Source organism: Pseudomonas jinjuensis (genome assembly GCF_900103845.1).
Lineage (GTDB): Bacteria > Pseudomonadota > Gammaproteobacteria > Pseudomonadales > Pseudomonadaceae > Pseudomonas > Pseudomonas jinjuensis.
Genome location: NZ_FNIJ01000004.1, coordinates 56307 through 112051, shown reverse-complemented (window position 1 = coordinate 112051; position 55745 = coordinate 56307). Strand labels below are relative to the sequence as shown.

50 protein-coding genes and 1 pseudogene (1 of these 51 only partly in view) are annotated in these 55745 nt (G+C 69.0%); 32 read left to right on the top strand and 19 right to left on the bottom strand.

The window, feature by feature from the left end; translation table 11 throughout:
- Nucleotides 1–11: 11 nt before the first annotated feature.
- Complete coding sequence (locus tag BLR75_RS06885; protein ID WP_084314367.1) at nucleotides 12–1403, bottom strand: wax ester/triacylglycerol synthase family O-acyltransferase; 1392 nt, start codon at nucleotides 1401–1403, stop codon at nucleotides 12–14.
- A 310-nt stretch (nucleotides 1404–1713) separates the two neighbouring features.
- Here BLR75_RS06885 and BLR75_RS06880 point away from each other — a divergent pair, with 310 nt between their 5' ends.
- The 5 genes from BLR75_RS06880 to BLR75_RS06860 all read left to right on the top strand — a co-directional run bounded on the left by BLR75_RS06880 (nucleotide 1714) and on the right by BLR75_RS06860 (nucleotide 5065).
- A complete protein-coding gene (locus BLR75_RS06880; protein ID WP_084314366.1) occupies nucleotides 1714–2172 on the top strand; it encodes a hypothetical protein in 459 nt (152 codons plus the stop codon).
- Nucleotides 2173–2174: 2 nt separating this feature from the next.
- Nucleotides 2175–2753 carry an adhesin gene (locus BLR75_RS06875; protein ID WP_084314365.1) on the top strand — a complete coding sequence of 193 codons (579 nt, stop codon included), beginning with the start codon at nucleotides 2175–2177 and terminating at the stop codon, nucleotides 2751–2753.
- 48 nt (nucleotides 2754–2801) lie between these two features.
- Complete coding sequence (locus tag BLR75_RS06870) at nucleotides 2802–3575, top strand: hypothetical protein (protein ID WP_084314364.1); 774 nt, start codon at nucleotides 2802–2804, stop codon at nucleotides 3573–3575.
- A 64-nt stretch (nucleotides 3576–3639) separates the two neighbouring features.
- Nucleotides 3640–4320, top strand: coding sequence for a C39 family peptidase (locus tag BLR75_RS06865; RefSeq protein ID WP_084314363.1), 681 nt, complete (start codon nucleotides 3640–3642; stop codon nucleotides 4318–4320).
- Nucleotides 4321–4348: 28 nt separating this feature from the next.
- Entirely contained in the window at nucleotides 4349–5065 is a 717-nt protein-coding gene (locus BLR75_RS06860) for a hypothetical protein (protein ID WP_084314362.1), read from the top strand.
- A 16-nt stretch (nucleotides 5066–5081) separates the two neighbouring features.
- Here the strand turns inward: BLR75_RS06860 and BLR75_RS06855 are convergent, their stop codons facing one another.
- Complete coding sequence (locus tag BLR75_RS06855) at nucleotides 5082–6374, bottom strand: sigma-54 dependent transcriptional regulator (RefSeq protein WP_090416031.1); 1293 nt, start codon at nucleotides 6372–6374, stop codon at nucleotides 5082–5084.
- A 341-nt stretch (nucleotides 6375–6715) separates the two neighbouring features.
- Here BLR75_RS06855 and BLR75_RS06850 point away from each other — a divergent pair, with 341 nt between their 5' ends.
- Complete coding sequence (locus tag BLR75_RS06850; protein ID WP_084314361.1) at nucleotides 6716–7975, top strand: peptidase MATCAP family protein; 1260 nt, start codon at nucleotides 6716–6718, stop codon at nucleotides 7973–7975.
- Nucleotides 7976–8168: 193 nt separating this feature from the next.
- Here the strand turns inward: BLR75_RS06850 and BLR75_RS06845 are convergent, their stop codons facing one another.
- Complete coding sequence (locus BLR75_RS06845) at nucleotides 8169–8951, bottom strand: SDR family NAD(P)-dependent oxidoreductase (protein ID WP_084314360.1); 783 nt, start codon at nucleotides 8949–8951, stop codon at nucleotides 8169–8171.
- Between the two features lie 180 nt (nucleotides 8952–9131).
- Between BLR75_RS06845 and BLR75_RS06840 the strand changes: the two genes are divergently transcribed.
- The 6 genes from BLR75_RS06840 (at nucleotide 9132) to BLR75_RS06815 (ending at nucleotide 15270) form a co-directional block, all read left to right on the top strand.
- The gene (locus BLR75_RS06840; protein ID WP_084314359.1) at nucleotides 9132–10205 is read left to right on the top strand and encodes a flavodoxin family protein; all 1074 of its coding nucleotides are present in this window, start codon (nucleotides 9132–9134) and stop codon (nucleotides 10203–10205) included.
- A gap of 126 nt (nucleotides 10206–10331) precedes the next feature.
- Nucleotides 10332–11741 (top strand): cytochrome c oxidase subunit II, encoded by a 1410-nt coding sequence (locus tag BLR75_RS06835; RefSeq protein WP_084314358.1) that lies wholly within the window; start codon nucleotides 10332–10334, stop codon nucleotides 11739–11741.
- A gap of 46 nt (nucleotides 11742–11787) precedes the next feature.
- The gene (gene ctaD / locus BLR75_RS06830; protein ID WP_084314357.1) at nucleotides 11788–13560 is read left to right on the top strand and encodes a cytochrome c oxidase subunit I; all 1773 of its coding nucleotides are present in this window, start codon (nucleotides 11788–11790) and stop codon (nucleotides 13558–13560) included.
- Entirely contained in the window at nucleotides 13557–14219 is a 663-nt protein-coding gene (locus BLR75_RS06825) for a cytochrome c oxidase subunit 3 (protein ID WP_084314356.1), read from the top strand. The genes ctaD and BLR75_RS06825 overlap by 4 nt, the downstream gene beginning before the upstream one ends.
- A gap of 3 nt (nucleotides 14220–14222) precedes the next feature.
- Entirely contained in the window at nucleotides 14223–14924 is a 702-nt protein-coding gene (locus BLR75_RS06820) for a heme-copper oxidase subunit III family protein (protein WP_084314355.1), read from the top strand.
- 22 nt (nucleotides 14925–14946) lie between these two features.
- Complete coding sequence (locus BLR75_RS06815; RefSeq protein WP_084314354.1) at nucleotides 14947–15270, top strand: cytochrome C oxidase subunit IV family protein; 324 nt, start codon at nucleotides 14947–14949, stop codon at nucleotides 15268–15270.
- Nucleotides 15271–15426: 156 nt separating this feature from the next.
- Here BLR75_RS06815 and BLR75_RS06810 read toward each other — a convergent pair whose 3' ends face one another.
- A complete protein-coding gene (locus tag BLR75_RS06810) occupies nucleotides 15427–15981 on the bottom strand; it encodes an NAD/FAD-utilizing enzyme apparently involved in cell division (protein ID WP_084314353.1) in 555 nt (184 codons plus the stop codon).
- Nucleotides 15982–16261: 280 nt separating this feature from the next.
- On the opposite strand from BLR75_RS06810, the gene BLR75_RS06805 reads away from it, so the two are divergent.
- Entirely contained in the window at nucleotides 16262–16603 is a 342-nt protein-coding gene (locus BLR75_RS06805) for a hypothetical protein (protein ID WP_084314352.1), read from the top strand.
- Between the two features lie 41 nt (nucleotides 16604–16644).
- On the opposite strand, the gene BLR75_RS06800 is transcribed toward BLR75_RS06805, so the two are convergent.
- Complete coding sequence (locus tag BLR75_RS06800; protein ID WP_084314351.1) at nucleotides 16645–17049, bottom strand: transcriptional regulator; 405 nt, start codon at nucleotides 17047–17049, stop codon at nucleotides 16645–16647.
- Nucleotides 17050–17210: 161 nt separating this feature from the next.
- On the opposite strand from BLR75_RS06800, the gene BLR75_RS26670 reads away from it, so the two are divergent.
- From BLR75_RS26670 to BLR75_RS06790, 3 genes are all read left to right on the top strand, one after another.
- On the top strand, nucleotides 17211–17378 hold the full coding sequence (locus BLR75_RS26670) for a hypothetical protein (RefSeq protein ID WP_169720283.1): 168 nt from the start codon (nucleotides 17211–17213) through the stop codon (nucleotides 17376–17378).
- Nucleotides 17379–17387: 9 nt separating this feature from the next.
- A complete protein-coding gene (locus tag BLR75_RS06795) occupies nucleotides 17388–18023 on the top strand; it encodes a phosphoribosyltransferase (protein WP_084314350.1) in 636 nt (211 codons plus the stop codon).
- A gap of 90 nt (nucleotides 18024–18113) precedes the next feature.
- A complete protein-coding gene (locus tag BLR75_RS06790) occupies nucleotides 18114–18710 on the top strand; it encodes a Yip1 family protein (protein ID WP_245726112.1) in 597 nt (198 codons plus the stop codon).
- On the opposite strand, the gene BLR75_RS26665 is transcribed toward BLR75_RS06790, so the two are convergent.
- Both BLR75_RS26665 and BLR75_RS06785 read right to left on the bottom strand, forming a co-directional pair.
- The gene (locus BLR75_RS26665) at nucleotides 18704–18841 is read right to left on the bottom strand and encodes a hypothetical protein (RefSeq protein WP_169720287.1); all 138 of its coding nucleotides are present in this window, start codon (nucleotides 18839–18841) and stop codon (nucleotides 18704–18706) included. The genes BLR75_RS06790 and BLR75_RS26665 overlap by 7 nt on opposite strands.
- Before the next feature lie 442 nt (nucleotides 18842–19283).
- The gene (locus BLR75_RS06785; protein ID WP_084314348.1) at nucleotides 19284–21215 is read right to left on the bottom strand and encodes a hybrid sensor histidine kinase/response regulator; all 1932 of its coding nucleotides are present in this window, start codon (nucleotides 21213–21215) and stop codon (nucleotides 19284–19286) included.
- Between the two features lie 156 nt (nucleotides 21216–21371).
- Between BLR75_RS06785 and BLR75_RS06780 the strand changes: the two genes are divergently transcribed.
- The 3 genes from BLR75_RS06780 (at nucleotide 21372) to BLR75_RS06770 (ending at nucleotide 22910) form a co-directional block, all read left to right on the top strand.
- Nucleotides 21372–21974 (top strand): NAD(P)H-binding protein, encoded by a 603-nt coding sequence (locus tag BLR75_RS06780; protein WP_084314347.1) that lies wholly within the window; start codon nucleotides 21372–21374, stop codon nucleotides 21972–21974.
- Between the two features lie 9 nt (nucleotides 21975–21983).
- Entirely contained in the window at nucleotides 21984–22304 is a 321-nt protein-coding gene (locus BLR75_RS06775) for a hypothetical protein (protein ID WP_084314346.1), read from the top strand.
- Between the two features lie 87 nt (nucleotides 22305–22391).
- The gene (locus BLR75_RS06770) at nucleotides 22392–22910 is read left to right on the top strand and encodes a DUF4142 domain-containing protein (RefSeq protein ID WP_084314345.1); all 519 of its coding nucleotides are present in this window, start codon (nucleotides 22392–22394) and stop codon (nucleotides 22908–22910) included.
- Between the two features lie 19 nt (nucleotides 22911–22929).
- On the opposite strand, the gene BLR75_RS06765 is transcribed toward BLR75_RS06770, so the two are convergent.
- Together BLR75_RS06765 and BLR75_RS06760 are read right to left on the bottom strand one after the other, a co-directional pair.
- On the bottom strand, nucleotides 22930–23685 hold the full coding sequence (locus BLR75_RS06765; RefSeq protein WP_084314344.1) for an alpha/beta hydrolase family protein: 756 nt from the start codon (nucleotides 23683–23685) through the stop codon (nucleotides 22930–22932).
- On the bottom strand, nucleotides 23672–24781 hold the full coding sequence (locus BLR75_RS06760) for a DUF3182 family protein (RefSeq protein WP_084314343.1): 1110 nt from the start codon (nucleotides 24779–24781) through the stop codon (nucleotides 23672–23674). Before BLR75_RS06760 ends, BLR75_RS06765 begins: the two co-directional genes overlap by 14 nt.
- A 589-nt stretch (nucleotides 24782–25370) precedes the next feature.
- Between BLR75_RS06760 and glgA the strand changes: the two genes are divergently transcribed.
- The 9 genes from glgA to BLR75_RS06715 all read left to right on the top strand — a co-directional run bounded on the left by glgA (nucleotide 25371) and on the right by BLR75_RS06715 (nucleotide 39291).
- On the top strand, nucleotides 25371–26915 hold the full coding sequence (glgA, locus tag BLR75_RS06755) for a glycogen synthase GlgA (RefSeq protein ID WP_084314342.1): 1545 nt from the start codon (nucleotides 25371–25373) through the stop codon (nucleotides 26913–26915).
- Nucleotides 26912–28660, top strand: coding sequence for a malto-oligosyltrehalose trehalohydrolase (treZ, locus tag BLR75_RS06750; RefSeq protein WP_084314341.1), 1749 nt, complete (start codon nucleotides 26912–26914; stop codon nucleotides 28658–28660). Before glgA ends, treZ begins: the two co-directional genes overlap by 4 nt.
- Nucleotides 28657–30705 (top strand): 4-alpha-glucanotransferase, encoded by a 2049-nt coding sequence (malQ, locus tag BLR75_RS06745; RefSeq protein ID WP_084314340.1) that lies wholly within the window; start codon nucleotides 28657–28659, stop codon nucleotides 30703–30705. Before treZ ends, malQ begins: the two co-directional genes overlap by 4 nt.
- Nucleotides 30698–33448 carry a malto-oligosyltrehalose synthase gene (locus tag BLR75_RS06740; RefSeq protein WP_084314339.1) on the top strand — a complete coding sequence of 917 codons (2751 nt, stop codon included), beginning with the start codon at nucleotides 30698–30700 and terminating at the stop codon, nucleotides 33446–33448. The genes malQ and BLR75_RS06740 overlap by 8 nt, the downstream gene beginning before the upstream one ends.
- Before the next feature lie 16 nt (nucleotides 33449–33464).
- Nucleotides 33465–33848, top strand: a complete 384-nt coding sequence (locus BLR75_RS06735; RefSeq protein WP_084314338.1) for a DUF2934 domain-containing protein — start codon at nucleotides 33465–33467, stop codon at nucleotides 33846–33848.
- A 16-nt stretch (nucleotides 33849–33864) separates the two neighbouring features.
- The gene (gene glgX, locus BLR75_RS06730; protein ID WP_084314337.1) at nucleotides 33865–36009 is read left to right on the top strand and encodes a glycogen debranching protein GlgX; all 2145 of its coding nucleotides are present in this window, start codon (nucleotides 33865–33867) and stop codon (nucleotides 36007–36009) included.
- 368 nt (nucleotides 36010–36377) lie between these two features.
- Nucleotides 36378–37091 carry an endonuclease/exonuclease/phosphatase family protein gene (locus tag BLR75_RS06725; RefSeq protein WP_245726118.1) on the top strand — a complete coding sequence of 238 codons (714 nt, stop codon included), beginning with the start codon at nucleotides 36378–36380 and terminating at the stop codon, nucleotides 37089–37091.
- Nucleotides 37088–38290: a cardiolipin synthase ClsB gene (clsB, locus tag BLR75_RS06720; RefSeq protein WP_084314335.1), complete on the top strand. Its 1203-nt coding sequence runs from the start codon at nucleotides 37088–37090 to the stop codon at nucleotides 38288–38290. The genes BLR75_RS06725 and clsB overlap by 4 nt, the downstream gene beginning before the upstream one ends.
- Entirely contained in the window at nucleotides 38287–39291 is a 1005-nt protein-coding gene (locus BLR75_RS06715) for a lysylphosphatidylglycerol synthase domain-containing protein (protein ID WP_084314334.1), read from the top strand. Before clsB ends, BLR75_RS06715 begins: the two co-directional genes overlap by 4 nt.
- A 213-nt stretch (nucleotides 39292–39504) precedes the next feature.
- On the opposite strand, the gene BLR75_RS06710 is transcribed toward BLR75_RS06715, so the two are convergent.
- Nucleotides 39505–40869 (bottom strand): nicotinate phosphoribosyltransferase, encoded by a 1365-nt coding sequence (locus BLR75_RS06710; protein WP_084314333.1) that lies wholly within the window; start codon nucleotides 40867–40869, stop codon nucleotides 39505–39507.
- 230 nt (nucleotides 40870–41099) lie between these two features.
- On the opposite strand from BLR75_RS06710, the gene fnr reads away from it, so the two are divergent.
- Complete coding sequence (gene fnr / locus BLR75_RS06705) at nucleotides 41100–41840, top strand: fumarate/nitrate reduction transcriptional regulator Fnr (RefSeq protein ID WP_084314332.1); 741 nt, start codon at nucleotides 41100–41102, stop codon at nucleotides 41838–41840.
- Entirely contained in the window at nucleotides 41833–42411 is a 579-nt protein-coding gene (locus BLR75_RS06700; RefSeq protein ID WP_084314331.1) for a phosphoribosyltransferase, read from the top strand. Before fnr ends, BLR75_RS06700 begins: the two co-directional genes overlap by 8 nt.
- A gap of 8 nt (nucleotides 42412–42419) precedes the next feature.
- On the opposite strand, the gene BLR75_RS06695 is transcribed toward BLR75_RS06700, so the two are convergent.
- The 4 genes from BLR75_RS06695 to BLR75_RS06680 all read right to left on the bottom strand — a co-directional run bounded on the left by BLR75_RS06695 (nucleotide 42420) and on the right by BLR75_RS06680 (nucleotide 45726).
- Nucleotides 42420–43079 carry a dienelactone hydrolase family protein gene (locus tag BLR75_RS06695; RefSeq protein ID WP_084314330.1) on the bottom strand — a complete coding sequence of 220 codons (660 nt, stop codon included), beginning with the start codon at nucleotides 43077–43079 and terminating at the stop codon, nucleotides 42420–42422.
- On the bottom strand, nucleotides 43076–43789 hold the full coding sequence (locus BLR75_RS06690) for a phosphoribosyltransferase (RefSeq protein ID WP_084314329.1): 714 nt from the start codon (nucleotides 43787–43789) through the stop codon (nucleotides 43076–43078). The genes BLR75_RS06695 and BLR75_RS06690 overlap by 4 nt, the downstream gene beginning before the upstream one ends.
- Before the next feature lie 100 nt (nucleotides 43790–43889).
- Complete coding sequence (locus BLR75_RS06685) at nucleotides 43890–44798, bottom strand: universal stress protein (protein WP_084314328.1); 909 nt, start codon at nucleotides 44796–44798, stop codon at nucleotides 43890–43892.
- A gap of 145 nt (nucleotides 44799–44943) precedes the next feature.
- Nucleotides 44944–45726, bottom strand: a complete 783-nt coding sequence (locus BLR75_RS06680; protein ID WP_084314327.1) for a ferredoxin reductase domain-containing protein — start codon at nucleotides 45724–45726, stop codon at nucleotides 44944–44946.
- Nucleotides 45727–46049: 323 nt separating this feature from the next.
- Between BLR75_RS06680 and BLR75_RS26960 the strand changes: the two are divergent.
- Nucleotides 46050–46115: pseudogene (locus BLR75_RS26960) on the top strand (hypothetical protein); the annotation flags it as partial.
- 85 nt (nucleotides 46116–46200) lie between these two features.
- Here BLR75_RS26960 and phnX read toward each other — a convergent pair.
- Together phnX and BLR75_RS06670 are read right to left on the bottom strand one after the other, a co-directional pair.
- A complete protein-coding gene (gene phnX, locus BLR75_RS06675) occupies nucleotides 46201–47028 on the bottom strand; it encodes a phosphonoacetaldehyde hydrolase (RefSeq protein WP_084314326.1) in 828 nt (275 codons plus the stop codon).
- A 36-nt stretch (nucleotides 47029–47064) separates the two neighbouring features.
- Nucleotides 47065–48180, bottom strand: coding sequence for a 2-aminoethylphosphonate--pyruvate transaminase (locus tag BLR75_RS06670; RefSeq protein ID WP_084314325.1), 1116 nt, complete (start codon nucleotides 48178–48180; stop codon nucleotides 47065–47067).
- Between the two features lie 148 nt (nucleotides 48181–48328).
- Between BLR75_RS06670 and BLR75_RS06665 the strand changes: the two genes are divergently transcribed.
- Nucleotides 48329–49186, top strand: coding sequence for a LysR substrate-binding domain-containing protein (locus tag BLR75_RS06665; RefSeq protein WP_084314324.1), 858 nt, complete (start codon nucleotides 48329–48331; stop codon nucleotides 49184–49186).
- Between the two features lie 211 nt (nucleotides 49187–49397).
- Here BLR75_RS06665 and glgB read toward each other — a convergent pair whose 3' ends face one another.
- The 3 genes from glgB to BLR75_RS06650 all read right to left on the bottom strand — a co-directional run.
- A complete protein-coding gene (gene glgB, locus BLR75_RS06660; RefSeq protein WP_245726117.1) occupies nucleotides 49398–51578 on the bottom strand; it encodes a 1,4-alpha-glucan branching protein GlgB in 2181 nt (726 codons plus the stop codon).
- Nucleotides 51579–51595: 17 nt separating this feature from the next.
- On the bottom strand, nucleotides 51596–54925 hold the full coding sequence (gene treS / locus BLR75_RS06655; protein ID WP_084314322.1) for a maltose alpha-D-glucosyltransferase: 3330 nt from the start codon (nucleotides 54923–54925) through the stop codon (nucleotides 51596–51598).
- Nucleotides 54926–55142: 217 nt separating this feature from the next.
- Nucleotides 55143–55745 carry the 3' portion of a glycogen/starch/alpha-glucan phosphorylase gene (locus BLR75_RS06650; protein ID WP_084314321.1) on the bottom strand. The gene runs 1851 nt beyond the window's last position, so 603 of the gene's 2454 nt are visible here — the last part of the coding sequence; its start codon lies off the right edge, out of view; its stop codon occupies nucleotides 55143–55145.

Sequence of the window (55745 nt, the reverse complement as noted above, 5' to 3'; positions counted from 1 at the left end):
GAGCTCTCGCCCTACAGCGCCTCCTCGAACGATTCCCGCAGGCAGCGCAGCATGAATTCCGGATCGGGCAGCACCTCCGGCGTGCTGGTCACCGAGATGAACAGCTTTCCGCAATAGCTGGTCGGGTTGAAGAACAGCGACAGGCCGTCGAGCAGCGGGCCCACGCCGCCCAGCCGGACCAGCCTGGCGCCGAGCAGGTGGAGCGGCTCCCGCGGACCGGGGACGTTGCTCACCATGCAGTTGTGCAGCGGAAACGGCCCCCTGCCGCCCAGGCCGGTCAGGCTCGCCACGCGGCCGGCCAGGGCCAGCGCCGCGGGCGGGGCGAGTTTCTGCAGGTTGGTGAGTTCGCCCGGGCCAAGGCTGTCGTGCAGCGTCTTGGCCTCGACGCTCGCCTCGTGCACCGCCCGCAACCGGGCGAGCGGGTCCTCGATATCGGTGCCGAGGGGCACGCGCAGCATCGACACGGAGTTGCCGCTGGTGCGCTTCTCCGAAGCGTGCCGGCGGGTGTTCACCGGCGCCAGGGCGACCAGCGACCGCGCCGGCAGCTCGTTCCGGGCCAGCAGGTAGCGGCGCAGCGCCCCGCCCACCAGCGCCAGCGCCACGTCGTTCAGCGTCGCCCCGGGGACGCTGCGCTTGATCCGCTGCACGTCCTCCAGATCGAGGCTGAGCAAATCCCAGACGCGCCGGGCGGAAATGTCGACATTGAAGCGGGTACGCGGCGCGCCCTGGACGAAGGCGGCACTGCGCAGTCCGGCCGCCGCCAGCCGAGGCAACAGCCGGGCCAGCGGCATGCCCAGGCGGGCCGCCGCCGCGAGGTTGTCGCCCAGGGTGCGCGCCACGCTTTCCAGCGGGCCCGGGGGCGGCTGGTGCTCGTGCGGCGCTTCCGCCACATCCGGCCGGTCGCCGGCGAAATCGTGCAGCGCGCGGATCAGTTCCGCCGCGGCCGCGCCGTCCAGCACGGCGTGGTGCACCCTGGTGACGATGGCGAAGCTGCCCCGCGGCAGGCCGTCGATGGCGTCGAGCCCGTCGATCACGTGCATTTCCCATGGCGCCCGGGTCAGGTCCAGCGCGTCGGCCTGGATGCGCGCCACCGCGTCGCACAGCTGCCGCCAGTCGCCCGGCGCGGGCAGGACGGCATGGCGCAGATGGAGGTCGATATCGAAAAGCGCGTCCTCGACCCAGTGCGGATAGCCGAGCCCGAACGACGTGCGAACGATCCGCTGGCGGAACACCGGCGAGGCATCCAGCCGGCCCCCGACATGCCGGACGATGTCGCGGAAGCCGGGGCGTTCGCCATGCACGGCCGACGGCTCGTAGATGGCGACCAGGGTGCAGTACGACGGCGCATGCGGACGGTCGACGTTGAAGAACAGGGCGTCCTGGCCGGTGAGCTGGCTGTTCATGCTGCTCTCGCGAGGTTGGGCAACTCCCTTGATACCCTCTGCCGCGGCCCGGCGAAACCGCCAGCAGGCGATCGGGCGAAATGAGCGGCCGGCCTGTCTCGTTGGTGAAACACACCCTCTACCCCAGCAGCGACAAGGTTCTGGCGGCTGGCTTCTGACGCAGCTGTATCAATGATGAGACAGGCATACCCGGGAAAACTTCCAGAAAGCTACGCTAACTGATTGATAGCCATTAATTGACAGTTCCGGGCTCGACTCTTGCTCCCTCTCCCTGCGATCCAGCATCCGCAGCCGATCAGGAATCGATGCCATGGTCCGTTTCCTTCGCTACGCAGCGTTATCGGTAGCCACCCTCGCCCTGGCACTGCCCGTGTCCCCGGCCCATGGGGAAGACGGCAACATCGTGATTTCCCGGACCCTGCAACCGCGCGTGGCGACCCGGCCGACGATGGTTCCCGATCCGCATCCCATGCAGGTCAACGCCAATACCGCCCCGCAGGTCAGCCAGGTGCTGCTCGATACCGGCGTCCGGGAACTGCAGGACGACGACTTCGCCCGCATCACCAGCGGTTCCGCCGTACAGCCGGCGGTGGCGGGTGGCCTGGACGGCGTGCACAACCGCATCAGCGAGGGTGCCAATACCACGGCCAATCTCGGCGGCAACATCGCCGGCCATGGCGGCGGGCTGGGCGGCCGGATCGCCAATAGCGTCGACAACAGCCTGCAGCGCGGCCTCGCGCCCCTGCAGGTGCTGGGTGGAGGCCGCTGAGCATGGTGCGATTCTTCCTTCTGCCGATCCTCCTTCTGCCGCTGCTGGCCGTGGCCGATCCGTCCATCGATCGCGCCCGGCTCGACACCAGCGGCATCGGCTACGACGGCGTGCTGTCGGTGAACCAGGCCGCCGGCGACTTCCAGCAGCAGAGCAATGCCCGCGCGATCGCCATCGGCCCGGGGGCTTCGGCCGGCACCGGGCAGAGCCAGCGGCTGCAGGTCCGCGGCATCGACCGCGCCCTGGATGCGGGGGCGGAAATCCTCGGGCCGGCCTTCACCGGCGGCAGTGGCGTGCTGGGGGTCAACCAGTCCGCCGGAGCGGCGACGCAGCAGGCCAACGCCATGAGCATCAGCCTCGGCGCCGTCACGCCCCGGGGGCTGGACGACAACGAACTGTCGCAGAGCGTGGCAGTCACCAACTTTGGTTCAGGTGGAGCAGCGGCCATAGGGGCGCGGAGGGTCGTCACCGACGACCGGGCCTTCGCCGGCAGTAATGGCGTAGTGCAGCTGAACCAGAGCGCGGGAGTTGGCAATCGCATGGCCAACACCCTGAGCATCAGGGTCGCGGATCAACCCTGAGACTCCCTGAGTGGAAAATCGAAAATCCAGGCAGCGAGGAAATCGATCATGAAAGCGAAATTCCTGTTGACGCCGTTGGCATTCGCCCTGGCCAGCGCAATGGCCATCAGTACCGGCTATGCGGCCGAGGCGATCGTATCGGACACCCAGGATCTCACCGGCAACACGGTAACCAACGAAGGCACGGAAAACACCGCCGCCTCCGAAGGCAGCGGCTCCGACGCCGAAGGCAACGTCGGCATCAACGTCGCCGCCGGCAGCGTCAACCAGCAGGCCAACGCCGCCGCGCTGGCCGCCAGCGATGCCGCGACGGTATTCGCCACCAGCGCCAGCACCTCCGTCACCCAGACCCTGGGGGCGAACGAAGCGACCAACAACATCGCCGGCACCAACGACGCCACCCTTTCCAGCTCGCTGGACGGCGCCTCGGGCAACGTCGGCGTGAACGTCGCCGCCGGCACCTACAACCAGCAGAAAAACGACCTGGCAGCCGCCGCCGGCACCGCCCCTGCAGACCTGGACGACCTGGAAGGCCCGACCGTCGCGAACGCCCAGGCCTCGCAGAGCGTGAGCGGACAGATCGTCAACAACGAATCCGTGGATGACGAAGGCGACTTCACCCTCGGCCTGATCGCCCCGGACGCCGTAAACGAAGCGGGCGAGCTCGGCACCGTACATGTGGTCAACAACGCCACGGCGAGTGGCTCGATGACCGGCGTGACCGGCAACGTCGGCGTGAACATCGCCGCCGGCACCGGCAACCAGCAGACCAACTCGCTGGCGATCGCTTCCACCGCCGCCGCGGTCGCAACCGCACCGTAGCCCTGGCGGGTTCCGGGGCTCCGGCGATCCCGGGGCCCCGACATTTTCCCCGAGGGGCCCCACCATGCGTGCGTTGGCGCTCTTGTTCCTTTTCGTCCTGGGTTTCGGCGCCCAGGCCGCGCAGATTCCGGTCGCCGCCCTGGCCGGCGGCGGCCTGGCCTACAAGACCGTGGAAAGCGTGCGGGAACGCAAGTTCCGCGACCTGGTGCAGCAGCAGACCGACTTCAGCTGCGGCGCCGCGGCGCTCGCCACCATCCTGCGCCAGGCCTACCGGCTGGACGTCAGCGAGCGCATGGTGATCGAGGGCATGCTGCACCACGCCGACCCGGACACCGTGCGCAACCTGGGCTTTTCCATGCTCGACATGAAGCGCTACGTCGAATCCATCGGCCTGCGCGCACGGGGCTACCGGGTGTCGGACGAGCAGTTCCGCCGGGTACAGATGCCGGTGATCGTCCTGCTCGACGTGCGCGGCTACAAGCATTTCGTGGTCATGCAGCGGACCCGCGGCGACTGGGTGTACATCGGCGACCCGGTGCTGGGCCACAAGCGCTACGGCTTCGAGGATTTCAGGAAAGGCTGGAACGGCGTGATCCTCGCCGTGGTCGGGCCGGGCTACGACCGCGCCAATGCGCTGCTCTCCCCGCCCGACCCGCTGACCGCGCGCGACCGGCTGGATGCGTTCCGGCCTCTCAGGGACGCCGAGCTCATGGAGTTCGGTTTCATCCAGAGCGACTTCTTCTGATGGGAGCGGGACGCTCCGGGAGGATGCCATGAGGATCCGTCATTGGCTGATCGCCTGTTGCGTGACCGCGGCCTTCCCCGCACACGCCGAATCGCGACCGCCGATCGAACTTACCGACGCGCAACTGGACCAGCTGCGCGGTCGCTTCGTGATGCCCGGGCGCGTCGTCAGCTTCGGCGTGGTCATGAGCAGCAGCTGGCAGGCCGCCAACGGGCAGGTCCTCGGCGGCCAGGTGAGCATGCAGATGCAGCGGGGCATGCCCGCGCCGGTATTCAACGTCACCCTGTTCGACAACGGCCGGCGCGGCGCCCTGCCCGCCGGCAGCGGCCAGGTGCTCGGCGGCGCCGGCCTCGGCCAGGTCCAGGGCATCTCGCAGAGCACCCGCTCGGCGGGCGACTTCAACACCAGCCACAACGGCATGAACATCGCAGTCTCGCAGGGTTCGCTGCCGGCCGGCGTGCCGCGGGGCAGCCCGGTCCTGGAGGCCACGCGGCGCGACAGCAGCCTCGGCCAGGTCAGCGTTGCCCAGGCCAGCGGCGGCCTGCGGATGTCGATCCAGGCCACCGGCCAGGGCAGCAGCATGCAGCAGCTCGGCGGCGGCAGCCTCATCCAGCGCACCGACATCATCGGCTCGCGCAATGCCGTGGAAAACCTGACCCAGTTGAATGTGGTGCTGGGCAACGGCCCCTCGGCGAACGACCTGAATGCGGCGATGGCGCAGCTCACCCGCCCGGGCGGATTCTGACCGCCGCGGGCGCGGCTCAGACGAGCTGGTGCTTGTGCAGCAGCCGGTAGAAGGTCGGTCGGGAAATGCCGAGCATCCGCGCCGCGCGGGAGTGGTTGTCGGCGTAGCGGGTCAGCGCGTCGCACAGCGCCTGGCGTTCGGCGCGCAGCTTGTAGTCTTCCAGGGTCAGGCACAGCGCGGCGTCGTTCTCGATCTGGTCGAGGCCGAGGTCCGCCACCTCGATTTCCCGCCCCTCCGCCAGCACCAGCGCGCTGCGGATGCGATTGGACAGTTCGCGCACGTTGCCCGGCCAGCTGTGCTCGGCCATCGCATTCAGCGCTTCCCTGCTGAAGCGCCGCGGCCGGCGGCCGATCTCGATGCCGTAGAACTGGGCGAAATGGTTGGCGAGGAACGGCAGGTCGGAAATGCGCTCGCGCAGCGGCGCGGTGCGCACCTTGAGCACGTTCAGGCGGTAGTAGAGGTCCTCGCGGAAGCGTCCGTTGCGGATGGCTTCCTCCAGATCGATATGGGTGGCGGCCACCACCCGCACGTTGACGCCGATCGACTCGCAGCTGCCGACCCGCTCGATGCACGATTCCTGCAGGAAGCGCAGCAGGTTGGCCTGCAGCTCCAGCGGCAGGTCGCCGATCTCGTCGAGGAACAGCGTGCCGCCGTCGGCGGCCTCGATGCGGCCGATCTTGCGCTGGTGCGCGCCGGTGAAGGCGCCCTTCTCGTGGCCGAACAGCTCGGACTGGATCAGTTGCTCGGGAATCGCACCGCAGTTGATCGCGACGAACGGCTGCCCGGCGCGTGGCGACAGCCGGTGCAGGGTCTGCGCCACCAGCTCCTTGCCGGTGCCGCTCTCGCCGCGGATCAGCACCGGCGCGTCGTTGGGCGCCAGCTTGCGCAGCAGGGCGCGCAGATCACGGATGTTCTGGCTGTCGCCGAGCAGTTCGTCCCTCTCCCCGATGTCGGACGGGCTCGCATGCTGGCACAGGCTGGCCTTGCCGTAGGCGCGGCCCAGGGTCATCTGCACCAGCACGTCGTCGAACGGCAGGGTATGGAAATCGAAGAACCATTCACGGACGAAATCCACCAGGCCCCGGACATTCAGCGAACCAGGGGCCAGCACGGCGACCCATTCGGTCCCGCTGCGGTGGATCAGCTGCTTGATGGTCTCCACCCGCTGCAGGTGCGAGGGCGTCAGGCGCAACAGGCCGACATCGCAGCAGGGCACATCGGGCTCGCCCAGCATCCGCCGTTCGATACTCCACCCGGCGGCGGCAAGGCCCGGAATCAGCTGCTCGCAATCGGCGCAGGGGTCCACCATCAGCAGGCGCCGAGGAAGCTCCCTGTCGGCCAGAATTTGCTGTTCCCGCACCACTTGTTCTTCTACCCCACCGGCTTGGCGGTGCGCTTCGACGAGACAGTGGCATAGGGTATCCGTTGTGCTTGATTCTCATTAGAAGCTTTCCTCATAACCTTGAAAGCAACCGGCTTGAGAGGAACAGGCCGTTGGGGGGGATGTGGCCGAGCGGCCTTCGGAAGTCGCCAACTGTCTGTTTTCATTGCAAAACGCTGCGGGCTCCGGACAGGCGGCTTTCCTCGCCCCCGGGCCAGCGGCCACATGCGCCGCTGCTAGGCTTTCAGATACCGCATGAGGTATCCGCCATGGCCGCCACGCTTGCCGAAATCGATGCCGCCCTGCCACCGCTGGCGCGGAAGATCCGCGTCCTGGACGCCCTCGCCTGGCCGGACGGCGTGGAGGGGCGCTTCCTCGCCGACTGGCGCGCCGGCAGGCCGTCCCTGCCCGAGGTGACGCTGTCGCCGCGCGACCATCGCAGCGAGATCGAGGCCCTGGAAACGCTCGCCGACGCCTGCGACAGCGGCCACCCCGCCGGCCAGTTCCTCGCCGCCACCGCGCGCAGCTACGCCAGCGCCGGACGGATGCTCGGCGCCATAGGCACGCCGGCCTTCTCCGAGCATTCCGCGCGGCTCTACCGGCGGCCGGACTTCGTCTACACCCGCCAGCAGCTCAGCGCGATGGACGTGGCGAGCTTCCTGCTGGAGACTACCGACGCGCTGCTCGACGGCAAGACCATCCCGCCCACCGTCTGCGACATTCCCGCCGCCGAACTGGCCGCGTGGATGCAGCCGGAGCTGGACCGTTTCTTCGGCCCGGACAAGGTGCGGGTGGTGCTCGACCCCGAACTCGCCTCCAAGGCCATCGCCGGCGCCACGCGCATCCGCCTGCGCGCCGGTGCGCTGTTCTCCGAGCTGGACAAGGCGCAGCTGCTGCAGCACGAGGCCTTCGTCCACGCCGCCACCATGCAGAACGGCCAGTCCCAGCCCAACCTGCGCTGCCTCGGCCTGGGCGCGCCGCGCACCACCGAGACCCAGGAAGGCATCGCCATGCTCGCCGAGCTGCTCACCGGCAGCATCGACATCCAGCGCCTGCGGCGCATCACCCTGCGCGTGCTCGCCGTGCAGCAGGCGCTGGAAGGCGCGGATTTCATCGAGGTGTTCCGCGGCTTCCTGGAAGCCGGGCAGTCCGAGGAGGAATCCTTCCGCTCCGCCCAGCGCGTGTTCCGTGGCGGCGACGTGCGCGGCGGCGTGGCCTTCACCAAGGACGCCTGCTACCTGTCCGGACTGGTCAGCGTGCATACGCTGCTGCGCGTGGCCATCCGCGACGACCGCGCCGAGCTGGTGGACAACCTCTTCGCCGGCCGCCTGACCACCGCCGACGTGATCCGCCTCGACCCGCTGTTCGAATCCGGCTGGCTGCAGACGCCGCGCTACGTACCGCCCTGGGCCCAGGACATGCGCCGGCTGGCCGCCGCGTTCGCCTTCTCGGCGTTCATCGGCCGGATCAAGCTGGACCTGGTGACGCTGGACCGCTATGTGCGGCTGGAGGATATGGATGGCGGTTGAGGTCCGGAACGGTTCCCGCGCTCCCGCGTGGGAACGATAAGGGTGGGTGACGTTGCAGGAGCGAGCTTGCTCGCGAACCGGCCCCGCGGTGGAGTTTGTTCGCTCCTACGAAAAACACCGCGGCCCTGATTATCTGTAGGAGCGGGCCATGCCCGCGACCGCAGGCGATTCCACGGGCATGGCTCCCACACCCTCAAGCCCCCTGCCCCAGGTTCTGCATCAACCCGCCGTCCACCACTATGGTCGAGCCGTGTATGTAGGCGGCCTTCTTCGATGCGAGGAACACCGCCACCTCGGCGATTTCCTCCGGTTCCGCCGCGCGCCTGAGCGGGATCGCCTGTTCCTGCCGCTGGCGCTGCGCCGGGTCGTCCAGGGCCTGCTGGTTCATCGGCGTGAGGACCATGCCGGGAGCCAGGTTGTTCACGTTGATGCCGCTCTGCGCCAGCTCCAGCGCCAGGGTGCGGGTCAGGTTGCGCAGGCCGCCCTTGGCGGCGTCGTAGGCGGCCGCGCCGGCGCGGGGGATTTCCTCGTGGACGCTGGTGACATTGATGATGCCGCCATGCCGGCCGCTGCCTTCCAGGCCGCGGATGAATTCGCGGCAGCAGTAGAACGGACCGAACAGGTTGATGCGCAGATGGTCTTCCCAGTCCTGCGGATCGGTGTCGTGCACCGGCACGTCGCTGGCGCCGGTCGCCGCGGCGTTGACCAGCAGGGTCGGCGTGCCCAGTTGCCGGCGGATTTCCTCGAACACCTCCGCCACCGCCTGCGGATGGCGCTGGTCGAGCTGCAGCAGCGCCGAACGCCGCCCCTGCGCCTCGATCTGGCTGCAGGTGTGCAGCGCGCCCTCGCGGTCGTGCAGATAGGTCACCGCGACATCCGCCCCCTCGCGGGCGAAGGCGATGGCGACGGCCTGGCCGATGCCGGAATCGGAGCCGGTGACCAGTGCGATCTCGTTGAGCAGTTGATGGCTGTACATATCTCCCCTCCCTCGTGACGACGCCGTTCCCGGGCGAAATTCCCTGTCTGGGGTTGGACCCCGACCGTCACGAAGCGTTGTATCGGATTTGCCCCGCGGCCGCTCTGCCGCGCCATTTCGGCTGAACCCGCCGGCGCCGGGGCAACTCGAAAGCAGGAGAACGGCCGCGACGGAGGCGTCATGAGCATCGCACCGCGTACCGGGCAGGCACCCGGCAAGCTGGACCGGCAGACCTTCGGCGAGCGCTTCCGCCAGCGCTTCCACGATCCCGCCTTCCGCGCCGAGGACGCCGCCATCGCCCGCCTCGAGGAAATCGCCTGGGATGCCTATCGCCATGGCCGCAAGGCGCCCGTTACGCGCAAGGCCGGCCCCGGCTACGCCGATCCGGACTACGAGCTGTCGGTGGAATGGCTGGCGGCGCACGACGCCATCCGCCAGGCCGAAGGGCGCTTCCGCGATCCCGCCGGGCCGTCGCGGGTGCTGCTGGTGGCCGGCTCCTCGCGCAACGATGGCAGCTGTCCGGGGGAAATCTCCAAGACCTGGCGCATGGCCAGCCTCGCCGCCTGGGAACTGCGCGGCGCCGGCTTCGAGGCGGACCTGCTGGACCTCAGCCGGCTGACCTCGGAATACGGCCAGCGCATCTTTCCCTGCAAGGGCTGCGTCTCCACCGCCATGCCGCTCTGCCACTGGCCGTGCAGCTGCTACCCGAACCACGCGCTGGACCAGGTCGGCGACCTGATGAACGAGATCTACCCGCGCTGGGTCGCCGCCCACGGCGTCATCCTGCTAACGCCGGTGTACTGGTACCAGGCGCCGAGCCCGCTGAAGCTGATGATCGACCGCCTGGTCTGCGCCGACGGCGGCAATTCCGACCCGACCTCCACCTCCGGCAAGGACGCGCTCAAGGCCAAGCGCATCGAACTGGACGGCTGGCCCTATCCCAAGCATCTCGCCGGGCGCGCCTACGGGCTGGTGGTGCATGGCGACGTCGCCGGCATCGAGGCCAGCCTGCACGCGCTTTCCGACTGGCTGGACTGGATGGGCCTGGTCGACGCCGGCAAGAGCGCGCGCCTGGAGCGCTACATCGGCTACTACGAGCCCTACGCCACCAGCCACGACGCATACGACGCCGACCGGGCGCTGCAGGAGGAGGTGCGCAACGTCGCCCGCGCCGTGGTCCGCGCGGTGCAGGACCTGCGCGCCGGGCGGCTGTCCCGGCCGGATGCTGAGCTGGACGACCCACGGCCGAAATAGCCTGCCGGGTTTCCCTGTCTATACTCCCCAGTGCCCGTGGCAACGGGATTGGGGGAAGGGTATCCGGCGCGGTCGAGTGACCGCGGCCCGGGCGATGGTCGCGGCCAGATCGACGGGATCGAGAAAATGGCGATCGCAATAGTCCTCCTACTGATCATCGTTGCGTCCGTTCTCTTCCACTTCCTCGCTCCCTGGCACCCGACGCAAGCCGCCTCCAACTGGGGCTCGATCGACGCCACGCTGATCCTCACCCTGGTCATCACCGGGATCTTCTTCGTCGTCATCACCGCCTTCGTGGTCATCGCGGTGATCCGCTATCGCCACCGCCCGGGCCAGCGCGCGGACTACCAGCCGGAGAACAGGAAGCTGGAGTGGTGGCTGATCGTCATCACCTCGCTGGGCATCGTCGGCATGCTCGCCCCCGGCCTGTTCGTCTACAACGACTTCGTGCGCGTGCCGCAGGACGCCTACCAGCTGGAAGTGGTGGCCCAGCAGTGGCAGTGGTCGTACCGCTTCCCCGGCCAGGACGGCCAGCTCGGCCGCGCCGACACCCGCTGGGTGGACGGAGCCAACCCGCTCGGCGTCGACCGCAACGACCCGGCCGGGCAGGACGACGTGATCATCAAGGGCAGCGAGGTGCGCCTGCCGCTCGGCCGCCCGGTGAAGGTGCTGCAGCGCTCCAAGGACGTGCTGCACAACTTCTACATCCCCCAGGTGCGCGGGAAGATGGACATGGTCCCGGGCATGGTCTCGCACTTCTGGTTCACCCCGACCCGGGCCGGCAAATACGAGGTGCTCTGCGCGGAGTTCTGCGGCGTCGGCCACTTCAACATGCGCGGCACGGTGATAGTCGAACCGCCCGAGCAGTTCGACCAGTGGCTGGCCACGCAGCAGACCTTCGCCCAGAGCCTGGTGGCGACCAGCCCCGCCGGCAAGGACGACCAGGTCGAACAGGGCCGCAAGCTCGCCGAGAGCCAGGGCTGCCACGCGTGCCACAGCCAGGACGGCAGCAAGAGCATCGGCCCGGGGTGGAAGGATCTCTACGGCAGCATGGCGGAGCTGGCCGACGGCAGTTCGGTGAAGGTGGACGACGCCTATATCCGCGAATCCATCCTCGATCCCAGGGCCAAGCTGGTGCGCGGCTACCCGCCGGTGATGGTGGCCTATACTTTCACCGATGTCGAAGTGGGCGCCCTGACCGCCTACATCCGATCGCTCAGCGCCGCAGGGCAGGAGACGAAGAGCGCGGCCGGCCCGGAACAGGGCCAGCAGCTCGCCGCCTCGCTCGGCTGTCTTGCCTGCCACAGCCTGGATGGCAGCAAGGGCATCGGCCCCACCTGGAAGGGACTCTACGGCAGCACGGTGACCCTCGCCGACGGCAGCCAGGTCAAGGCCGACGACGACTATCTCAGGGAATCCGTCCTCAACCCTGGCGCGCGCATGGTCAAGGGGTATCCGCCGGTCATGCCGACCTTCACCCCCAGCGACCAGGACATGGCGACATTGATCGCGTTCATCCGTTCCATGGCGGAATAGGCCGTGTCCGGCCACGCCGGGCCGGCCATTCCGGGAGGTTGATCCGATGGCCTACGCGGACCACGCGCAGACTGAAGAACTGCACGAACCGAAGAGCTTCGTCACGCGCTACATCTGGAGCCAGGACCACAAGGTCATCGCCATCCAGTATTCGCTGACGGCGATCGCCGTCGGCCTGGTGGCGCTGGTGCTGTCCGGGCTGATGCGCATGCAGCTGGGCTTCCCCGGCAGCCTGGAGTTCATGGACGCGACCACCTATTACCAGGCGATGACCATGCACGGCATGATCATGGTGATCTACCTGCTCACCGCGCTCTTCCTCGGCGGCTTCGGCAACTACCTGATCCCGCTGATGGTCGGCGCGCGGGACATGGTGTTCCCCTACGTCAACATGCTCAGCTACTGGTTCTACCTGCTCTCGGTGCTGGTGCTGCTCGCCAGCTTCTTCGTCCCCGGCGGGCCCACCGGCGCCGGCTGGACGCTCTACCCGCCGCAGGCGATCACCCAGGGCACGCCGGGCGCCGAGTGGGGCATCGTGCTGATGCTGGTGTCGCTGGCGATCTTCATCGTCGCCGCCACCATGGGCGGCCTCAACTACGTGACCACGGTGCTGCAGGCGCGCACCTACGGCATGACCCTGTTCCGCATGCCGCTGTCGGTATGGGGCATCTTCATGGCCTCGATCCTCGCCCTGCTGGCGTTCCCGGCGCTGTTCGTCAGCGCCATCATGCTGCTGTTCGACCGCCTGCTCGGCACCAGCTTCTTCATACCGGCGGTGATCTCCATGGGCCAGCCGCTGGACCACGAGGGTGGCAGCCCGATCCTCTTCCAGCACCTGTTCTGGTTCTTCGGCCATCCCGAGGTGTACATCGTCGCCCTGCCCGCCTTCGGCCTGGTCTCGGACCTGATCAGCACCCACGCGCGGAAGAACATCTTCGGCTACCGCATGATGGTCTGGGCCATCATCGCCATCGGCGTGCTCAGCTTCGTGGTCTGGGCGCACCACATGTACGTCAGCGGGATGAACCCCTACTTCGGCTTCTTCTTCGCCACCACCACGCTGATCATCGCCGTGCCCACCGCGCTGAAGGTCTACAACTGGGTGCTGACCCTGTGGCGCGGCGACATCCACCTCACCGTGCCGATGCTGTTCGCCCTGGCCTTCATCGTCACCTTCCTGGTCGGCGGGCTGACCGGGCTGTTCCTCGGCAACGTGATCGTCGACATCCCGCTGTCGGACACCTACTTCGTCGTCGCCCACTTCCACATGGTGATGGGCGTGGCGCCGATCCTGGTGGTGTTCGGCGCGATCTACCACTGGTACCCGAAGATCACCGGCCGGATGATGAACGAGACCCTCGGCAAGCTGCACTTCTGGATCACCTTCCTCGGCACCTACGCCATCTACTTCCCCATGCACTACCTGGGGCTGCTGGGCATGCCGCGGCGCTACTACGAGTACCCCGGCTACGAATTCATCCCGCAGTCGGCCCACGAGCTGAACGCCTTCATCACCATCGCCGCGCTGATCGTCGGCGTGTCGCAGCTGCTGTTCCTGTTCAACCTGTTCTGGAGCCTGTCCCACGGCAAGCCGGCCGGCGGCAACCCGTGGCACGCCACCAGCCTGGAATGGCAGACCCCGGACACCCCTCCGGTGCACGGCAACTGGCGCGCGCAGCTGCCGGTGGTGCATCGCTGGGCCTATGACTACAGCGTGCCGGGCGTGGACCAGGACTACGTGCCGCAGATCGTCTCCCGCGAGGAACTGGAGCGGATGAAGCAGCGCAGCGGCGCCGCCGCGACGGGGGACAGGCCATGAACAACTCCCTACTCAAGCACCTCGACGGCGACGACCCGGGCGGCTGGAGCGAACCGGCCGCACTGGACCGGCGGCGCACCGCCAAGGTAGGCCTGCGGGTGCTGCTGGCGGTGGTCAGCTCGCTGTTCTTCCTGTTCCTGATCGCCTTCATCGCCCGCTCGCAGCTGGGCGACTGGCAGGCGCTGACCGATCCGCTGGCGCCCCTGGCCAGCACCGGCCGGCTGTGGCTGAACACCACCCTGCTGGTGGTCGCCAGCGCCGGCCTGCAATGGGCGCGCTACTCCGCCCGGCGCGACGACCACCGCGCGGCGCTGCTCGGCATGCTCATCGGCGCGGCCTTCGCCATCGCCTTCCTGATCGGCCAGCTGCTGGTCTGGCAGCAGTTCACCGCCTGGGGCTACGGTGTAAGCGGCAACCCGGCCAACTCGTTCTTCTTCCTGCTCACCGGGCTGCACGGCGCGCACCTGCTCGGCGGCCTCGTCGCGCTGGGCTGGACCTTCACCCGCCTGCACGGCCAGGCGCAGCGCGCCTACACCGGCATCGACCTGTGCGCGACCTACTGGCACTACCTGCTGGCCCTGTGGCTGCTGCTGTTCGCCCTGCTGACCAGTACCCCGGCCACCTACCAGGCCATCGCCGCGTTCTGCGGATTGAGGTGAAGCATGGCATCGCCCGCCCACTCCTCCCACGACCCCGACCCGATCGCCACGGAACTGCCCGGCTGGCCCGGCATCACCGGCGACTGGGCGTCGGACAAGGACGCCTTCAAGCGGGTGCCCTGGGGCAAGGCGATGATGTGGATCTTCCTGCTCAGCGACACCTTCGTCTTCACCTGCTTCCTCACCGGCTACATGTCGGTGCGCATCGCCAGCACGGTGCCCTGGCCGAACACCAGCGAAGTCTTCGCGCTGACCATCGCCGGCCACAGCATCCCGCTGATCCTCATCGCCATCATGACCTTCGTGCTGATCAGCAGCAGCGGCACCATGGCCATGGCGGTGAACTACGCCTACCGCCGCGAGCGGGTGAAGAGCGCCACGCTGATGCTGGCCACCGCCGCGTTCGGCGCCACCTTCGTCGGCATGCAGGCGTTCGAGTGGAGCAAGCTGATCGCCGAGGGCGTGCGTCCCTGGGGCAACCCGATGGGTGCGGCGCAGTTCGGCGCCAGTTTCTTCATGATCACCGGCTTCCACGGGCTGCACGTGTCCATCGGGGTGATCTACCTGTGCACCGTGGCGTTCAAGGTCCTGCGCGGCGACTACGAGCACCGCGGCAACTACCAGATCGTCGAGATCGCCGGGCTCTACTGGCACTTCGTCGACCTGGTGTGGGTATTCATCTTCGCCTTCTTCTACCTGTGGTGAGGCCACAGAAGGAGCGCCAGCCATGACCACCACCCATGCGCAAGGCCAGCAACACCCCATCGGCCTGTACCTGAAGATCTGGGGGCTGCTGTTCGTGCTCAGCGCGCTGTCCTACATGGTCGACTACTTCCACCTCCAGGGTTACCTGCGCTGGTTCCTGATCGTGCTGCTGATGCTGCTGAAGGCGGGGCTGATCGTCTCGATCTTCATGCACATGGCCTGGGAACGCCTGGCGCTGGTCTACGCCATCCTGGTTCCGCCGCTGTGCCTGCTGGTGCTGGTGGGGCTGATGGCATCCGAGTCGGATTACGTGCTGGGGACCCGGGCGCTGTTCCTCGGGCCTTGATGGTGGACGTGAAGAGCCACGTCCACCCTACGCCAGCGGGTCACCCGCCAGGCCAGCCGTAGGGTGAAAAACGCGCAGCGTTTTCCACCATCACGACGCCGAACCCGAAAATGCAAAGGCCGCCCCCAAGGAGCGGCCCTTCCCCAACACCCTGCCCTAGATCGTCCGCTTGAACTGATGCCAGCCATGCAGCCAGGCGACTATCCAGTGCGGCGCGGCGGCGCCGGTGCCGGCGTCCTGCAGGCGCGGGTGGCTGGTCACCACGCGGTCGAGGATCGGCTGCTGGTTCGGTTCCACGTCGACGAAGAGGATGTGCTCGCCATCCTTCAGGTTCGACTTCAGCTTGGTGAAATGCGCGTTGGGCACCTGGATGCCGAAGAACCCGCCTTCCCAGATGCAGAAGCCGAGGATGACCACGGCGAGGAACACGAAGGGAATCCAGCCTGCCGCCGATTCCGTCCAGCCCAGCAGCCAGGCTCCCAGGAGGATCAGCGCCGCCAGCGGAACGCCGACGATGGCGCCGATTTCGCCGGAATGCACCACGTCCTGCTTCATGAACGAATTGACGTCATGCAGGTGATGGTCCTCCACGTCGGCATCCATGTCGCTCAACACATGGATCTGTTCGGTATTGATGCCGCTGGCTTCCAGCTCCGTTTCCACGGCTTCCAGCTCGTCCAGGTTGTCGCTTATGTAATAGTGACGGTTCATCTTCGTACCTCCAGCGTCAATCTTGTTCTTGTCCGTTCTTTCTCCTGTGGTCATCAAATATGAAGTGCCATCGCTATATGCATTTGCATTCCATGCGGCGAGTTGCTGAATACTTCCTGAAATAACAAAAAGTATAGCACTCATTATCATTCAGAAGCCGCGAGCGGCGCGGGCTGCAGCGATTGTGACGACAACTTTCCAAAGGCTTCCAAGAGCCGCCAGGTTGGCTAATATTTTCCGCGTAGGCGCAATTAACCATCCGTTCGCAGGAGGTTCGGCCATGAATACCCTGACCATCAAGGGCTGGTGCAAGGCCAGCGACGCGGCGAAGGCGATTCCCATGGGGAACGTGCACTTCCGGATCAATGACGATGCCCATCTGCGCCTGGAACAGGCCGAGGAAGAACTGCAGGAAACCCAGGGCCGGGAAAAGATGCTGGACATCGACATGACCACCATGGAACTGGTCACCCCGGACGAATGCGGACCGCTTTCCGACTGCCAGCTGCGGGTCTACCTGAGCCGTGACGACCAGCGCGGCCACTTCCACCTGGTCGGCCACCGGCAAAGCGACGGCAGCCTGATCTTCACCAACGCGGTGATGATCGACCAACTGGGCTGATCGTCCGCACTGCGGCCCGGCGTGCGCCATGCCGGGCCGCCCTAGCCGGGTCGCTGCTGCTCCAGCCGCGCGGCCACCTCGTCGAATACTTCCCCTTCCAGCGCCGCCTCGCCCTTCTCGTCCAGCCAGCGGCGGAAGGTTTCGTGCTGCGGAAAGCCCTGGCTGATGTAGCTGAGCAGCCGCGCGCCGCGCTCGGTGAGGATGAAGTTCCGGCCGGTGCCGCCGAGTTCCTCCGGCCGCGGCTCGATGAAGCCGCCGTAGAACAGCACGCCCTCCAGGTCGCCACCGACGCGCTTGAAGTGATCGATGCCGCCGGGCACCGGCTCGCCCTCGCGCAGGTGTTCCTCGGCCACCTCCTCGGCGTAGATGCGTGGCTTGTAGGGCTGGTTGGCGGAAGCCTGGGCCTCCAGCAGCAGGCGTTCGATCAGATCCCAGTCGTAGGTCATGACAGTCTCCCGTGGACAGGTCCTGCCAGTTGCGACCGGGCCGCGCCGGCCAGGGTTCGATCTACCTGCCCGGCGGAACCTCCCGGAACATTCCTTGAACTCCCACGCCGGCCCCGTGACGAAGCAGACAACGGCCATTGCTGAAAAACCGGAGGTGCGCCATGTCGATCCGTGGAATGGGAAACGAGCAACGCAACCCGCCGGTCGTCGATCCCGCGATCAACGACCCCGGCAACGAGGACCCCGGTTCGCAGATCGACCGCGAGGACCCGTCCATCGAACCGGAAGACCTGCCGGTCACCGAGGAGAACCCGGGCGAGCCGGACTAGGGAGGCGCCATGTTCACCAATCGCAGAGAAGCGGGAATCGCCCTGGCCAGTCCGCTGCAGCGCCTCGGCCTGCACAACCCGGTGGTGCTGGCCCTGCCGCGCGGCGGCGTGCCGGTCGGCCACGAGGTGGCGCTGGCCCTGGACGCCCCGCTGGACGTGCTGCTGGTGCGCAAGATCGGCGCGCCGGGCTACGAGGAATACGCCGTCGGCGCGGTGGCCGACGGTTCCGATCCGCAATGGATCAAGGACGAGGAAATGCTGCGCCAGTTCGGCGCGCCGGATGGCTGGTTCGAGGCGCAGGTGGAGACCCAGCTCGCCGAGATCGGCCGGCGCCGCCGGATCTACTGCGGCACGCGCGCGCCGGAGCCGCTGGCGGGCCGCGACGTGGTGATCGTCGACGACGGCCTCGCCACCGGCAGCACCGCCCGCGTCGCCCTGCTAGCGCTGGCCGGCGCGGGTGCGCGGCGGCTGATCCTCGCGGTGCCGGTGGCGCCCGCCGAGACCATCGCCCGCCTGCGCCCGCTGGTGGACGAACTGGTCTGCCTGTCCACCCCGGAGCCCTTCATCGCCGTAGGCCGGCACTACGACGATTTCCGCCAGCTGGAAGACCAGGAAATCATCGACCTGCTCGCCGGGCGCCGCTGACCGCCCGGCAATCGGACTGAACCCCGCGTCGCCCCGCCCACTCCAGACCAATGAAGGCTGCCACGGGAGGTAGGACGCATGACCCAGCACATGACACGACTGTTGACCAGCCCCACCCAGGCCTGGCGGGCGATCCGCGACGACGCCGAGCGCAGCCCGGCGGGGTTCCTGCCGACGCTGCTGCTGATGCCGCTGCTGCCGGCGATGTGCCTGTACATCGGCACCACCCAGGTCGGCTGGCGCCTGCCGGGCAACGAGGACACCCAGTACCTCAGCGTCGGCAGCGGCGCGCTGCTCGGCCTGATGTGCTACGTCGGCTTCATCGCCGGGGTGGTGATCCTGGCCTTCCTGGTGCGCTGGGTGCTGTTCCGCACCGAACACCGGCCGGACCGTTTCTCCAGCATGACCTTCGCCACCGGCCTGACCCTGCCGATGATGGTCGCCGGCATGGCCGCGCTGATGCCGTCGCGCTGGCTGCTGCTGATCGCCGCTGGCCTGGCCTGCGCCTACTCGGCCATGCTGCTGTTCAAGGGCCTGCCGATCTTCATGCGCCTGTCGCCGCGCGCCTCGATGTTCTATGCCTCGTGCATCCTCGGCGTGGGCTTCCTTGCCCTGCTCACCACCGCCTTCATGTTCATCGAGTTCTGGGGCCAGACCATGAGCGGCAGCGGCGAATACCTTCAGTGACGCTGCGGCGGCTGCTCCGGCAACGGTTCCTCGGGCGGCTGGCGCATCGGCACTTCCTCGGGGAAGTCCTGCGGCACCTGGCTTTCACGGTCGGGGACGGGATATTCCGGGGGGCGCTGCTGGCAGATCATGGGAGGCCTCGCTCGGCGGGAGGGATGTCCCTGGGTTGAGCGCAGGATGGCGGGAATGGTTCAACCTGTAGGAGCGACTGTCCTGGTATCTGGTGCATTTTGTTCGCGAGCAAGGACTGGGCGTCCCCCTCGGTCCTACGAAGAGCGGGAACGTAGAAGCGGGCCATGCCGATGGGATGGCGGATAACGCTGGCGCGTTATGCGCCCTACGCGGCTGCTCATGGCCCGCTTGACACCATACCTGTAGGAGCCAGCTTGCTGGCGATCCAGGTTTTCCCTCAACGTCGGCGTGGAAGGAGAACACGTCAATCGCCAGCAAGCTGGCTCCTACAGGTTCTGTGCGTGTTTCAGGGGGTGGCGCGGCTCCGTGCTTCATCGACGCGGGAGCGTCGAGAGCGGCGTTTCCACGCAGGAGCGCGGGAACGCCAAGGGTCCGATTGCCTCAGCCAAACAACCCCAGCAACAGCCTGCGCAACTGCTCCAGCCCGAACGGCTTCGCCAGCCGCGGCAGCTCCGCCGGCAACGCCGCGGTGTCCATGCTGTAGCCGGTGGTCAGCACGCACTGCAGCCCGGGCTGCTCCCCGCGCACCTGCTGGATCAGCTGCAGGCCGTCCATCCCGGGCATCGCGTAGTCGGCGATCAGCAGGTCGAAATGCTCGTGGCCGGCCAGCAGCTCCAGCGCCGCGGCGGCCGATTCGGCGCGCCAGACGCGGCAGCCCAGGTCGTCGAGCAGGGCGGTGGCGCCGGTGAGCACCAGGGTGTCGTCGTCCACCAGCAGCACATCCAGGTCGAAGCGCCGCTCGCGGGCTTTTTCCTGTTGCATCCGCTCCTCGGCCCGCGGTGTCCGTTCCTGCGCCGCCGGCAGCCAGATCTCCGCGGTGGTGCCCTGCCCCGGCCGGCTGCGCAGGACCAGCCTGCCGCCCTGCTGCTGGGCGATGCCGTGGACGATGGACAGTCCGAGGCCGGTGCCCTTGCCGACTTCCTTGGTGGTGAAGAAGGGCTCCGAGGCCCGGCGCAGCGCCTCCGCGTCCATCCTGCAACCGCTGTCGCTCACCGACAGGCAGACGTAATCCCCTGCCGGCAGGCCGCTGCCGTCTCCTTCGGTCACCTTGCGGTTGGCGGCGGAGAAGATGATGACGCCGCCGTCGGGCATGGCGTCGCGGGCGTTGGTCGCCAGGTTGATGATCGACAGCTCCAGCTGGTTCTCGTCGCTCAGCACCGGGTCGAGCTGCGCGGGGAAGCGCGTTTCGATGCTGATGTTCGCCCCCAGGGCGCGGTCCAGCAGGTCGCTCATCCCGCGCATCAGCGCCGGAACCTCCAGCGGCTGCGGGAACAGCTGCTGCTTGCGGGCGAATGCCAGCATGCGCTGGGTCAGCGCCGCGCCGCGGCGGGTGGCCTCCATGGCGCTCTGCCAGAGTTCCTTCACCCGCGGCTCGTCGGGCAGGTGGCGATGCAGCATCTGCAGGCCGCCGATGATCACCGTCAGCAGGTTGTTGAAGTCGTGCGCCACGCCCCCGGTGAGCTGGCCCAGCGACTCCATCTTCTGCGACTGGATCAGCTCGTTGCGCGCCCGTTCCAGTTCCTCCTGGGCCTTGAGCTTGTCGGTGATGTCGCGGGTGATCTTGGCGAAGCCCAGCAGCTCGCCACTTTCGTCGCGCACCTGGTCGATGACCATGTTGGCGAAGAACGGCGTGCCGTCCTTGCGTACCTGCCACGCCTCGCTTTCGTGGCGCCCCTCGCGGCGGGCGGTTTCCAGGGCGATCTCCGGCTCGCCGGCGGCGCGGTCCCCGGCGTTGTAGCAGCAGGAGAAGTGCTGGCCGATGATCTCCTCGGGCGCGTAGCCGCTGATGCGCTGCGCGCCGGAGTTCCAGTTGGTGATCCGGCCATCCGGGTCGAGCATGTACAGCGCGTAGTCGGTCACCCCGTTGACCAGCAGGCGGAACTGCTGCTCGCTGCGCCGCAGCGCTTCCTCCGCGGCGCGGCGCTCGGTCAGGTCGCGGGTGATCTTGGCGAAGCCCAGCAATTCGCCGGACGGGCTGCGGATCGCATCCATCACCACGTGCGCCCAGAACCGCGTGCCGTCCTTGCGCACCCGCCAGCCTTCGCGCTCGTAGCGGCCTTCGCTGGCGGCGATGCGCAGCGCCTTCTCCGGCAGGCCCGCGGCGCACTCTTCCGGCAGATAGAAGCGGGAGAAATGCTCACCGAGGATTTCCTCGGCGGTATAGCCCTTGAAATGCTGGGCGCCGGCGTTCCAGCTGCTCACCATTCCCTGCGGGTCGAGCATGTAGATGGCGTAGTCGGTGACCGCTTCGACGAGCAGCCGGTAGCGGGCGTCTTCGACTTGGCGAGATACCAGAGGAGGGTTTTCGGGCATGGGGTTCCTTCGACCGCCGCGCTGTTCGCGGCTGATGTTGTTGTTCAGGTAAGCACAGGTTTCCGTGCCTGGCAGGGCTGTCCGACATTCCGGGGAAACTTTCGTTCGCCCCCTGGCTTCGAAAGCCTGAGGGCATTGGGAAAGGAGGATCCGACCATGCACAACCTGGAAAGCGAAACCTTCAAGATAGGCCTGTTCCAGCCGGAATCCAGCCTGGGCCAGGCGCTGCTCGCCGAGGCGCTGCACCGGCAACTGGAAGTCAGCGCGCTGGTCGACGACCTCAACGCCATGCCGGCGCGGCCGGGGCTGCGCTGCAAGATCGGCCGCCTCGACGATGCGCGGGCGGTGAGCGAGTCGGTGGCCGGGCTGGACGCGCTGATCGTCGGCTTCTCGCCGGACCTCCCCGGCTCCTGGCTGTGCCCCGCCATCGAGGCGCTGATCGACGGACTGGTGCGGGCCGAGGTGCCGCGCCTGCTGCTGGTCGCCGACTGGACCTGGCTGGACCGGCCCGCCGACCCCGCCGAAGCCGATCTCGCCCGGCGCCTGCAGCGCACCCTGCAGGCCAGCGAGGTGGACTGGACGCTGGTGCAGATACCGGAAGTGCAGGAAGGCTTCGCCGTCGACGATTTCGCCGGCCCGGAGCAGCAGCCGCTGGCCCTCGACAGCGCCCACGAGATGGCCCTGCGCTATGCCGCGGCGATGCTCGACGAGATCCAGCTGGGCCTGCACAAGCGCCAGCGCATCCGCCTGCTGGCGTAGGAGCCCGGCATGGAATACGACATCGCCCGGCTGGGCGGCACCTTCTGCCTGGCGCTGGCCTTCGCCACCTTCATCCTGCTGGTGCGCAGCTACCGGCCACGCGGGGTGGCGGCATTCTGGTACGACCTGACGCTGCTCGGCATCGCCCTGCTGCTGGCGAACTGGCCCCACGGTATCGCGCTGTTCCGCGAATTCAGCGCCGGTCCGCTGCTCGGCTGGCTGCTGGACGGTCTCGCCACCCTGGTCGGCTGCCTGCTCGGCTGGGCCTGCGCGCGGGGCATCGCGCACTTCCTCCGGCTGCGCCGCGCCACCGCTCGCGCAAAAGACTGAACCCGCCCGCGGGCGCCCCGTCACAACCAGTGAGGAGCGCCCGCCCGGGCGCGTCGAGCCCACGCGCAAACGCAATGGAGAACGACCATGAAGCATCCCCTGCTCCGCAGTTCCCTCATGTATGCCGCGCTGCTGTTCGCCGGACCGCTGCTGGCCGCCGGCGACAACCCGCCGACCGAACCCCAGGCCTTCGTCGAACACGCCTCGGCGGCCGGCGTCGCGGAAGTCGAGGCGGCCAAGCTGGCGCTGAAGAAGAGCGAGTCGGAAGACGTGCGCAAGTTCGCCCAGCACATCATCGACGATCACAGCAAGGCCAACGCCGAGCTGCAGACCCTGGCCCGCAGCAAGAACCTGCAGATCGAGGACGAAACCAGCCTGACCAACAAGGCCAAGGAAAAGATGCTCGACGTGCGCGAGGAAACCTTCGACTCGGCCTACGCGGAAAACCAGGTGGCGGCCCACGAGGAAGCCGTGAAGCTGTTCACCGCCGCCGCGGACAACACCAGCGACGCCGAGCTGCAGGAATTCGCCCGCGAGACCCTGCCGGTGCTCAAGCAGCACCTGAAGATGGCCCGCGAACTGGCCGAGGCGCATCCGTCCAGCTGAACCCGCCCGGGCGCAGCGCTCAGCCGATGATCACCCGGCTGGCCCGCTCGCCCACCACCATCTCGGTGATCCAGCGCACCAGGATGTCGGTATAGGCATCCTGGGCCTGCTCGGTGCTCAGTTCGTGATCGGCGGCATCGATGATCCGGTGGGTCATCGAGTGGGTCTGCTGGAACGCCGCGCGGTAGCTCAGGATGGTCGCGTGGGGCACGTGGATGTCGTGCTCCGACTCGACCACCAGCACGTCGCCGGTGAACGAGGCGCAGGCGCGCAGCGCGCGGTTGCTGGCCGCCGGAATGCGCGTGGAGCGGTACTCCATCAGGTCGTCGCGCGGCAGGTCGCGCTTGGGCACCAGCCAGTCCTCGTCGCGGTAGATGGCCGGCACGCGCAGCGCCAGCCAGCGCACCTTGCGCAGTTCGCTGAGGATGGCGGCGAGATAGCCGCCGTAGCTGGTGCCGACCACCGCCACCGCGTTGGGGTCGATCTGCGGATGCGCCACCAGCCGGTCGTAGGCGGCGAGCAGGTCGCGCAGGTTGTCCTCGCGGGTGATCCAGGCGCGGCGGCCTTCCTCGGCGCCGTGTCCGCGCAGGTCGAAGGTCAGGCAGACGCAGCCGAGCCCGGCGATGCCGCGGGCGCGCTTCAGGTCGCGCTGCTGGCTGCCGCCCCAGCCGTGGACGAACAGCACGCCCGGCACATGGGTGCGCGGGCTGAGGAAATTGCCGGCCAGGCGGCTGCTTTCGACTTCTATGTCGATGGTTTCGCTAGTCGCTGACATGGGTCTCCACCATGGCGTACTTGAGAAGGAATCCGCCCGCCGCGTCGCTGCCGCGGTAGATCTCCCGGGCGCCGGGCGGCAGGGTCTTGTCCTGCCGCGTCTCGAAGGACGAGGCGCGCACCGCGTGCAATCCGGGGTCGGCGACGAAGGCTTCCAGCGCGGCGATCTCCGCGCTCGACGCGCCGCCGATGCGCCACGACTGCTCCAGCACCCCGCTGCGCCGGCGGCCGCGGTGGTCGATGCCGCGGGCGATGTCGTAGTTGCGCCGCGAGGCGAAGAAGCGCGGGAATTGCTGGTGCGCGGCCACGTCGAAGATGCGCGCCTGCTCGATGGCCAGGCGCACCTCGGCGGCCAGGTCGAGGGCCAGCAGGCTGTCGAAGTCGCCACGCACCAGCAGCAGGTCGGAACCGCCGTACACCGATTCGCCGCTGGCCTGGCTGGCTTGGCTCTGGTGGCCGTGGTAGCTCATCAGGAAGCCGTTGATCAGCACCTGGCCGACGCTGTGGGTGTCGACCTCGGCGAGGTCCTGCTCCAGCACCAGGCCCTCCTCCAGCAGCACGTCGTCGTAGCCGTCCAGCGCCTCGGCCAGCTCGTCGGCATCCTTCGCCACCCGCTGGCCGTGGCCGCCGCAGGCGCCGACCGGCTTCAGCCGCAGCGGCCCCTCGGCCAGCCGGGCGCTGCCGGCGCGCATGGCGTCGGAACGGCGGAACACCGTGCAGCCATCGAGCACCACGTCGCGCACCCGCTCGGCGAAGGTCGCGTTCCAGCCCTTGGGCACGGCGGAGGGCCGCTGCACCAGCGGATGGGCGATGGCCTTGCTGGCGATGAAGGCGTGCTCGACGTAGCCGCCGAACAGGTCCAGCGGGCCGTGCACGCCGGTCCGCTTGAGCATCGCCGGCCCCACCAGGGTCTGCGTCGGCACCCAGTAGAGCCGCCGCGACGCATGCGCGAGCGGATCGTAGGCGCCGCCGAACTCCAGGCCCTGCACTTCGGCCAGCCAGGCGGCCAGGGCCAGGTTGCTGCGCACCTCGTCCGGCGCGGCGTCGTCGTTCATCGACCAGGCGACCACCAGCCGGTCGTTCGTGGCATCGATCATGCCATGCCCTCCTTTTGCCCAGGGACGCACCACTGCTGCACTGGTGTGTGGCACTCAACACTCGACTCGCGTGCCGGGCAGGAGTTCTACGGGATCGACGAAGCCGCCGGCGGCGGAAACGCTGTCGCGACGGCCTCGCTGACGTTGCACCGGCGCCGCCGGGGACGCCTGCAGAATGCCCGACGGATAGCCGTCGATCGTGCAGATCGCTCGTCGCGAACCGCCATCATCGAACTGTCATTTTCAGGGTTTTCAATGACTTGAGATTTCCCACGAACTGGTACGGGAGATGCAAGCTTTTTTCTCTGCTGTCCAGGCCGCTGACAGGGAAACCGGCCCACGATCCCGGCTCCGTGCATCCGCCGACGATCGGTCATTCCCATCCCATGACATGGCGGGGCATTTGCTTCAGCCGTTGCCAGCGACCCGGCGCCACCTTTCACCGGCTGCTCCTCAGGCAGCCGGGAAGAAAAACCAAACCTCACCGCCTGCGCACGGTCTTCCTCCACAAGGAACGACCGGAAGCGGCACAGAACACCTAAGGTCCGGCAGGAAATGCCGGGACCGGAAGTACACAGAGGAGATGCACATGGGCAACCTGTCGGCTAGCGCAAGACTGCAAGACACCCGTTCCCAGGGCCTTCCGCCCTTTCTCCATCCCGTGGAAGGGCTGCCTCCGCAGCAGCGCAGCAAGATACTGTTCGTCACGCCGGAGTTCACCGATTTCATCAAGGCCGGCGGACTGGGCGACGTCTCCGCCGCCCTGCCCCGTGCGCTCATGCAGCACCACGACATCCGCGTGCTGATTCCCGGCTACCGCCAGGTCCTCGACTGCGGCCGCGACTGCCGGGTGATCGGCCGCCTGCCCGGCCTGGCCGCGATTCCCGGCTGCGAGATCGGCGAGATCGTCCTCGACGACGGCCTGCCGGTGTACGTGCTGATCTGCCCGGAACTCTATGACCGCCCCGGCACGCCCTACGGCGACCTGCACGGCGGCGACTGGGCGGACAACCACATCCGCTTCGCCCGCCTCAGCCTGGCCGCCGCCGACCTCGCCGCCGGTTTCGGCGAGCTGGGCTGGTGCCCGGACCTGCTGCACGTCAACGACTGGCCCAGCGCCCTCGCCCCGGCCTACATGGCCTGGCGCGGCCAGGCGACGCCGAGCATCCTGACCATCCACAACCTCGCCTACCAGGGCTGCTACCCGCTGGCCTGCCGCGCCGAGCTGGGCCTGCCGGACGAAGCCGCGCTGCCGGAAAGCGCCGAGTTCTACGGCAGGCTGTCCTTCCTCAAGGCCGGCATCGCCCACGCCAGCCACATCACCACGGTGAGCGAGACCTACGCCCGCGAGATCACCACCGAGGAATTCGGCTGCGGCATGCAGGGCATCCTCGCCTACCGCCGCGACCGCGGCCAGCTCAGCGGCATCACCAACGGCATCGACGGCAGCTGGCAGCCGAACGCCGATCCGCACCTGGTCGAGGGCTTCGATACGCGGCGCATGGCCGGCAAGCGCGCCAACGCCGACTACGTGGAACAGCGCTTCGGCCTGTGCCCCGGCACCGGCCCGCTGTTCGCCGTGGTGTCGCGCCTGGTGCAGCAGAAAGGCGTCGACCTGACCCTGGCCATCACCGACGACATCGTCGACGCCGGCGGCCGGCTGGTGGTGATCGGCCGCGGCGAGCCGGAACTGGAAGACGCCATGCTGGAACTCGGCAGCCGCCACAAGGGCCGCGTCGGCGTGCACGTCGGCTTCTGCGAGACCGAGGCGCGGCGCATGTTCGCCGGCAGCGACTTCCTGCTCATGCCGTCGCGCTACGAGCCCTGCGGCCTGAGCCAGATGTACGCGCAGTGCTTCGGCTCGCTGCCCATCGCGCGCAGCACCGGCGGCCTGGCCGACACCATCGAGGACGGCGTGACCGGCTTCCTGTTCCGCGAGGAAAACCCGGCCAGCTACTTCGACGCGGTGCGCCGCGCGCTGAACATCTACCGCCATCCCGAGCTGCTCAACGCCATGCGCTGCAAGGCCATGGAGGCGCCGCAGCAGTGGGACCAGTCGGTGGAGCCCTACGCGCACCTGTACTCGAACCTGCTGCGGCGCGCCGCCCGCCACGCCGGCGCCATGGCGCGATGACCGCCTGGCGCCAGGCCGGAGCGCAGCCGCTGCCAGGCGGCGGCACGCGCTTCGCGCTGTGGGCGCCGGATGCCGCGACGGTCCGGCTGGAACTGGCCGACGGCGAACTGCTCGACCTGCGCCCCGACGGCGACGGCTGGTTCGTCGGCGAACATGCCTGTGGCGACGGCGCCGCCTACCGCTTCCTCATCGACGACCGCCTGCGCGTGGCCGACCCGGCGGCCCGCGCCCAGGCCGGCGGCGTGCAGGATGCCAGCCTGGTGCTCGACCATGCCGCCTACCGCTGGCAGGTCGAAAACTGGCGCGGCCGGCCCTGGCACGAGACGGTGCTCTACGAGCTGCACGTCGGCCTGTTCGACGGCTTCGCCGCGCTGGAAGCCTTCCTCCCCGCGCTGGCCGAACTGGGCGTCACCGCCGTCGAGCTGATGCCGCTGGGCGCCTTCCCCGGCCGCCGCAACTGGGGCTACGACGGCGTGCTGCCGTTCGCCCCGGCCAGCGTCTACGGCAGCCCGGACGCCCTCAAGCACCTGATCGACCGCGCCCACGGCCTCGGCCTGATGGTCTTCGTCGACGTCGTCTACAACCACTTCGGCCCGCAGGATAACTACCTCGGCCACTACGCCGGCGCCTTCTTCCGCGACGACCTGCACACGCCCTGGGGCAACGCCATCGATTTCCGCCGCCGCGAGGTGCGCGACTTCTTCATCGACAACGCGCTGATGTGGCTCAACGACTACCGGGTCGACGGCCTGCGCCTGGACGCGGTGCATGCCATCGGCGAGAAGGACTTCCTCGTCGAACTGGCCGCGCGGGTGCGCGAATCGGTCGACGGCCGCCACGTGCACCTGGTGCTGGAGAACGAGGACAACCAGGCCAGTCTGCTGCGCGAGGGCTTCGACGCGCAGTGGAACGACGACCTGCACAACGCCCTGCACGCCCTGCTCACCGGCGAGCGCGAAGGCTACTACGCCGACTTCGCCGAGCAGCCGACCCGGCACCTGGCGCGCTGCCTCGGCGAGGGCTTCGCCTACCAGGGCGAGCCCGACCGGCGCGGCCAGCCGCGCGGCGAACCCAGCGCCGGGCTGCCGCCGACGGCCTTCGTCAGCTTCCTGCAGAACCACGACCAGGTCGGCAACCGCGCCTTCGGCGAACGCCTGATCTCCCTGGTGCGGCCCGAACCGCTGCGCATCTGCGTCGCCCTGCAGCTGCTCTGCCCGATGATCCCGCTGCTGTTCATGGGCGAGGACTGGGGCGAGCGCCGGCCGTTCCTCTACTTCACCGACTTCCACGGCGACCTGGCCGACGCGGTGCGCGAAGGCCGGCGCGCGGAGTTCCGCGAATTCGGCCGCTTCGCCGACGCCGATGCGCTGCAGCGGATTGCCGATCCCAACGCCGAGGAAACCTTCGCCGCCTCGCGGCCCATGTCCGCGCAGGGCGACGCCGGCTGGCGAGCGCACTACCGGCGCCTGCTGGCGCTGCGCCACGGGCAGATAGTCCCGCGCCTGCCGGGCAGCCGCGCCCTCGGCGCGGAGGTGCTGGGCGACGGCGCGATCAGCGCGGCCTGGCGCCTGGGCGATGGCAGCCGGTTGCGCATCGACTTCAACCTGGGCGAGGCCGCGGTCGCGGTGAAAGCGCTACCGGCCCGCGCCGCCCTGGTCTTTCATGAAGGACTGGACGTCGGGCAGTACCGCGCCGGCCGCCTGCCGTCCGGGAGCATTGCCGTCAGCATGGAGTCTCCACAATGACAGATGCCTGCCTCGCTTCGCTGGCCCAGGCGGTCGGCATACACCTCGACTGGACCAGCGCCGACCACCAGCCGCAACGGGTTTCCCCGGAGGTGCAGCGCGCCCTGCTGGAAGCCCTCGGCTTCCCGGCGCAGAGCCCGGAACAGATCGCCCGCAGCCTCGCCGAGGTGCGCCATCGGCAGGCGGCGCCGCCGGCGCTGCTGACCGTCGACCGCGGTGCGCCGCTGGACCTCGACGACCGCTTCCTCGGCGACAGCCCGTTCCAGCTGCAACTGGAGGACGGCAGCCGCATTGACGGCCGCCTCGACGACCAGGGCCGCCTGCCGCCGCAGCAGCAGTGCGGCTACCACCAGCTGCGCATCGGCGATGCGCAGCTGGCGCTGGCGGTGACGCCGCCGCGCTGCCCTACGGTGGCCGAGCTGTGCGGCGGCCGACAGCGCGTCTGGGGCCTCGCCGCGCAGGTCTACTCGCTGCGCCGCGAGCACGACGGCGGCCTCGGCGACCTCGGCGCGCTGCAGGACCTGCTGCGCAGCGCCGCCCGGCACGGCGCCGACGCGCTGGCGATCAGCCCGCTGCACGCCATGTTCGCCGCCGCGCGGCAGGCCTACAGCCCCTATTCGCCGTCCAGCCGGCTGTTCTTCAACGAGCTGCACGCGGCGCCGGAAGACCTGTTCGGCGCCGCAGCGGTGCAGCGGGCCATCGCCAGCTGCGGCCTGGCCGAAGAGATGCGCCGGCTGGAAAGCCTGGCGCTGATCGACTGGCCGGCGGTGTCGGTGGTGCGCGAGCGCCTGCTGCGCCAGCTGCACATGGAATTCCGCCACGGCCCGGAAGAACTGCAGCAGGACTTCGCCCAGTTCCGCGTCCAGGGTGGCGAGGCGCTGATGCACCACTGCGCCTTCCAGGTCCTGCAGGAACGCCGCCGCGCCGCCGGCGACGGGCTGGACTGGCGCAACTGGCCGGCCGAGTACCAGACGCCGTACAGCCCGCTGGTGCAGAGTTTCATCGCCGCGGAGGAAGCCGAGATCGGCTACCAGCTGTTCGCCCAGTGGCTGGCCGCGCGCAGCCTGCACCGCGCGCAGCGGGTCGGCCGCGAGGCCGGCATGGGCATCGGCCTGATCGCCGACCTGGCGGTGGGCGCCGACCCGGCCGGCAGCCAGGCCTGGTCGCGCCAGGACGAACTGCTCAGCGGCGTCAGCGTCGGCGCGCCGCCGGACATCCTCAACCGTTCCGGGCAGAGCTGGGGGCTTTCCGCCTTCAGCCCGGACGGCCTGCGCCGCCACGGCTTCCGCGGCTTCATCGAGATGCTGCGGGCCAATCTCGCGCACGTCGGCGGCCTGCGCATCGACCATGCCATCGGCCTGCGCCGGCTGTGGCTGATCCCGCGCGGCGCATCGGCGGAGGCCGGCGCCTACCTGGAATACCCGATGCACGACCTGCTCCGCCTGATCTGCCTGGAGGCCAGCCGCGCCCGCGCGCTGATCATCGGCGAGGACCTCGGCACCATCCCCGAGGGCCTGCGCGAAACCCTCGCCTGGCGCGGCATCCTCGGCACCCGGGTGCTGCTGTTCGAGCAGCACGGCGGGCATTTCATCGCCCCGCAGCACTGGTCCGCCGAGGCCCTGGCCACCAGCACCACCCATGACCTGCCGCCGCTGGAAGGCTGGCTGCGCGGGCGCGACATCGAATGGCGCGAGCTGAGCAACCACTACGCGCCGGAAGTCGCCGCCGGCGAGCGGCACCTGCGCGAGGCGGAACGCCACGGCCTGCTGGCCGCGCTGCGCGGCTACCAGGGCGAGCACGACGGGCCGGTGGAGGCCGCCGCCGGCTTCCTCGGCGCGACCCCGGCGCCGCTGGTGCTGCTGCCGCTGGAAGACGCCCTCGCCAGCGACGAGCAGCCGAACCTGCCGGGCCCCGGCGACACCCACCCCAACTGGCGGCGGCGCTGGCCGACGCCGGCGGCGCAGATGCTCGACAGCCCCGAAGTCGCCGCCCGCCTGCAGCGCCTGGACGCCGCCCGCCGCCATGCGGAGCCGCGGCATGACTGAGCTGCGCGCCACCCTGCGCCTGCAGTTCCATGCCGGCTTCACGCTCGACGACGCCGTGCCGCTGCTGGACCATTTCACCGCCCTCGGCGTCAGCCATGTCTACGCCTCGCCGCTGCTCACCGCGCAGCCGGGCTCATCCCACGGCTATGACGTGGTCGACCCGACGCGGATCAACCCGGAACTCGGCGGCGAGCCCGCCCTGCGCCGCCTGGTCGCCGGCCTGCGCGAGCGCGGCATGGGCCTGATCGTCGACCTGGTGTCCAACCACATGGGCATCGGCGCGGCCAATCCCTGGTGGCAGGACGTGCTGGAATGGGGCCGCGCCAGTCCCTACGCGAGTTTCTTCGACATCCACTGGCACAGCGCCGACCCGCTGCTGCGCGACCAGGTGCTGCTGCCCTGCCTGCCCGACGACTATGGCGAGGTGCTGGCCGGCGGCGCCATCGGCGTGCACTTCGACCGCGGGCGCGGGCGCTTCCACGTCAGCCTCGGCGCGCTGCGCTTCCCGCTCTGCCCGGACAGCTACGACCTGCTGCTGAACCACGGCGAGGACGCCGAGCTGCGCCGCCTCGCCCAGCGCTTCGCCGAGCTGGCCGGCAACCCCCAGGCCCGCGAGGCCGCCGCCGCGCTGTGCGAGGAACTGGCGGCGCTGCTCGACGAGGCGCGCCTCGACGCCGTGCTGCGCCCCTACCGGGTGGCCGAGGGCGCGCACTGGTGGCCGCTGCACCAGCTGCTGGAAATCCAGCACTACCGCCTGGCCAACTGGCGCACCGCGGCGGACGACCTCAACTGGCGGCGCTTCTTCGACATCAACGAACTGGTCGGCCTGCGCGCCGAACGCGGCGACGTGTTCGAAGCCAGCCACGGCTGCCTGTTCCGCCTGATCGGCGAAGGGCTGATCGACGGCCTGCGCATCGACCACATCGATGGCCTGGCCGATCCGCGCCACTACTGCCGGCGCCTGCGCCGCCGCTGCGACGCGCTGGCCGGACGCCACCTGCCGATCCACGTGGAGAAGATCCTCGGCCCCGGCGAACGGCTGGCCGGCGACTGGCAGGTGGATGGCAGCACCGGCTACGAGTTCATGAACCAGGTTTCCCTGCTGCAGCACGACCCGCTCGGCGAGCTGCCGCTGGCCGGGCTCTGGCGGCGCCTCAGCGGACGCAGCGAGCGCTTCGCCGACGAAATCCGCGAGGCCCGCGAGCTGGTCCTGCAGACCTCCCTGGCCGGCGATCTGGAAAGCGTCGCCCTGGGTCTGCTGCAGATCGCCCGCGCCGACGTGTTCAGCCGCGACCTGCCGCTCGGCGCGATCCGCCGCGCGCTGTTCCAGCTGATCGCGGCGTTCCCGGTGTACCGCACCTATGCCGGCGTCCTCGGGCGTTCCGCCGAGGACCGGCGCTGGTTCGACGAGGCGCGCCGGGAAGCGGAGGCGCATCTCGGCGAAGCGGACCGGCGGGTGCTGGACTGGCTCGACCGCTGGCTCGGCGGCGAGCCCCTGCGCGACCTGCCGCCGGGCCAGTTGCGGCGCCTGCGCTGGCGCATCCTCGCGCGCTTCCAGCAGCTCACCTCGCCGGCGGCGGCCAAGGCGGTGGAGGACACCGCCTTCTACCGCTCGGCGGTGTCCCTGGCGCGCAACGAGGTGGGCTTCGATCCGCAGCGCTTCAGCGCCCCGGCGGAAGCCTTCCACCAGGCCTGCGCCGAGCGCCGGGACAGCTTCCCCGACACCCTCCTCGCCGGCGCCACCCACGACCACAAGCGCGGCGAGGACAGCCGCGCGCGCCTCGCCGTGCTCAGCGAGCGCGCCGGCTGGTTCGCCGAGGCGCTGGACAGCTGGCGGGAGCTGGCCGCGCCGCTGCGCCGGATGATCGACGGCCAGCACGCGCCGAGCGGCGGCGACGAGGCGATCCTCTACCAGTGCCTGCTCGGCGCCTGGCCCATGGACCTGGCGCCGGACGATGCGCCGGGCCTCGACGCCTTCCACCAGCGCATCGCCCAATGGCAGCGCAAGGCCCTGCGCGAGGCCAGGCTGCGCAGCGACTGGAGCGCGCCCGACGAGCCCTACGAGAACGCCTGCGCCGCCTTCGTCCACGCCCTGCTGCTGGATGCTGCCGGCCTGCCGCTGCGCCGCGCCCTCGCCGAAGCGGCGAACAGCCTGATGCCGGCCGGTGCGCTCAACAGCCTGGCCCAGGCCCTGCTGCGCTACAGCGTGCCCGGCGTGCCGGACCTCTACCAGGGCTGCGACTTCTGGGACTTCAGCCTGGTCGACCCGGACAACCGCCGGCAGCCGGATTTCGCCGCCCGCAGCCGCGCCCTGCAGGAGGGAGAACCAATGCCCGCGCTGCTCGCCGCCTGGCGCGACGGGCGCATCAAGCAGGCGCTGATCGCCCGCGCGCTGGGGCTGCGCAAGCGGCATCCGGCGCTGTTCCGCGAGGGCGACTACCAGCCGCTGCAACTGCGCGGCGAACAGGCCGGCCGCCTGCTGGCCTTCGCCCGCAGCCACGCTGGCCGCAGCCTGCTGGTGGTGGTGCCGCGCCTGGCCGCCGGCCTGCTCGGCGACCAGCCGCTGCCCCAGGTGCCGGCGCAGCGCTGGGGCGATACCGAACTGCTGCTGCCCGCCGCCCTGGCCGGGCGCCGCTTCGCCGGGCTCTTCGCCGGCGAGGAAGTGCAGGACGAGGACGGCCGCCTGCCGATTGCCGAGGTGCTGCGGAATTTCCCGGTGAACCTCCTGTATTCCAGCGAATGACCAAGGAGTAGCCCGCATGAAGAACGACGAACAACGCATCCGCGAATTCGCCTACCAGATCTGGGAGTCCGAGGGCCGCCCCCACGGCCAGGCGGACCGCCACTGGGAGATGGCGCGCAGCCTGGTCGAGGCCGAATCCACGGCGGGCAGCGCGCCGAAGCCGGAAGACGCGCCGAAGAAGGTCCCGCCGCGCCAGCGCAAGCCGGCCCGGGAGGAACCGGACAAGCCGGCGATCCTGCAGGAGCCGCCGCGGCGCAAGGGCAAGCTGCCCAAGGCCGATCCGGAAACCCCGGCCGAGCCCGGGGCTTCGAAGCCGAAACGCAGCGCCAAGGTCGTCGCCGAAGCGCCGGCCGCGCCCGGGCCGGCCACGCGCCGCCGGCCGAAAATAGCGGATGAGTGAGCGAGGGAGCCGGCCCATGCGCACAGCCAAGGCACGCTCGCAGTCGCGGGTCAGCGAGGGCCATCCCTATCCGCTGGGGGCGACCTGGGATGGCCTAGGGGTCAATTTCGCGCTGTTCTCCGCCCATGCCACCAAAGTCGAGCTGTGCCTGTTCGACAGCGAGGGCCGGCGCGAACTGGAACGCATCGAGCTGCCCGAGTACAGCAACGAGATCTGGCACGGCTACCTGCCCGACGCCCATCCGGGGCAGATCTACGGCTACCGCGTGCACGGTCCCTACGAGCCGCGCGCCGGCCACCGCTTCAACCCGAACAAGCTGCTGATCGACCCCTATGCCAAGCAGCTGGTCGGCAGCCTGCGCTGGTCGGAGGCGCTGTTCGGCTACACCATCGGCTCGGCGGACGCCGACCTCAGCTTCGACGAGCGCGACAGCGCGGCCTTCGTGCCCAAGTCGAAGGTCATCGACCCGGCCTTCACCTGGGGCGAACAACTGCCGGTGCGGGTGCCCTGGGACCACACGGTGATCTACGAGGCGCACCTGCGCGGCATCAGCATGCTGCATCCGGCGGTGCCGGAACGCCTGCGCGGCACCTGCGCCGGGCTGATGAACGCCGAGCTGCTCAGGCACATCCGCGAACTCGGGGTGACCAGTATCGAGCTGCTGCCCGTGCATGCCTTCCTCGACGACAAGCACCTGCTGGAAAAGGGCATGAACAACTACTGGGGCTACAACAGCATCGCCTTCTTCGCGCCCCAGGCCCGCTACCTCGCCAGCGGCCACGTCAACGAGTTCAAGGAGATGGTCGCGCACCTGCACGACGCCGGCCTCGAACTGATCCTCGACGTGGTCTACAACCACACCGCCGAAGGCAACGAGCTCGGCCCGACGCTGTGCATGCGCGGCATCGACAACGTCTCCTACTACCGCCTGCAGGCCGACGAGAAGCGCTACTACGTCAACGATTCCGGCACCGGCAACACCCTCGACCTGAGCCATCCCTGCGTGCTGCAGATGGTCACCGACTCGCTGCGCTACTGGGCCACGGAAATGCGCGTGGACGGCTTCCGCTTCGACCTGGCGACCATCCTCGGGCGCTACGCCGAGGGCTTCGACGAGCGCCACAGCTTTCTCGTCGCCTGCCGCCAGGACCCGGTGCTGAGCCATCGCAAGCTGATCGCCGAACCCTGGGACTGCGGCCCCGGCGGCTACCAGGTCGGCGGCTTCGCGCCCGGCTGGGTGGAGTGGAACGACCGCTTCCGCGACACCGTGCGCAGCTTCTGGCGCGGCGACGAGGGCCAGCTGCCGGACCTGGCCCGGCGCCTGACCGCCTCCGGCGACCTGTTCGACCGCCGCGGCCGGCGCCCGCAGGCCTCGGTCAACTTCGTCACCGCCCACGACGGCTTCACCCTGCGCGACCTGGTCTCCTACGACCACAAGCACAACCAGGCCAACGGCGAGGACAACGCCGACGGCCACAACGACAACCGCTCGTGGAACCACGGCTGCGAAGGCCCCAGCGACGATCCGCAGATCCGCCAGCTGCGCCTGCGGCAGATGCGCAACCTGCTGGCCACCCTGCTGCTCGCCCAGGGCACGCCGATGCTGCTCGCCGGCGACGAGTTCGGCCGCACGCAGAAGGGCAACAACAACGTCTACTGCCAGGACAACGAACTGAGCTGGATCGACTGGAACGTCGACGAGGAAGGCCACGAACTGTACGCCTTCGTCCGCCGCCTGATCCGCCTGCGCCGCGCCTACCCGATCCTCCGCCGCGAGCGCTTCCTGGTCGGCGACTACAACGAGGCACTGGGCGTCAAGGACGTCACCTGGCTCGCCCCCAACGGCGACGAGATGACCGAGGAACACTGGCACGACGGCCACGCCCGCTGCCTCGGCATGCTCATGGACGGCCGCGCCCAGCCCACCGGCATCCTCCGCAAGGGCGGCGACGCCACCCTGCTGCTGGTGCTCAACGCCCACCACGACGTGGTCGAATTCCGCCTCCCGGAAGTCGCCCAGGGCAGCGCCTGGCACTGCCTGATCGACACCCGCCACCCGGACCTGCGCGAAGGCGAGGCGCTGGCCTTCGGCAGGCAATTCCGTGTCGGCGGCCGCTCGCTCCTGCTGTTCGTGCTGGAGCGGGAGGAGGAAGCCCCATAGGGTGGATCGGCTCCACCGATCCACCATGGCCGCGCAATGGTGGATGAAAAGAGCCTCATCCACCCTACGCCAGCCGGCAACACCGTCGCCCATCGTTCCCACGCTCCCGCGTGGGAATGCATCCCCGGACGCTCCCGCGTCCCCGCGCCAATGCCGCCAATCCTCTCCCCTCGACAAACGGACTGAATCCGCCTGAACGGTCAGGCCATCATTCCAGTCCGAATCTATAGGTGCCCCAGCGAAGGCATCCGAATCAGTCAGCGATCGAAGGAGGCTTCATGAGCGGCGCGAACGGGATCGGCCAGCGCAGCGAAGCCGTCAGCGCCACCAGCGCCGCCCTGGCGGAGTGTTCGCTGAAGGTGCTGACCATGAACATCCACAAGGGCTTCGCCGCGTTCAACCGGCGCTTCATCCTCCCCGAGCTGCGCGAGGCGGTGCGCTCCACCGGCGCCGACCTGGTGTTCCTCCAGGAGGTCCACGGCGAGCACAGCCTGCACGCCGGCCGTCACGCCGACTGGCCGACGGCGCCGCACTACGAGTTCCTCGCCGACAGCATGTGGCCGCAGTACGCCTACGGGCAGAACGCGGTGTACCCGCAGGGCCACCACGGCAACGCGCTGCTGTCGAAATTTCCGATCCGCGCCTATCGCAACCTCGATATCTCGGTGCAGGGCCACGAAGAGCGCGGCCTGCTGCATGCCGAGCTGCAGCTGCCGGGGCTGCAGGCCACGCTGCACGCCATCTGCGTGCATCTCGGCCTGTTCGAGGCGCAGCGCCGGCAGCAGCTGGAACTGCTCTGCCGGCTGGTCGGCGAGCTGCCGATCGAGGAGCCGCTGATCGTCGCCGGCGACTTCAACGACTGGCGCTGCCGCGCCGGCCGCGTGCTCGGCCGCTGCGGCCTGCGCGAGGCGTTCGCCGCGTTCGGCGGGCCGCCGCGCAGCTTCCCGGCGCGCCTGCCGGTGCTGCGCCTGGACCGCATCTACCTGCGCAATCTCAGCGCCCACGAGCCACGGGTGCTGTCGCGGCGACCCTGGCCGCACCTTTCCGATCACCTGCCACTGGCCGTGGAGGTACGCCTATGAGGTACGACTGGCGCGATGGCAACCACGTCGAACTGCTGATCAACGGCGAGGAATTCTTTCCCCGGGTCTTCTCGGCGATCGCCGCGGCCCGCCACGAGGTGCTGCTGGAGACCTTCATCCTCTACGACGACAAGGTCGGCCGCGCGCTGCAGCGGGTGCTGGTCGAGGCCGCGCAGCGCGGCGTGCGCGTGGTGCTGACCCTGGACGGCTACGGCAGCGCAGACCTCGGCCTGGGCTTCATCGACCGGCTGACCGCGGCGGGCGTACAGCTCAACCTGTTCGATCCGCGTCCGCGCCTGTTCGGCATGCGCACCAACCTGTTCCGCCGCCTGCACCGCAAATTGCTGGTAATCGACGGCAACCGCGCCTTCGTCGGCGGGATCAACTTCAGCGCCGACCACCTGGCCGACTTCGGCGCCATGGCCAAGCAGGACTACTCGGTGTTCATCAGCGGGCCGGTGGCCGCCGACATCCGCCAGGCCTGCCTGGAACTGCTCGACCAGCACGGCGCCGGCAGCCGCACGGCGCTGGTCGGCTGCCCGCTGCCGCACGGCAGCAGCCGGGTGCGCCTGGCCCTGCGCGACAACACCGAACACCGCACCGAAATCGAGGCGCACTACCTGCTGGCGATCCGCGCCGCGCGGGAGCGGCTGGTGATCGCCAACGCCTACTTCTTCCCCGGCTACCGCCTGCTGCGCGAACTGCGACGGGCGGCGCAGCGCGGCGTCGAGGTGCGGCTGATCCTCCAGGGCCTGCCGGACATGCCGCTGGTGCGCCTGTGCAGCAAGCTGCTCTACGACACCCTGCTGCGCGACGGCGTGCAGATCTTCGAATACTGCGACCGCCCGCTGCACGGCAAGGTGGCGCTGGTGGACGGACGCTGGTCGACCGTGGGTTCGAGCAACCTCGACCCGCTCAGCCTGTCGCTGAACCTGGAAGGCAACCTGCTGATCGACGACCCGGCCTTCGCCCGTGGCCTCGACCGTCACCTGGCCGAACTGGCAGCCAGCCGCTGCCGGCGCGTCACCCGCAAGGCGGCGCGGCGCGGCTTCTGGTGGCGGGCGCCGCTGGTGTTCCTCAGCTTCCACTTCCTGCGCCACTTCCCGGCCATCGCCGGCCAGTTGCCGGCTCACCGGCAGCGGCTGCAATCGCCGGGCGACGCGGAGAACCGCGAGCTGGATTCGGGACAATCGCTATGAGCAGCATCGGCGAGACGCCGGGCGGGCACGTCGTCGACGAACGCAGGGCGCGGCGCTGGAAGCTGGCGCGGCGGGCGTTTTCCTGGGGCTTCCTGCTTTTGCTGCCGGTGCTGCTGTTCCTGCTGGCGCGCACCATCGACTGGAAGGAGGTGCTCGGCGCCCTCGGCGAATACAAGCGCACCACCCTGCTGCTCGGCCTGCTGGTGAGCATCGCCGGCTACACGGTGTTCAGCAGCTACGACGTGCTGAGCCGCTACTACATCGGCCATCCGCTGCCGGTGAAGCGGGTGTTCCCGGTGGCCTTCGTGTGCAATGCCTTCAACCTCAACCTGAGCTCCTGGGTCGGCGGCGTCGCCCTGCGCTACCGGCTGTACTCGCGGCTCGGCATGAGCGTGGCGGACATCACCCGCATCCTCAGCTTCAGCATGATCACCAACTGGTTCGGCTTCATGCTCATCGGCGGCGCCCTGTTCGCCCTCGGCCTGCCGGACCTGCCGGAGGGCTGGAAGATCGGCAACACCGGCCTGCAGGCGATCGGCGTGCTGCTGCTGGGCGTCTGCGCCTTCTACTTGTGGGCCTGCCGCTTCGCCCACCGCCGCACCTGGGGCTGGCGGCGCTACAAGGTCAAGCTGCCGACCCTGCGCGTGGCCCTGCTCCAGGCCGGACTGGGGATCGCCAACTGGTCGCTGATGGCGCTGCTGATCACCGTGCTGCTACCGGACCGCGCGCACTACCCGGAGGTGCTGGCGATCCTGCTGATCAGCAGCATCGCCGGGGTGATCGCGCACATCCCCGCCGGCCTCGGCGTGCTGGAAACCGTGTTCATCACCCTGCTGCACAGCAAGTTCAGCAAGGGCACCCTGCTCGCCGCGCTGATCGGCTACCGCGCGCTGTACTTCCTGCTGCCGCTGCTGCTGGCCTGCGCCGTGTACCTCTGGCTGGAGCGCCGGGCGCGCAGGTTGAAGAAGAGCCGGAGGAATCGGAAGGTAGAGACCCCGTAGAAGCGGGCCATGCCCGCGCCATATCGACAACGCGGGGATCCAAAAGACAGTTGCTCCTACACGGTTTCCATGGGGTGTCCGGGTAGGGCGCATAACGCGCCAGCGTTATCCGCCATCCCATCGGCGTGGGCTTATCGGCGGATGAAGCGTTCCGCTTCATCCGCCCTGCACCACGAAGACAGTTGCTCCTAGGGTTGGCCCCACTGCAACTGTTCAGCCCCTCCCGCGAATCAACCGGTCCGCCTCCGCTGCCAGCGCTTCCAGCGCCGGCGAAATCTCCACCGGGTAAGGCGGCGCCGGGTCCAGGCTGTGCAGGGCCGGGGGCAGGCGGTCCAGCTGGCGGAGGGCGTTGGCGCGCAGTTCGTCCAGCGCGGGGGCCGGCTGCAGGCGCTTGCCGGCGCGCATCACCGGATGGATCAGCGCCTCGCCGTCGGCGTCATGCCCTTCCAGGGTCAGGGTGTCGCCGCAGCAATGGCCGTCGCCGTCGTAACGGCGGAACACCTGCTTGCGTCCCGGCCAGGTGGCCTTGCCTTCGGAGCGTTTGCGGCGTGGCTGGCCGGCGTATTCCTGCAGCTTGTAGGCGCAGTCCAGCGCCGGGGCGTCGGCCGAGGTGTCGAGGTGGGTGCCGACGCCGTAGCCGTCGATGGGCGCGCCCTGTTCTTCCAGGCGGAGGATCAGGTATTCGTCGACGTTGCCGCTGGCGAAGATGGTGGCTTCCCGCAGCCCGCCACGGTCGAGGATGGCGCGTACCCTGCGCGCATGCTCGCCGAGGTCGCCGCTGTCGAGGCGCACGCCGCGGATGCGGATGCCCTCCGCCGCCAGCCGCGGCGCCAGGTCGACGACCTTCTGCGCCGCCGCCTCGGTGTCGTAGGTGTCGATCAGCAGCACCACCGAGCCGGGCAGGCTATGGGCGAAGTGTTCGAAAGCCTCCACCTCGTCGGAGTGCGCCTGGATGAACGAGTGCGCCATGGTGCCGGCCAGCGGAATGCCGAACTGCGCGCCGGCCAGCACGCTGGCGCTGGCGGAGAACCCCACCAGGTAGCCGGCCCGTGCCGCGAGCAGGCCGGCCTCGGCGCCGTGGGCACGACGCAAGCCGAAGTCCACCAGGGTCTTGCCGCGCGCCACCCGCACCACCCGCGCGGCCTTGCTGGCGATCAGGCTCTGGAAGTGCAGCAGGTTGATCAGGCGCGACTCCACCAGCTGCGCCTCCGGCAGCGGCGCGGTCACCCGCAGGATCGGCTCGTGGGGGAAGAACGGCGTCCCCTCGGCCATGGCATGCACCTCGCCGGTGAAACGCAGGTTCGCCAGGTAGTCGATGAAGGCCGGCCTGAACATGCCCTGCCCGCCCAGCCACTCCAGTTCGGCCGGGGAGAAACGCAGGCCTTCCAGGTAGTCCAGGGCCTGCTCCAGGCCGGCGGCGACGTAGAAGTTGCGGCAGGCCGGCAGCTTGCGGGGGAAGAACTCGAACACCGCCGTTTCGAACATGTCGTGCTCGAAATAGCCCTGCAGCATGGTCAACTGGTACAGGTCGGTGAGCAGGACCCCGGGCGTGGCAAGGCGTGGTGGCTGGTGGGACATGGTGCATCCTCCCCGCTGGGCAGCTTCCTGAACGCTGCCAGAACACCGGCCGGTGGATTTGATCATTATCAAACAGAAGCGCCTGGCGCGTGAGCGAATGCCATCCGGATATGGCCAGACGGCGTTTCTGACGAAAGGGAAAGCAATCCGCCGAAGGACGTGTCGGACAGAACAGGGAGACTACCTATACTGTGGAGACGTTCCGCAGCCCCCTGGCTGGATGCTCGCCGATGTCAGGAATCGCTCCCCCCTGCCCACCCGGGTCATCGACCAAGTCGCGCGTACGCTGCCAGGACTGCAGCCTGAGCCGCCTGTGCCTGCCGGACAGCCTGCAGGACGACGAAATCGCCCAGCTCGACGGCATCATCCGCCGCAGCCGCCCGCTGCAGCGCGCCGAGTACCTGTTCCGCGCCGGCGAGCCGGTGGAGCACATCTATGCGCTGCGCTCCGGCTCGCTCAAGACCTACCTGCTGGACCAGGACGGCGGCGAACAGATCACCGCCTTCCACCTGCCCGGCGAACTGGTGGGGCTCGACGCCCTCAGCGCCAAGGTCTTCCCCAGCTATGCCCTGGCCATGGAAACCTCGCTGGTCTGCAGCATTCCGCTGCCGCAGCTGGAAGAACTGTCCGGCTCCATTCCGAACCTGCGCAAGCAGCTGCTCCACGCCCTGAGCCGGGAAATCCATACCGAACAGGAACACCTCAGCTTCACCCGCGGCAATTCCGAGCAGCGTCTGGCGGCTTTCCTCCTCAACCTGTCGGCGCGCTACAGCAGGCGCGGGCTGTCCGCGGTGAACTTCATCCTGCCGATGGGGCGCAGCGAGATCGGCAACTACCTGGGCCTGACCACCGAGACGGTCAGCCGCCTGTTCAGCCGCTACCGTCAGTTGGGCGTGATCGACAGCGCCGGCCGCGAAGTCCGCATCCTCGACTGGAACGGCCTGTGCCAGCTGGCCGGCAGCAATGCCTGATCCCTCGACCATGCCGAACGCGCAGCGCCTCTGCCTGTACGACGCCGCGGAGCTGGACGCCGTGCTGCAGGCCATGGCGCGGCGCGCCGACGTCCTCCTGCCGGCGGGCCGCAGCGCGCTGGTCGGCATCCTCCGCCGCGGCGAACCGCTGGCGCGCATGCTGCAGCAGCACCTGGTGCGCCATTGCGGGCGCGAGGAACTGCCGGTCCACGCGCTGAAGGTGAAACGCTACGCCGACGACCTCCGCCTGCTGCATCCGCAAACCGCGCTCACCGAAAGCAGCGAGCTGGCCGGCCTCGATCTCTCCGGAACCACCCTGCTGGTGGTCGACGACGTGCTCTACGAAGGGCATTCGCTGCTGCGCACCTGCGCCTACCTGGCGCAGCTCGGCGCCCGCGACGTGCATGCCGCCGTGCTGGTGGACCGGCGGGTGTGCCGGCAGCCGGTGCACGCCGGCATCGTCGGCGTCAGCCTGCAGGTGGCGCCCGACGACGTCGTCGAATGCAACGTGCCGCCCTACGAGCCGGAGTTCCGCATCGACCTGCTGCGCCACGGCCGGCAACGCGACTGAGGCGCGGCTCAGGACGCCGGCGCGGCCAGCCAGCGGCAGAACCAGTCGGCCGACAGCCGCGCCACCTCCTCCATTTTTCCGGGTTCCTCGAACAGGTGGGTGGCGCCCTCGACCACCTCCAGCCGCTGTTCGCAGTGCAGCGCCTGGCTGGCCTGGCGGTTCAGCTTCAGCACCAGCGGATCGTCGCCGCCGACGATCTGCAGGGTCGGCGCCGCCACCCGCGACAGCGCCTCTCCGGCAAGGTCGCTGCGCCCGCCGCGGCAGACCACCGCCCACACCCGCTGCGGGCGCTCCACCGCGCCCAGCAGGGCCGCGGCCGCGCCGGTGCTGGCGCCGAACAGGCCGAGGTGCAGACCGTGCAGTCCCGCGTCGTCATCGATCCGGTCGATCACCGCGACCAGCCGTTGGCTCAGCAGCGGGATGTTGAAGCGCAGCTCGCGGGACACGTTGTCCACCCGCTGCTCCTCCTCGGTGAGCAGGTCGAACAGCAGGGTCGCCAGCCGTCGCTCGCCGAAGTAGCGCGCCACCTGCCGGTTGCGCGGGCTCTGGCGGCTGCTGCCGCTGCCGTGGACGAACACCACCAGCCCCAGCGGATCGTCCGGCAGAAGCAGGTCGGCGCCCAGTTGCACCGTGCCCAGGTCCAGGTGCTGGTCTTGCAGAAAGGTCATGAGGCATCTCCAGTACGGCCGCTGCCGTTCATCTTGTGTTCCTTTTCCCGTTGCCAGGCGCGTTGCAGGAGGTCCACCACTTCCCGGTCCGAGGTCTGGGAAAAGTCCAGGTACCAGCGGCCGATCGCCATGAACAGCTCCGGGGTGAACGGGCAGACCACCTCGTCCACCTCGCCGCGCAGGACCGCCACGGTATCCGGCGGCGCCACCGGCACGGCGACGACGATCCGCGCCGGCGCCTGCTGGCGTACCGCCTGCACCGCCGAGCGCATGGTCGCGCCGGTGGCCAGGCCGTCGTCGACCAGGATCACCTGCTGGCCGCGCAGTTCCGGCGCCGGCCGCTCGCCCCGGTAGGCGAGTTCGCGGCGCTGCAGTTCGGCGTTTTCCTTGCGCGCCACCGACTCGATGGTGCGTTCGCCGATGCCGTGCATGTGCACCACGTCCTCGTTCAGCACCCGCACGCCACCGCTGGCGATGGCGCCCATGGCCAGCTCCGGATACGCCGGCACGCCGAGCTTGCGCACCAGCATCAGGTCCAGGCGCACGGCCAGTTCGGTGGCGATTTCATAGGCGACCGGCACCCCGCCGCGCGGCAGGGCGAGGGCGATGACGTCGGCGCGGCCGCGGTAGGCCTCCAGCAGTTGCGCCAGGGCCTTGCCGGCGGCGGAACGGTCGACGATGGGAAGTTCCAGGCCATGTATCCGGGTCATCTGGCGGCCCTCGCAGACGTGATTCGCTCGCAGCCAGCCGCCGCTCCACCCGCGCCGCAGGCACGGCTCGAATGATGGAACGGCGGCGCCCGCCGGCGGCTCACACGGCAGTCGTCGGCCTGATGGTCATGATACTGCTGGGAATCCGGTACAGGGTCTGCTCGGAGGTACTGCCGAGGATCTTCTCCAGCCCCTTGTGGCTCAGCGTGCCCATGACCACCACGTCCATGCGCTCGTGGGCGACGAAATCGGCGATCGCCCTGACCGGCGAGCCGATCACGATGTGCCGCTGCTTCTGCGGAATCCCGCCCTGCTCGGCCAACTCGTCGAAGCTGTCGCGCAGCTCGCGCTCCAGGTCCTCCTGCATCTCGTCGCTCCAGCCCAGCGGCGCAACGGCGTAGGCCATGTAGGCGGCCGAGCGTTCGTGGGCGTGCAGCAGGTGCAATTCGGCCTTGCACTGGCGGGCCAGCGCTCCGGCGGCGGCGACGATCCGCTCGTTCATGCCGCCGATCAGTTCCTCCGGCTGCGACAGGTCGACGGCGGCGACGATCCGGCGTGGCAGCGGATGCTCGGCGAAGCTGACCAGATGCATGGGCACCGGGCATTCGCGCAGCAGTTGCCAGTCCAGCGGAGTGACGAACACCCGCCGCAGGGCCGGTTCGTGGTTGCTGTCCTTGATCAGCAGGTCGGCGTGCAGGTCGCGCACGCGCTGGAGGATGTCTGCCAGCGGCGCATCGTTCCACACCGCCTCGGTGGTCACCTCGATGCCCTTGGCGCGCAGCCTCTCGGCTTCCACCTCCAGCCGCGCCTTCTGCTGCTGGACGAAGTCGGTGCGCAGCTGCACCAGGTAGCGCTCGCCGAGCCGCCAGGGGGTGGTGGCATTGCCGCCGAACACGACCATATGCAGGGCGGCGCCGCTCGCCTCGGCCAGCGCGGCGGCGCGTTGCAGCGCGGACGACGACTCCGCGACGGGATCGGCTATCAGCAGCAGACGTTTGAACTGGCTCATCTGGGGCCTCCGGAAAATCAGCTGCGCATCCCGCCGCCATGCACTTCAGGTCTGCGCCTGCAGGCAACCGGGTCCGTTTGCCGGTAGGAAGTTTCCGACATGCGACCAGCCTGCTCCCGGGGCTTCCCGGCCGGTTTGATTTTTATCAAGCCGTGCCGAATGTGCCCGGTAGCACCAGATAGCGGTCGTAGCGGCAGACCGGGCCGTCCAGCCACAGCGGATTGGCGTAGACGACCGCGCGGCAGCCGGCCGCGTACCGCATGCGCCGTTCCAGCCACAGCCAGATGCTGCCCGGCGCCATGCCCCGCCGCAGGCATTCCCCGGCCACCGCGCCCATGAAGGGTTCGGAGCCGCTGCAGAACAGCGCGTCAGGCCGGAAATCCGCCAGCAGTTCGCGCAGACGGCCGGGGAACGCTGCCTCGTCGGCTATCTCCAGGAAGGGGATTTCCCTGCGCCAGCGCCGGCGCGCTTCGCCGAGCACGTCGCCGCCCTGGTACGCAAGGTGGATCGCCCGCAGGCGGGTAGGCAGGTGCCAGTCGAGCGCCTCGTCCAGCACGCCCGCCAGGGCGGCGAGGCCGGGTCCTTCGCTGGCGACGAGCAGGCGCCGGGCGCGCACCAGCAACGGCCAGCCCCGGCCGAACGGGCCGCGATAGCCCAGTGCAGCGCCCTCCTCCAGCACCGACAGGACAGGACCGAGCGGCCCGCCACGGGGTATCAGCGCGCTGAAGCGACCTTCCGGGTCCGGCAGGCTGAGATAGGCGAACGGCGCCTCGCCGGCACCCGGCACGCTCAGCAGGAAGAACTGCCCGGGAATGGCCTGCGGGGCGGGCGCCTGCGGCCAGGCGATGCGGAAGCTGCAGTGCCAGGCGTCCGCACCCTCCTCGTGCCGTTCCAGCAGATGCAGGCGCCGCGGGGTCGGCTCGCTCATGGCGGGCTCAGGCGCCGGTCGGCGGGTGGAACGTGCGGGTGCCGGACATGCTGTGCATCGCGCTTTCCTCGCCAGGGAAACTTCGACTCAGGCTAGGAGCGGGGTCGGCCGCCCGGTTTGATCATTATCAAGGCGAGGCCAAATGCCGCGCACCCCGCTGCTCCCTGCCCGTGATGTCCCGCGCCGTACCCGCTTTTCGTAGGAGCGAGCTTGCTCGCGAACCCTTCGGTGCCCGGGCTGTTCGCGAGCAAGCTCGCTCCTACAGGGTCCCTTCCAGCGCCTGCCGCAAGGATTCCTCATGAGCCGGAAACAACGCCGTCAGCATGAGTTGCGTCGGCCACGGCCTGTGGCCCCACCCGCGCGATCGCTCCAGCGACTTCAACAAGCTCCTTGGATGCCTTCCCACACGGGAGCGTGGGAAGGATAAAAAGCCCGCCGGCGTTTCCGCCGGCGGGCCTTCTCTTCATCGTCCGATCAGAACGCCTGCGGCATCTCGCCCCGCGCCAGGCGGGCGTTGATGTCGCGGATCACCGCCGGCAGTTCGGCGATGGTGTCGATCAGGTAGTGCGGGCGCGAGCCTTCGAAGATCTGGCCGATGCGCTTGCGCTCGCTTTCCAGCTTGTCCGCCGGCAGCGCCTTGTACTCGTCCCAGGTCAGGCCGAGGGCGTTGCCCGAGCAGGTCAGGGCCACGGTCCACATGCCGGCGCGGCGGCCTTCGAGGATGCCCGGCCAGGTGTCGTCGACCTTGACGCAGGCGGCGACGTCGTCGATGCCGAGGGCGATCACGTTGGCCAGGGCCTGGGCCGGGTGCGGGCGGCCATTGGGTACTTCGTCGGTAGCGACCACATGGTCGGCGACGTAGCCCTTGGTGGCGGCCAGCTTGACCACCTTCTCCATCACCACCGCCGGGTAGCCGGAGCAGGAGCCGACCTTCAGGCCCATCTCGCGCACTTCGCCGATGGCTTCCAGGGCACCGGGGATGATCGCGGAGTGATCGGCGATCTTCTCGATCTGCAGCGGCATGAAGCGTTCGTAGATGGCGGTGACGTCATCATCGGTCGGCAGGCGGCCGAACTTGGCGCGGTAGCGCTCGGCGATCTCCGGGATGTCCAGCAGGGTGCGGATGTGATCCCACTTGCCCATGCCCATCGGCCCGCGGGCCTCGGCCAGGCTGACCTGCACGCCGAACTCGGCGAACGCCTCGACGAAGATCTGGGTCGGCGCGAAGGAGCCGAAGTCGACCACGGTACCGGCCCAGTCGAGGACCACGGCTTGCAGCTGTTGCGGTTGGTTGTAGTTCATCGGTCTTTATCCTTTCGTGAGTGGCTGCACAGCCGGTCAGATTTCGAAGACTTCCATTTCACGCAGCGTCTCGGCGATGGCCGCCACCGCTTCGCGCATGCCGTTGGCGTCGACCTGGCCGATGCAGCCGACACGGAAGGTTTCCACCTGGGTCAGCTTGCCCGGATAGAGGATGTAGCCCTTGTCGCGGACCCGGTTGTAGAAGTCGGTGAAGCTGTAGCGCGGGTCGCGCGGGGCGTGGAAGGTGACGATGATCGGTGCCTGGATTTCCGCCGGCAGGAAGCTGCGGAAGCCGAGCTTGCCCATCTCGCTCAGCAGCGTCTGGCAGTTCTGTGCGTAGCGCTTGTGCCGGGCTTCGAGGCCGCCCTCTTCCGCGTACTGGGTCAGCGCCTCGTGCAGCGCGGCAACCACGTGGGTCGGCGGGGTGAAGCGCCACTGGCCGGTCTTGGCCATGTAGGCCTGCTGGTCCTGCAGGTCCATGGACAGGGAGTGGCAGTTGCCGGCGCTGGCCTGCAGCGAGCTGGTCCGGGCGAAGACGAAGCCCATGCCGGGCACGCCTTCCAGGCACTTGCCGGAGGCGGCGATCAGCGCGTCGAAGGGAATCCGGCGGGCGTCGATTTCCAGCGCGCCGAAGGAGCTCATGGCGTCGATGATCAGCCGCTTGCCGTGGGATTCGATGACCTTGGCGATCTCTTCCAGCGGGTTGAGGATGCCGGTGCTGGTTTCGCAGTGGATCAGCGCGACGTGGGTGACGGTCGGATCGGCTTTCAACAGGCGGTCGACGTCCTCGGGAGTGGTCGGCACGTCCTCGGCGGTTTCGAAGGTGCTGAACTCGCGGCCGATGACCTGGCAGATCTTCGCCAGGCGCTTGCCATAGGCGCCGTTGATCAGCACCAGGACCTTGCCGTCGCGCGGCACCAGGGTGCCGACCGCGGCTTCCACGGAGAAGGTGCCGCTACCCTGCAGCGGTACGCAGGTGTGGGTCTCCTCGCCGTGGATGATCGCCAGCAGACGGGCGCAGACATCGGCGGTCAGCTGGTTGAAGTCGTTGTCCCAGGAACCCCAGTCGACCAGCATCGCACGGCGGGTGCGGGGGGAAGTGGTCAGGGGACCGGGGGTCAGCAGGATGGGGGCGCGCTCGGCGGTGCTCATGCTCGATTCCTCTACAGGGGAACGTCAGGCGGGTTCTTGTTGCGCCGCGAAACCAGGTTCGCTCGCGGCTTGGGCATAACTTGCCGTCCGGCCATCTATCGTTCAAATTGTTTGTCATGATGCTAGCCATAAGTGGGACATATAGGTCATGAACCTCTTCCAGTTGCGCGCCTTCGACGCCGTCGCCCGCGAACGCAGCTTCACCCGCGCCGCAGAGCGGCTGTTCATCAGCCAGCCGGCGGTGACCGGGCACATCAAGGCGCTCGAGGAGTACTACCAGGTCAGCCTGTTCCGCCGCACCGCGCGCAGCGTCGAGCTGACCGAGGAAGGCCGGCGCCTGGCCGCGATCAGCCGCACGCTGTTCGCCCTGGAGGAAGAAGCCGAGGCGCTGCTGGACGCCAGCCGCCAGTTGGTCAGCGGACGCATCGAGGTCGCCGCCGACGGCCCGCACCTGGTGATGCCGATGCTCGCCCGGCTGCGCGAGCGCTATCCCGGCATCACGGTGAACCTGCGCCTGGGCAACGCCCAGGAAACCCTGGGAGCGCTGCTCAGCGAGCATGTCGATATCGCCGTGGTGACCGAGGTGGAGCCGCGCAACGGGCTGTATCTGCGTGACCTGATCGAATCGCGCATCTGCGCCCTGCTGCCGGACGGCCACCCTTGGGCGGACCGGCAGGACATCGCCCTGGCGGAGCTGAACGAGCAGATCATGGTGCTGCGCGAGCCGGACTCCATCACCCGCCGCACCTTCGACAGCGCCTGCACCGCTCAGGACGTGCAGCCCCGCGTGCTGCTGGAACTGGACAGCCGCGAGGCGGTGACCGAGGCGGTGGCTTCGGAACTCGGGATCGGCATCGTCTCCTCGCTGGAAGTCAGCCGCGATCCCCGCGTGCACGCGGTGCCGCTGGTGGGCGACGGGCTGGTGAACCGGCACATGATTGGCTGCCTGGAGCGGCACCGGGGGTTGCGGGTGGTGAGTGCGTTTCTGGAGTTGGCGGAGGAATAACCTACCGAGAGCGCCCCCTGTAGGAGCGGGCCATGCCCGCGACCGTGCTGTCGCGCGCATGGCGCGCTCCTACAAAGAGCATCGTGCCGTTACGCCACATTCGGTGTCCGGGGAAATGTAGGGTGGATGGCGCTTTTCCATCCACCATTGCGGGGCCGCATGCGCGGCCATGGTGGATCGATGGAGCGTGATCCACCCTACGCCAGTGCCATCAATTCCCACGCGCCGGCGCAATCCACAACGCCCCCAGCGGCGGCACGTCGAGCAGCAGCGAATGCGGCTGGCCGTGGGCGGCGTCGGCGGTGGTTTCCAGCGCACCCTGGCTGCCGGCGCCCGATCCCGCATACGCCTCGCTGTCGCTGTTGAGCAGCACCTGCCAGGTACCGGCCGTCGGCACGCCGATGCGGTAGCCGTTGCGCGGCACCGGGGTGAAGTTGAGGACCACCAGCACCGGCGGCTGGCCGGCGCTGTGGCGCAGCCAGGCGAACACGCTGTTGCGCTGGTCGTCGCCGATCAGCCACTGGAAGCCTTCCGGCCGCTCGTCGCAGCCGTGCAGCGCGGGTTGGGCGCGGTACAGGGCGTTGAGGTCGCGCACCAGGCTCTGCAGGCCGAAGTGTTCGGCGTAGCGCAGCAGGTACCAGTCGAGCTGCTCGTCGTGGTTCCACTCGCGCCACTGGCCGAATTCGCTGCCCATGAACAGCAGTTTCTTGCCCGGATGGCTCCACATGAACGACAGGTACAGGCGCAGGTTGGCGAACTGCTGCCAGCGGTCGCCGGGCATCTTGCCGAGCAGCGAGCCCTTGCCGTGCACCACCTCGTCATGGGAGATCGGCAGGATGAAGTGCTCGGAGAAGGCGTAGAGCAGGCCGAAGGTCAGCTGGTGATGGTGGAAGCTGCGGTGCACCGGGTCGTTGCCGATGTACTGCAGGCTGTCGTGCATCCAGCCCATGTTCCACTTGTAGGAGAAGCCCAGCCCGCCCTCCCCGGCCGGCCGGCTGACGCCCGGCCAGGCGGTGGATTCCTCGGCGATCACCAGCGCGCCCGGCGCCTCGCTGGCGACCACGTCGTTGAGGTGGCGGAGGAATTCGATGGATTCCAGGTTCTCGCGGCCGCCGTGGACGTTGGGTATCCACTCGCCGTCCTTGCGCGAATAGTCGCGGTAGAGCATCGAGGCCACCGCGTCCACGCGCAGGCCGTCGATGTGGTAGCGGCGCAGCCAGTGCAGCGCCGAGGCGAGCATGAAGCCGTGCACCTCGCTGCGGCCGAGGTTGTAGATGTAGGTGTCCCAGTCCTGGTGGAAGCCCTCGAAGGGGTGCGCGTATTCGTACAGGGCGGTGCCGTCGAAGCGGCCGAGGCCGTGCTCGTCGGTGGGGAAATGCGCCGGCACCCAGTCGAGGATGACGCCGATGCCGGCCTGGTGGCAGGCGTCGACGAAGGCGGCGAAATCCGCCGGCGAGCCGTAGCGCGCGGTGGGCGCGAACATCGCCAGCGGCTGGTAGCCCCAGGAGCCGCCGAACGGATGCTCCATCACCGGCATCAGTTCGATATGGGTGAAGCCCAGGTCGCGCACGTAGGGGATCAGCCGTTCGGCCAGCTCCGCCCAGTTCGGCGCGCGGCCGTCGACGTGCTGCCAGGAACCGGCGTGCAGCTCGTAGATCGCCATCGGCTGGTCGTGACCCTGGCGTTCCCGGCGCGCGGCCAGCCATTCGTCGTCGTGCCAGTCGAAGTCCAGCGGCGCGGAGACCCGGGACGCCGTGGCCGGCGGCATCTCGCAGGCCAGCGCCAGCGGGTCGGCCTTCAGCGGCAACACGCCGTCCGCGCCGAGGATTTCGTACTTGTACAGCTCGCCGGCCTGCAGCCGCGGGACGAACAGTTCCCACACGCCGCTGGGGTAGCGCAGGCGCATCGGATGGCGGCGGCCGTCCCAGTCGTTGAAGCCGCCGACCACCGACACCCGCCGCGCGTTCGGCGCCCACACGGCGAAGCGCACGCCGGAGATGCCGTCCTGCTCCAGCAGCTGCGCGCCGAGGCAGGCGCCGAGGTCGCGGTGGTTGCCCTCGGCGAACAGGTACAGATCGGTCTCGCCGAGCAGCGGGCCGAAGGCGTAGGGGTCCTCGGTTTCGTGCTCGCCCTCCGGCCAGCGGATGCGCAGGCGATAGGGCACCCGCTGCGGCAGGCGCAGGCTGAACAGCCCCTCGGGGTCTTCCCGCTGCATCGGCCCGAGCGGTTCGCCGCTGCCCGCGTCGATCAGCTCGACCTCCTCCGCGCCGGGCTGCCAGGTGCGCACCAGCCAGCCGTCGCCATCGGCCCGGGGGCCCAGGAAGGCGAAGGGGTCGCCGTGCTCGGCGCATCGCAGGCGCTGCAGGTGGTCGGTTGCATCGGTCATTGGCATTTCCCTTGGATGAATCGTCATGAATGAATTCCCTTCAAATGTCGCGCCAACTCCAGCAGGCCCTGCATGGGGACTTCGAGCATTTCCGGGTCGTGTTCGCTTGCGTGGAGGATTTCGCCGGCGGCCTGTTCCAGGCTGAACAGCGCCAGGGCCGCGGACTCGCCGTCGCGCGCGTGCCATTCGTGAGGGATGCCGGCGGCGGCCAGGCGATAGGCGTCGAGCAGGGCCGTGCGCGACGCGGCGCGGTATTCGTGGGCGATGCGCTGGCATGCGGCGGCGGCTTCCGCGGAAGTATCCACCCCCTGCAGGCTGCGCGTCGCCATGGCGGCATGGTCGAAGGAGCGCAGCAGGCCGGTGACGTCGCGATACGGGCTGTGGCGCAGGCGGCGCTGCTCCAGCGGCCGGGCCGGGTCGCCCTCGAAGTCGATGAAATACGCATCGCCCTGCACCACCAGCACCTGGCCGAGATGCAGGTCGCCATGCACGCGGATCAGCAGCCCGCCGGCAGCCATCTGCGCAAGCCTGCCGATGATGATCTGCAGGTCCGGCTGCGCGGCCAGCAGCCACTCCAGTTCCTCCAGATGGCTGCCGGCGAAGCGTTCGCGGGCGGCGTCGAGGGCGCCCATGGCGCGCTGCAGCTGGGCGCCGACGGACACCGTCCAGGCAGCGCTGTCCACTTCGCCGGAAGCCCGGCTGCCGAATTCCGGCTCATCCGCCGGCTGCGCCAGCAGCAGGTGCATCTCGCCCAGCCGCCGGCCGAGGGTGGCGGCGAAGGCGCGCAGTTCGCCCAGCGCGCCGAACTCGTCTTCCGGCGGCCGCTCGCCGCCGGCCAGCTCGTCGCGGATCGCCCGTTCCAGGTTGTTCAGCGTCCAGCTCCAGGCGTCGCCCTGGTTGCTCAGGTAGGTCTGCAGGATCATCAGGGTGTGCGGCTGGCCGGCGGCATCCACCCGGCGCACCTCGCCGAGCAGTGGCGCGCTGTTGGCGTAGCCGCGGGCGCTGAGGAAGGTGCCCATCTCCACTTCCGGATGCACGCCGGACCGCACCCGGCGCACCAGTTTGAGCAGCATGCCGCCCCCGATCAGGGCAGAGCTGTTCGACTGTTCCGCCGAGAGCAGGCGGATCTCGCCTTCCTCCAGCGGCTCGATCCCGGCCAGCGCGGGCTGCGGCAGGAACTGCACCTCGCCCGCCGCGCCCTGCAGCAGTGCACCATCACGCAGCAGGCGCAGCACCTCGCGGCAGAAGCGCGGCACGCTGAAGGCGTCGGTGAGCAGGCCGACCCGCCGTCCGCGGCGCAGGCGCGCCAGGGCCAGCTGCTGCGGCATCTCGCCGGGCGTGCTGCCCTTCACCGGCACCGCGGCCAGCGGCAGCTGGTAATGCTCGCCGCCGTCCGGACCCTGTACTTCCAGTTCGGCCAGCAGCGGCGCCGCATCGCCCTCGCCGAGCGGCATGACGTAGAGCAGCCGGACCGGCCGGCCATCCAGGTGCTCGGCCGGGAACCAGCGGCGCTTGCCGAGGTAGACCGGCAGCGATTCGCTTTCCAGCAGGCGCCGCGGCCGCTCGTTCATCACCTCGTCGAGGCGCTGGGCCAGCACCAGGGTCGGCATTTCCGGCATGCGTTCCTCCGGCGCCACGTGCCAGCCCGGCATCTGCGAGGCGTCGGCGAGGAGGAACCAGTAGAAGCCGTAGGGCGGCAGGGTCAGCAGGTAGCTGAGCTGGCCGATCGGCGTGAACGAGGCGCCGCCGACCATTTCCACCGGCACCCTGCCCTTGTACGCCGCCAGGTCCAGCTCCACCGCCTGTGCCGCGCGCGACAGGTTGGCGACGCAGAGGATGCGTTCCTCGCGGCCTTCGCCATCGTCGTATTCGCGCAGGTAGGCGAGGATGCGCCGGTTGCTCGGCGACAGCAGCTTCATGCTGCCGCGGCCGAAGGCCTTCTGCTGCCCGCGCACGGCGAGCATGCGGCGCATCCAGTTGAGCAGCGAGTGCGGGTCGCGCGACTGCGCCTCGACGTTGATGGTCTGGTAGCCGTACAGCGGATCGAGGATCGGCGGCAGCACCAGGCGCGCCGGGTCGGCGCGGGAGAAGCCGCCGTTGCGGTCCACCGACCACTGCATCGGCGTGCGCACGCCGTCGCGGTCGCCGAGGTAGATGTTGTCGCCCATGCCGATCTCGTCGCCGTAGTACAGGGTCGGCGTGCCGGGCATCGACAGCAGCAGGCTGTGCAGCAGCTCGATGCGTCGCCGGTCGCGCTCCACCAGCGGCGCCAGGCGCCGGCGGATGCCCAGGTTGAGGCGTGCGCGCGGGTCGGCGGCGTAGTAGTTCCAGAGGTAGTCGCGCTCGTCGTCGGTCACCATTTCGAGGGTCAGCTCGTCATGGTTGCGGAGGAAGATCGCCCACTGGCAGTTGTCGGGAATTTCCGGCGTCTGGCGCAGAATGTCGCTGATCGGGAAGCGATCCTCCTGGGCGATCGCCATGTACATGCGCGGCATCAGCGGGAAGTGGAAGGCCATGTGGCACTCGTCGCCGGGGCCGCCGTCCTCGCCGCCGAAATACGGCCGGGTGTCCTCCGGCCACTGGTTGGCCTCGGCCAGCAGCATGCGGTCGGGATAGCTGGCGTCCAGCTCGGCGCGGATGCGCTTGAGCACGGAGTGGGTCTCCGGCAGGTTCTCGCTGCTGGTGCCGTCGCGCTCGATCAGGTAGGGAATCGCGTCCAGGCGCAGGCCGTCGACGCCCATGTCCAGCCAGTAGCGCATCACCCCGAGCACCGCGCGCAGCACCTGCGGGTTGTCGAAGTTGAGGTCCGGCTGGTGCGAGTAGAAGCGGTGCCAGAAGTACTGGCCGGCCACCGGGTCCCAGGTCCAGTTGGACTTCTCGGTGTCGATGAAGATGATCCGCGTGCCGGCGTATTTCTCGTCGCTGTCGGACCAGACGTAGTAGTCGCGCGCCTTCGAGCCCTTCTTCGCGTGGCGCGCGCGCTGGAACCAGGGATGCTGGTCGGAGGTGTGGTTGATGACCAGCTCGGTGATCACCCGCAGGCCGCGCCGGTGCGCCTCGGCGATGAAGCGGCGGGCGTCGGCCAGGCTGCCGTAGTCCGGGTTGACCCCGCGGTACATGGCGATGTCGTAGCCGTCGTCGCGCAGCGGCGAGGGATAGAACGGCAGCAGCCAGAGGGTGTTCACGCCCAGCTCGGCGATGTAGTCGAGCTTCTCGATCAGCCCGGCGAAGTCGCCGATGCCGTCGTTGTTGGCGTCGAAGAACGACTTCACGTGGACCTGGTAGATCACCGCGTCCTTGTACCAGAGCGGATCGTCGAGAAAGGGACGGGCCTTGTGGTTGCGTTTCGCCATGGGAAGCTCCTCAGCTCGGGGCTGCCGACCCCAGATTTCCGAACCCATCGGCGGGCAAAAAGTTCAGGCGGATTGGCTTCGGGCAGGTTGCCGGAGGCATGTTGCGGGGCTGTGAAGAATCTGTTCGCGAGCAAGCTCGCTCCTACAGGTCGACGCCGGCCCATGCAGGAGCGAGCTTGCTCGCGAATCCCTTGTAGCGGGCCATGCCCGCGACCGGTCACCCCCTGTACGGCACCCGCCATATCTCGCTGGCGTACTCGCGGATGGTGCGGTCCGAGGAGAACCAGCCGACCCGCGCTGTGTTGAGCATCGCCGCCTTCCACCAGCGGTTGGGCTTGCGCCACAGCGCCTCGACCCGTGCCTGGGCGTTCCAGTAGTCGTCGAAATCGGCGCAGACCATGAAGCGGTCGTCATGCCGCAGGCCGTCGATCAGGCCGCGGTAGCGGTCGACGTCGTCCGGCGAGAACACCCCGCTGCCGATCGCCCGCAGCGCTTCCTCCAGGCGCGGCGAGGCGGCGATCTCGGCGGCCATGGCGAGTTCGCCGCTGTTCCTGCGCGCCTCCACCTGCTGGGCGTTGAGGCCGAAGATGAACATGTTCTCCGGGCCGATGCGCTGGCTCATCTCGACGTTGGCGCCGTCCATGGTGCCGATGGTCAGGGCGCCGTTGAGGGCGAACTTCATGTTGCTGGTGCCGGAGGCTTCCAGGCCGGCGGTGGAAATCTGCTCCGAGAGGTCGGCCGCCGGGATGATGCTTTCCGCCAGGCTGACGTTGTAGTTGGGGATGAACACCACCTTGAGCAGCCCGCGCACCGTGGGGTC

Coding starts and splice junctions, on each gene's coding strand:
- BLR75_RS06685 (WP_084314328.1), bottom strand. CDS start 44,798: ATGAGCCAGTTCAAACGTCTGCTGCTGATAGCCGATCCCGTCGCGGAG.
- BLR75_RS06765 (WP_084314344.1), bottom strand. CDS start 23,685: ATGTCAGCGACTAGCGAAACCATCGACATAGAAGTCGAAAGCAGCCGC.
- fnr (WP_084314332.1), top strand. CDS start 41,100: ATGTCAGGAATCGCTCCCCCCTGCCCACCCGGGTCATCGACCAAGTCG.
- BLR75_RS06790 (WP_245726112.1), top strand. CDS start 18,114: ATGACACGACTGTTGACCAGCCCCACCCAGGCCTGGCGGGCGATCCGC.
- BLR75_RS06680 (WP_084314327.1), bottom strand. CDS start 45,726: ATGAGCGAGCCGACCCCGCGGCGCCTGCATCTGCTGGAACGGCACGAG.
- BLR75_RS26665 (WP_169720287.1), bottom strand. CDS start 18,841: ATGATCTGCCAGCAGCGCCCCCCGGAATATCCCGTCCCCGACCGTGAA.
- BLR75_RS06855 (WP_090416031.1), bottom strand. CDS start 6,374: ATGGTGGACCCCTGCGCCGATTGCGAGCAGCTGATTCCGGGCCTTGCC.
- BLR75_RS06885 (WP_084314367.1), bottom strand. CDS start 1,403: ATGAACAGCCAGCTCACCGGCCAGGACGCCCTGTTCTTCAACGTCGAC.
- BLR75_RS06840 (WP_084314359.1), top strand. CDS start 9,132: ATGAGCATCGCACCGCGTACCGGGCAGGCACCCGGCAAGCTGGACCGG.
- BLR75_RS06805 (WP_084314352.1), top strand. CDS start 16,262: ATGAATACCCTGACCATCAAGGGCTGGTGCAAGGCCAGCGACGCGGCG.
- BLR75_RS06695 (WP_084314330.1), bottom strand. CDS start 43,079: ATGACCTTTCTGCAAGACCAGCACCTGGACCTGGGCACGGTGCAACTG.
- BLR75_RS06740 (WP_084314339.1), top strand. CDS start 30,698: ATGACTGAGCTGCGCGCCACCCTGCGCCTGCAGTTCCATGCCGGCTTC.
- BLR75_RS26670 (WP_169720283.1), top strand. CDS start 17,211: ATGTCGATCCGTGGAATGGGAAACGAGCAACGCAACCCGCCGGTCGTC.
- BLR75_RS06665 (WP_084314324.1), top strand. CDS start 48,329: ATGAACCTCTTCCAGTTGCGCGCCTTCGACGCCGTCGCCCGCGAACGC.
- BLR75_RS06700 (WP_084314331.1), top strand. CDS start 41,833: ATGCCTGATCCCTCGACCATGCCGAACGCGCAGCGCCTCTGCCTGTAC.
- BLR75_RS06775 (WP_084314346.1), top strand. CDS start 21,984: ATGGAATACGACATCGCCCGGCTGGGCGGCACCTTCTGCCTGGCGCTG.
- BLR75_RS06800 (WP_084314351.1), bottom strand. CDS start 17,049: ATGACCTACGACTGGGATCTGATCGAACGCCTGCTGCTGGAGGCCCAG.
- malQ (WP_084314340.1), top strand. CDS start 28,657: ATGACAGATGCCTGCCTCGCTTCGCTGGCCCAGGCGGTCGGCATACAC.
- BLR75_RS06770 (WP_084314345.1), top strand. CDS start 22,392: ATGAAGCATCCCCTGCTCCGCAGTTCCCTCATGTATGCCGCGCTGCTG.
- phnX (WP_084314326.1), bottom strand. CDS start 47,028: ATGAACTACAACCAACCGCAACAGCTGCAAGCCGTGGTCCTCGACTGG.
- BLR75_RS06825 (WP_084314356.1), top strand. CDS start 13,557: ATGAACAACTCCCTACTCAAGCACCTCGACGGCGACGACCCGGGCGGC.
- BLR75_RS06880 (WP_084314366.1), top strand. CDS start 1,714: ATGGTCCGTTTCCTTCGCTACGCAGCGTTATCGGTAGCCACCCTCGCC.
- BLR75_RS06715 (WP_084314334.1), top strand. CDS start 38,287: ATGAGCAGCATCGGCGAGACGCCGGGCGGGCACGTCGTCGACGAACGC.
- BLR75_RS06760 (WP_084314343.1), bottom strand. CDS start 24,781: ATGATCGATGCCACGAACGACCGGCTGGTGGTCGCCTGGTCGATGAAC.
- BLR75_RS06870 (WP_084314364.1), top strand. CDS start 2,802: ATGAAAGCGAAATTCCTGTTGACGCCGTTGGCATTCGCCCTGGCCAGC.
- BLR75_RS06845 (WP_084314360.1), bottom strand. CDS start 8,951: ATGTACAGCCATCAACTGCTCAACGAGATCGCACTGGTCACCGGCTCC.
- BLR75_RS06815 (WP_084314354.1), top strand. CDS start 14,947: ATGACCACCACCCATGCGCAAGGCCAGCAACACCCCATCGGCCTGTAC.
- BLR75_RS06795 (WP_084314350.1), top strand. CDS start 17,388: ATGTTCACCAATCGCAGAGAAGCGGGAATCGCCCTGGCCAGTCCGCTG.
- BLR75_RS06690 (WP_084314329.1), bottom strand. CDS start 43,789: ATGACCCGGATACATGGCCTGGAACTTCCCATCGTCGACCGTTCCGCC.
- BLR75_RS06780 (WP_084314347.1), top strand. CDS start 21,372: ATGCACAACCTGGAAAGCGAAACCTTCAAGATAGGCCTGTTCCAGCCG.
- BLR75_RS06785 (WP_084314348.1), bottom strand. CDS start 21,215: ATGCCCGAAAACCCTCCTCTGGTATCTCGCCAAGTCGAAGACGCCCGC.
- BLR75_RS06735 (WP_084314338.1), top strand. CDS start 33,465: ATGAAGAACGACGAACAACGCATCCGCGAATTCGCCTACCAGATCTGG.
- ctaD (WP_084314357.1), top strand. CDS start 11,788: ATGGCCTACGCGGACCACGCGCAGACTGAAGAACTGCACGAACCGAAG.
- BLR75_RS06875 (WP_084314365.1), top strand. CDS start 2,175: ATGGTGCGATTCTTCCTTCTGCCGATCCTCCTTCTGCCGCTGCTGGCC.
- BLR75_RS06835 (WP_084314358.1), top strand. CDS start 10,332: ATGGCGATCGCAATAGTCCTCCTACTGATCATCGTTGCGTCCGTTCTC.
- glgA (WP_084314342.1), top strand. CDS start 25,371: ATGGGCAACCTGTCGGCTAGCGCAAGACTGCAAGACACCCGTTCCCAG.
- BLR75_RS06850 (WP_084314361.1), top strand. CDS start 6,716: ATGGCCGCCACGCTTGCCGAAATCGATGCCGCCCTGCCACCGCTGGCG.
- treZ (WP_084314341.1), top strand. CDS start 26,912: ATGACCGCCTGGCGCCAGGCCGGAGCGCAGCCGCTGCCAGGCGGCGGC.
- glgB (WP_245726117.1), bottom strand. CDS start 51,578: ATGCCAATGACCGATGCAACCGACCACCTGCAGCGCCTGCGATGCGCC.
- BLR75_RS06860 (WP_084314362.1), top strand. CDS start 4,349: ATGAGGATCCGTCATTGGCTGATCGCCTGTTGCGTGACCGCGGCCTTC.
- clsB (WP_084314335.1), top strand. CDS start 37,088: ATGAGGTACGACTGGCGCGATGGCAACCACGTCGAACTGCTGATCAAC.
- BLR75_RS06810 (WP_084314353.1), bottom strand. CDS start 15,981: ATGAACCGTCACTATTACATAAGCGACAACCTGGACGAGCTGGAAGCC.
- glgX (WP_084314337.1), top strand. CDS start 33,865: ATGCGCACAGCCAAGGCACGCTCGCAGTCGCGGGTCAGCGAGGGCCAT.
- treS (WP_084314322.1), bottom strand. CDS start 54,925: ATGGCGAAACGCAACCACAAGGCCCGTCCCTTTCTCGACGATCCGCTC.
- BLR75_RS06670 (WP_084314325.1), bottom strand. CDS start 48,180: ATGAGCACCGCCGAGCGCGCCCCCATCCTGCTGACCCCCGGTCCCCTG.
- BLR75_RS06725 (WP_245726118.1), top strand. CDS start 36,378: ATGAACATCCACAAGGGCTTCGCCGCGTTCAACCGGCGCTTCATCCTC.
- BLR75_RS06820 (WP_084314355.1), top strand. CDS start 14,223: ATGGCATCGCCCGCCCACTCCTCCCACGACCCCGACCCGATCGCCACG.
- BLR75_RS06710 (WP_084314333.1), bottom strand. CDS start 40,869: ATGTCCCACCAGCCACCACGCCTTGCCACGCCCGGGGTCCTGCTCACC.
- BLR75_RS06865 (WP_084314363.1), top strand. CDS start 3,640: ATGCGTGCGTTGGCGCTCTTGTTCCTTTTCGTCCTGGGTTTCGGCGCC.